Consider the following 54514-nt stretch of genomic DNA (forward strand, 5'->3'; position numbering starts at 1 on the left):
GACGACCTGCTTGCGATCCACGTCCAGCTTGACGACATAGAGCGGCTCGCTGAGCCCCCCGATGCCAAGACCGCGCCGCTGGCCGATCGTGTAGTGGATCACGCCCTCATGCTGGCCCAGAACGCGACCGTCGGCGTGAACGATCTCGCCGGGCTCGGCCGCGCCGGGGCGCAGTTTCTCGATCACGCTGGCATAGTTGCCGTTGGGGACGAAGCAGATGTCCTGGCTGTCGGGCTTATCGGCTACGCTCAGCCCGTATTGCGCGGCCATCTCGCGGGTCGCGTCCTTGGACGGCAGATGCCCCAGCGGGAAGCGCAGGAACTCCAACTGCTCGGGCGTGGTTGAGAACAGGAAATAGGACTGGTCGCGGTTGGCATCCTCGGCGCAGTGCAATTCGGGGCCATTGGGACCCATTTTGCGCTGGATGTAATGGCCGGTCGCCATGCAGTCGGCCTCGAGATCCTTGGCGGTTTCCAACAGGTCCTTGAACTTGACGCGCTCGTTGCAGCGGATGCAGGGCACCGGAGTCGCGCCGGCCAGATAGCTGTCGGCGAACTCGTCGATCACGGCGTCCTTGAAGATGTTTTCATAATCCAGAACGTAGTGTGGAAAACCGCGCTCCTCGGCCACGCGACGGGCGTCGTGGATGTCGATCCCGGCACAGCACGCACCCTTCTTGGCCAGCGCCGCCCCGTGGTCATACAGCTGCAGGGTTACGCCAACAACGTCATAACCCTGATCCGCCAGATACGCCGCCACGACCGAGCTGTCGACACCGCCCGACATTGCGACGACCACCCGCGTTTCCGACGGGGGTTTGGCAAAGCCAAGCGAGTTCAGAGGGGTCTCGGTGTCGAGGGCCATGGGCTGTTCCAGTCCGGGTTAAGAAAGACCGGCAGAATATAGGAAAATTCTACGCACTCTCAAGGGGCGGTTTCACCGCGCATTAAGTAGACTGCCGTCAGCTTTGTGGCACCAGAAAAAGGGTCGAAAGATGTATTTGCACAAAGTTGAGGGACCAAGGTCAGTTACCCTGCCGGATGGGTCTGTTTTGTCCCGAGCGGATTTGCCGCCTGCGGATATGAAACGCTGGGTCGCATCAAGAAAGGCCATTGTCGTTCGAGGCGTGCTTTATGGATTGATCTCGTTGTCGGACGCCAAGAAACGATACGGCCTGAGTGACGAAGAGTTCAACACATGGGTGTCTGCAGTCGCCGAACACGGAATCGAGGCCTTGAAAGTGACGGCGCTAAAAAAATATAGACAACTTAAAGGCGAAAGCGAAAAAGTGATTCAACGGTAACGTCAGATTAACCATTTGTGATCAGGGTTAACCCGAACTGGAATAGTTGAGCTGAATTGGAGCAGTGCAATGCGAATTCTTCTTGTCGAGGATGATCCGACCACGTCAAAAAGCATCGAGCTGATGCTGACGCATGCCAACCTGAACGTGTATGCGACGGACCTGGGCGAAGAAGGCATAGATCTGGCCAAGCTGTATGACTACGATCTGATCCTGCTTGACCTGAACCTGCCGGACATGAACGGACATGAAGTCCTGCGTCAGTTGCGCATTGCAAGGGTTGAAACGCCGATCCTGATCCTGTCCGGAGCCGACGACACCGAAAGCAAGATCAAGGGCTTCGGTTTCGGGGCCGACGACTACCTGACCAAACCGTTCCACCGCGAGGAGTTGGTGGCGCGGATCCATGCGATCATCCGCCGATCCAAAGGTCATTCGCAATCGATTATCCGAACCGGACGAATCGCGGTCAATCTGGATGCCAAGACGGTCGAGGTCGACAATCAGGCGGTGCATCTGACCGGCAAGGAATACCAGATGCTGGAGCTTCTGAGCCTGCGCAAGGGCACGACCCTGACCAAGGAGATGTTCCTCAACCACCTTTACGGCGGCATGGACGAGCCGGAACTCAAGATCATCGACGTTTTCATCTGCAAGCTGCGCAAAAAGCTCAGCAACGCCACGGGCGGCGAGAACTACATCGAAACGGTGTGGGGCCGAGGATATGTATTGCGCGATCCCCAGACGGACACGGTGGAAAACACCCGCTTGGCCGTCGGCGCCTGAAAACCTGACCCATCTGCCACCGCGGTCCAGGGTGGCATTCGCACTCACGGCTCGGCACATCTGGACCTGACCATGACCTCGCCCTATCACTGGGGTCCAAGACGATGTGACAGGGCGAGGCCATGAGCAATTTGATTGCAGTAGAAGATCTGACCGAGGATCAGGCTCGAGAGGAGTTGGCACGTCTTGCGGAACTCCTGCAGCGGGCCAACGACCTGTATCACGGTCAGGACGCGCCCGAGATCTCGGATGCCGAATATGATGCCCTGAAACTACGGAATCTCGAAATCGAGTCGCGCTTTCCGCAGCTAAAGCGCACCGACAGCCCCAGCGATCAGGTTGGTGCGCGGCCGGTGGACGGTTTCGGCAAAGTGACCCATGCGGTCCGCATGATGTCGCTTGGCAACGCATTCGACGATGAGGACGTAGCAGACTTCGTTCGGTCCGTTCGAAACTATCTTGGGCTGAGCGAAGAGGCGCCCCTCGAATTCACGGCCGAACCAAAGATCGACGGTTTGTCGCTGTCCTTGCGTTATGTGGACGGCGAACTGGTGCAGGCGGCAACACGGGGCGATGGGGAAGTTGGCGAAAACGTCACGGCCAATGCGTTGACCGTTTCAGATATCCCTCAAAAGATCGCCGACGCGCCCGGGATCCTGGAGGTTCGCGGCGAAGTCTATATGTCTCATGACGATTTCGAGAAGCTGAATGCCAAGCAGGCAGAGGCGGGGGCGAAGTTGTTTGCGAATCCGAGAAATGCGGCCGCCGGTTCGCTACGCCAGCTTGACCCAGAAGTTACGCGCGCAAGGCCCCTGCGGTTCTTCGCCTATGCCTGGGGCGAACTGTCCGAGCCGTTGGGAACCACCCAGTCATCTGCGTTGGATCGATTGAAGTCCTTTGGCTTTTCCACCAACGACCTGACTGCCGTTTGCAGCTCGACCGCGCAAATGCTGGAGCACTACCGCGCAATCGAAGAGCAGCGCTCTACGCTTGGCTATGACATCGACGGCGTCGTCTACAAAGTGAACGATTTGTCGTTGCAGGCCCGTCTTGGGTTTCGCTCGACCACACCAAGATGGGCGATCGCTCATAAATTTCCTGCCGAACTCGCCTGGACCCGGCTTGAGGCGATTGACATTCAAGTTGGCCGCACCGGCGCGCTTAGCCCGGTTGCGCGGCTGCACCCGGTGACGGTTGGCGGTGTGGTCGTGTCCAATGCAACCTTGCACAACGAAGACTACATCGCCGGTCGGGATTCGAAAGGCGAACAGATCCGCGACGGCAAAGATATACGTGTTGGCGATTGGGTGCAGGTGTACCGCGCCGGCGATGTGATCCCAAAAATAGCCGACGTCGACCTGAGCAAAAGGCCGGAACAAGCTGTCCCGTTTGAGTTTCCGACGAAATGTCCGGAATGCGGCAGCGACGCGATCCGCGAGGAAGGCGACTCGGTGCGCCGCTGTACCGGAGGGGTGATCTGCCCGGCGCAAGCGGTCGAGAAACTGAAGCACTTCGTTTCCCGCAAGGCGTTTGACATCGATGGGTTGGGGGCCAAGCAGATCGAAATGTTCTACAACGACCCGGACCTGCCGATCCGTACGCCGGCAGACATTTTCACATTGCAAAAGCGGGACGCTGCAAATCTGAACAAGCTGGCCAACCGAAAAGGCTGGGGCAGTCAGAGCGCCGCAAAACTCTTTGCCGCGATCGAGGAAAAGCGGACAATTCCGCTGGGCCGCCTTCTGTTTGCGCTGGGTATTCGACACCTTGGTGAAGCCGCCTCGAACCTGATCGCCAATCACTACGGCACGTGGGACGCGTTCGAGCAGGCTGTCACGGCTGCCAGCCAATTCAGCGGACCCGAATGGGATGAACTGCTGAATATCGACGGCGTCGGTGAAGTCATGGCCCGGACCCTGGTTTCGACATTTGCTCAGGACGCAGAGCGCCAAAGCATCGATGCGCTGGTCGCCCAACTGAACGTACAAGAGGCCAAACGGCCGGATACATCGGGCAGCCCAGTCGCGGGAAAAACGGTTGTCTTTACGGGTACGCTCGAAAAAATGACCCGGGCCGAAGCAAAGGCCCGCGCGGAAGCCTTGGGGGCCAAAGTGGCTGGCTCAGTCAGCGCAAAAACGGACTATCTGGTGGCCGGCCCCGGCGCAGGTTCCAAGGCCAAGAAGGCGGCAGAGCTGGGGATCGAAACCTTGGATGAAGACAGCTGGCTGCAGTTGATCGGGGACGCATGAGCGGCCGTCCAGAGCAACTGTTCCCGCTTTTTGCAGGGCTCGAGAGGCTGGATGGTATCGGTCCCAAGACCGCACGCCTGCTGGCGCAGACCGGGCTGGAAACGCCACGCGATCTGCTGTTTGCATTGCCATATGCAGTGGTTGACCGGCGGCGGCGTGATACGATCCGGGGCGTCGATCTGCCCAAAACACTCACGGTGGAAGTCACCGTCGGCGCCCACCGCCCGCCGCACAACAGGGGCGGAGCCTATCGGATTTTCGTGCAGGACAGTCAGACCGATTTCCAGCTGGTCTTCTTTCACGCCCGGGCCGACTACCTGAAAAAGGTCCTGCCTGAGGGGGCGAGACGGGTGGTGTCCGGCAAGCTCGAACTGTTTGACGGTACAGCGCAAATGGTTCACCCGGACCACATTCTGCCGGTCGAACAGGCGAACAGCATCCCCGAGTTTGAACCGGTCTATCACCTTACCCAAGGTGTCACCCAAAAGACGGCCTACAAGGCGGCGCAAAGCGCGCTGGCACGCCTGCCAGATTTGGCGGAATGGGCGGATCCTGCACAGGTTGCCCGCCAGAGCTGGCCGACCTGGGCCGATGCAGTCCGGGCGGCTCACACACCGCAAGGTGCCGATGACGTGGCAGCGTTTGCTCCCGCGCGCGAACGTCTGGCCTATGACGAACTGTTCGCCCATCAACTGACTCTGGCTCTGGCCCGACTGCGAGAACGCAAAACTCGTGGAACCGTAAGTGTCGCGACCGGGGCGTTGCAGACCCGTGTACTGGATGCGCTTCCGTACAAACCCACTGGGGCGCAGTTGCGTGCCATACGCGAGATAACCGAGGACATGGGTGCTCCGACCCGAATGAACCGCCTGCTGCAGGGGGACGTCGGATCCGGCAAGACACTGGTTGCGTTCATGGCGCTTCTGGTTGCGGTAGAGGCCGGTGCTCAGGGTGTCATGATGGCTCCGACCGAGATCCTCGCGCGCCAGCATCTGGAGGGCCTTCGCCCCCTGGCCGAGGACGCCGGCGTGGTTCTCGAAATCCTGACGGGACGGGACAAGGGGTCCGAGCGCAAGGCGAAGCTGGCCGCGCTCAAGGCGGGTGACATCCAAATTCTGGTGGGCACTCACGCGGTTTTCCAGAACGATGTGGCATTCCATGACTTGCGTCTGGCGATTGTCGACGAACAGCACAGGTTCGGTGTCCGCCAGCGGATGGAGCTCTCTGAGAAGGGACAGGGGGCCGATGTTCTGGTCATGACAGCCACACCGATCCCACGCAGCCTTGCGCTTGCACAATATGGGGATATGGACGTCTCGGTCCTGGATGAGAAACCGCCGGGACGCAAACCGGTCAAAACTGCGATTGTCAGCACTTCGCGCATGGAGGAGGTGGTCGATCATCTGCGCCGCGCGATCGAAGACGGAAAGCAGTGTTATTGGGTCTGTCCGCTGGTCGACGAATCCGAGGTCTCCGACCTCACAGCGGCCGAGGAACGGTTCAAACACTTGCGGGCCCAGCTGGGTGACGGAATCGTCGGCCTTGTGCACGGACAGATGCCTCCGGCCGAGAAAGATGCGGCAATGGCCGCCTTTCAGGACGGGCGGACCAAGGTTTTGGTTGCGACGACGGTCATTGAGGTGGGGGTAAACGTCCCCAACGCCACGATCATGGTCATTGAGCGGGCGGAAATCTTCGGGCTGGCCCAGTTGCACCAGCTACGCGGTCGGGTCGGACGCGGGCATGACGCGTCAACCTGTCTGTTGATGTATCAAGCGCCGCTCAGCGAAGGGGGCCGAAGACGGCTGGAAGTTCTGCGGGAAACCGAAGATGGATTCAGAATTGCCGAAACGGACCTCGAGATGCGCGGGGCAGGGGACCTGATCGGGACCGCTCAATCCGGTCTTCCCCGGTTCCAGATTGCCGACCTAGAACGGCAGGCTGGACTTATGGCTGTTGCCCAATCTGACGCGCGTGCGCTGCTGGCTTCGGATCCGAAATTGACCTCGGAACGAGGTCAGGCCGCGCGTGTTCTTCTTTGGTTGATGAAACAGGATCAGGCCATCCGTTTGATTTCAGTGGGTTAGCGAGTTGCGCGCAAAAAGTTCACAAATGTTCTCATAAAGTTCTTTACTGACCCCCGGAAATATGAGAACAAAAGGTCAACAAAGGATTAATTCCCGACCGGAGGTGAAACATGCTGACCCAGATCAAAAGTGCTTTCAGCCGTTCGCAAGCCACGCTTTTGCAGGATGCAGCCGGCGTAGCTTCGCTGGTTGTCATGCTGATGGTGGCGCTTCACGTGCCCGTCGGGTTCTAAGCCTTTCTGCCTGCGATCTCGTGCCGATCAACCCGCGTATGTCATCCCCATTTCAGTCAAGGGTGACCTGCCTGTCCCAAACCCCTTGAAGGGGCCGTGCCTCGGCCCCACGCGGTAATCCGGACCCCACGCGAGAAACGCATTGACTGCCGCCGCCCTTTCCGCCCGGAAGGAGCGGCGGTTTTTTTACAATTGACCGGTTTTGAAGATCTCAAGCAGGGCTGACAGGACCGAGTTGACGGCCACCGAGGCCAGAATCATTCCCATGACCCGGCTGATGATTGCCGCCCCCGAATGACCGATCAGCCGGATGATTGGCTCGGCCAGTAGCATCAACACAAAGGCGCAGGCCAGCACGGACAGCATGACCAGCGCAGTAATGCCCTGATCCGCCACGCTGTAGCGGTGGTTGTCCGTCAGAATGACGATGGCCAGCATAGCACCGGGTGAGGCCAATGACGGGACCGCCAAGGGGAAGATCGCCGGGTTGTGCCTGTGCAGCTTGTCTTCCATGTCTTCTTCGGCCTGGCGCTGTTCGATTTCCTGTTTGCTTTCACCAAAAATCATCGTCAGCGCGAACAGGAACAGGATGATCCCGCCGGCGACCTGAAACGAGTTGAGGCCGATATCCAGCGCCTCGATCAGCAATTGTCCAAAGACCAGAAAGAACAGAAGGATGCCGGCGCTGATCAGTGCGGCCAGCAAGGCAGTGCGCCGGCGCGCGGCGGCTTCGATACCCGCAGTGACGGCAATGAAAACCGGGATGGTTCCGATCGGGTCGATGACGACCCACAAGGTTACAAAATGTTCCAGAAGGTTGTTCAATTGGCTTCTCCGTCAAATTGGTCAGGAGGTTAGCCGCCTTCGATTCAAAAGACCATGTTCAGGCGCAGTTGGCTTGTTCGGCCTTCTCGAAAGCCTCGGCGATCGCGTCCAGGGCAAGCATGATCGACGCGTGCCGGTTCTTGTAATCGCGGGCGGGCCGCAGAACTTCCAGTTCGTCAAACGGCGCATCCGGGGTGGGGCCGTCACTCTTGAGCATGGCCGCCAGCTGGTCGCGCGCGGTTTCGATTTGGGGGCGGGTTGCCCCGATGACCGATGCACCGACCACTGCCGCTGCGGCCTGACCCAGTGCGCAGGCTTTCACGTCCTGACCAAACTCGGTAATCCGGCCGTCCCGCACTTTGATGTCCACGGCAACTGTCGAGCCGCACAAGGGCGACCGTTTCTTGACGGTCGCATCCGGATCTTCCAACCGCTGCAGGTGCGGAATGTCGGCCGCCAGCGCCAGAATGCGCCCGGAGTAGAGCTTGATCAGGTCGGTTTCGCCGGACATGGGTTTCCCTCGGTGGATGTTCCCCATACATAGTGGCCATGTTCTGGGATGCAAAAGGTTTTTGCGATGTCGCGCTCTGCTACGTTCGACCCGTCGACGCTCAAATTCAATGAGGCTGGGTTGGTCCCGGCCATCGCGCAAGAGGAGAGCACCGGCGAGGTTCTCATGATGGCTTGGATGAACGCCGAGGCGATCCGAAAGACGCTGGAAACTGGGCGCGTCACCTATTGGTCGCGCTCGCGCCAGTCCTTCTGGGTCAAGGGAGAAAGCTCGGGACACGTACAGGAGTTGGTGGATTTTCGCGTCGATTGCGATCGGGATTGCCTGTTGGTTCTGGTACGACAAAGCGGCCCCGCTTGCCACACAAACCGCCGAAGCTGCTTCTACACCGCCGTCCGGGACGGGGAAGAGGTCGAATTGATGTCGCCGATGGCCTGAGGGCGCCTAGCGGGCCTAAAGACCGACCATTGCGCGGACGTCTTCGGGCGTCGCTCCTTCGGTCCGGTATTTCGCAATCGCCCTGGCGTCGTCTCGCTTGGCCAGCCGTTTTCCCGTTTCGTCCCGGATCAGTCGGTGATGGTGATAGGTGGGCGTCTCCAACCCCAACAAGCGCTGCAGCACCACGTGAATCCCGGTTGCGTCAAACAGATCCTGACCGCGAACCACATGTGAGATGTTCTGGGCGGCATCATCCAGAACGACTGACAGGTGATAGGACGTGCCCATACCCCGCCGGGCGAGGACAACATCGCCGACGCCGTGCAGCATCTGTTCGTCCGACAATTCTATCCAGCCAGTCGCGCCATCCGGACCGGACCCGGTCTCGTGAAACCTCAACCCGGTGGCGTCCCTCGCGATCCGGCGCAGCGCTTCGGACGTATTGAGGCGCAGGGCCACATCCTCCGGGATCGCGGACTGCACCTGATATGTCCATTTTTCACGGCATGTTCCGGGATATATGACGCCGTCAGGTCCGTGCAGAGGAAACCCTTCCTGCGGCGCACTGGCGGCGGCCGCGATATCCTTGCGATTGCAGGTGCACGGATATAGCAGCCCTTGGGACCACAGCCGGTTCAAGGCCCGCCGATAGAGCGGCATACGATCGGATTGCCGCAACACAGGGCCAGGCCACGTCAAACCCAACCACGTCAGATCGTCATAGATCTGATCCTCCCAATGCCGACGCGCCCGGGACTGATCGATATCCTCGATCCGCAGCAGGAACGTGCCGGAGTTTCGGTCAGCGAGGCCATACGCAAGCAATGCAGAATACGCATGACCAAGATGCAATGGTCCGGTTGGAGATGGGGCAAACCTTGTGGTGAATTTCACGTCTTTTCAACGATATATACGTCGGATTTCAAGTCCAGACCTGGCAGGTGCGGTCCGTGTTCACGAAACAGGAGGCGCGCCGCTCCCATGTCCAGCCATTCGTTCAGGCGCCCGGTATAGCCGGGGTCGTCCAATGTATGGTCGTTGAACGAAAACGCCAGCAGGCCACTCTTTGGCAAGACTTTCATCAGCATGTCGAATGTCTGGGGCGGCGCGGCGCCGGCGCCGATCACTCCGATCGCGGCGATTGCCTTGTATGCCCCCGTCTCCAACGGGTTGGGATCGGTGATGTCGATGGCAGCAAGGTTGCGGTAGACGCCCTTGGCAGCAGCACCTTTCAGCATCTCGGGTGTCGGATCGACGCCGTCGATTGCCCGGTATCCGACCTTGTGCAAGGCGACACCGGACAATCCGGTCCCGCAGCCATAGTCAAGGATAGGTGTGTCCGGTTCCGGCAACTTGGACCACAACGCCTCGGCCACGCGGCCCGGCGTGGCATACCCGTGCTCGGCCACCTCATCTTCGTAAGAGGCCGCCCATTTCTGGTAATGCGCCTGGGTTTCCTGCGGCGTGTTCAGATCATATGTGTTTTTGAGGAACTTCTCGCTCATGCCGTCAGTTTAGGCGCGTGGCCCGGTCCGCGTCCAGTCAGCTTTGCGTCAGCCACTGCTGCCATGCCTCCTTGGCGCGATCGGTATAGGCTTTGTAGCGATCCTTGCGGCCGCGCCGTCCGCCTTTCAATCCGTCGACCGGTCGGAACAAACCAAAATTCACGTTCATAGGCTGAAAGGTCTTGGCCTCTGCGCCGCCGGTGATGTGGTGGACCAGCGCGCCCATGGCGCTGTCCTGCGGAACCGGGGGCAGGGGGTGGCCCAGAATCTCGGCAGCCGCCAGACGTCCGGCCAGCAGGCCCATCGCGGCGCTCTCGACATATCCTTCAACCCCGGTGATCTGCCCGGCAAATCGGATGTTTGGCTTGGATTTCAGGCGCATCTGCGCATCCAGCAAGGTGGGCGAGTTGATGAAGGTGTTGCGATGGATGCCGCCCAGACGGGCAAAACTGGCATTCTCGAGCCCCGGAATCATCCGGAACACCTCGGTCTGTGCGCCATATTTCATCTTGGTCTGAAACCCAACGATGTTGAACAGCGTGCCCAAAGCGTTGTCGCGACGCAGTTGAACCACGGCATGAGGTTTTACGTCCGGCTGATGCGGATTGGTCAGGCCCACCGGTTTCATGGGCCCGTGGCGGAGGGTCTCGCGCCCACGCTCGGCCATCACCTCGATCGGCAGGCAACCATCGAAATAGCCGGCGGTTTCACCTTCGTGGAACTCGGTCTTGTCCGCGGCCAGCAGGGCGTCGATGAAGGCCTCGTACTGGTCACGGTCCATCGGACAATTCAGATAGGCAGTACGCTCTTCCTCGGTCTCACCCTTGTCGTAGCGCGACTGCATCCACGCCTTGCTCATGTCGATCGTGTCAGCGTAGACGATCGGGGCGATCGCGTCGAAAAAGGCCAGCGCCTCGGCCCCGGTCTCGCGCTGGATCGCTGCGCCCAACGCTGGCGAGGTCAGCGGACCGGTGGCAAATATCCAATGTCCATCGTCCGGAAGCGTGGTGATTTCCTCACCGGTGACGGTGACGCGTGGATGCGCCTTCAGTTTTGCTGTCACCGTTTCGGCAAAGGGTTCACGGTCTACGGCAAGAGCACCGCCCGCAGGAAGTCGGTGGGCGTCAGCCGTGGTCATGATCAACCCATTGGCCGCGCGCATTTCCCAATGCAGCAAACCAACGGCGTTCTGCTCGTCATCATCAGACCGGAACGAGTTGGAGCAGACCATCTCGCCCAGGTTGCCGGTTTGATGCGCAAAAGTGCCCACTTTGGGGCGCATTTCGTGAATCACGACGTCCACGCCCATTTCGGCGGCCTGCCAGGCGGCCTCGGATCCGGCCATTCCGCCGCCAACGATATGCAATTTCTGTGTCATGTGCGTCCAAATAGGGCAGGTGGCCCGCGCGTGCAACGGCCATCGAAAACTGCCACCAACAAGGCAGCAACGCTATGATTTTATTGGGAAGTCTTGGGGTCGCCGCTGCGGGAATGTCTGCGCCGGTGAGAGAAACCAGCTTGGAGGGACCTTCCGCCCACGGCGACCCAAAAGATAGTGAGGGCCTCAGCCCTGTCTCAGCTTTGCCACAGAGATGCCCTTTTGAAAAGTGCAAAAATGCGAACAGTCGATAATTTTAGCCATAACAATTGCGTCATTGGGTCCAATTTGGTGAACGTTTTTCGATAAATGCGGAAATACCTTCCTCGGTATCCCGGTGCAGCATATTTTCGGCCATTACGCCGCCGGTATAGGCATATGCCTGATCCAAAGGCATCTGAAGCTGCTGATAAAACGCCTGTTTCCCGATCTTTACCGCCGCGCCCAGCTTGGAGGCCAACTGCTCGGCCAACGACAGGGTCTCATGCTCCAACAGCGCTTCCGGAACGACACGATTGACCAGGCCCAGCTCGGCGGCCCGCTCCGCTGGTATGAAATCACCGGTGGTCAGCATCTCAAACGCCAGTTTGCGCGGAATGTTGCGGCTCAGCGCCACCATCGGCGTCGAGCAGAAGAGACCAATATTCACGCCATTGACGCCGAATCGCGTTCCTTCGGCTGCCACGGCCAGATCGCAGGTCGCCACCAGTTGGCAGCCGGCGGCCGTTGCAATGCCATGGACCTGCGCGATCACCGGTTGGGGCAGGGATTGGATCGACATCATCATGCGGGCGCAGCGATTGAACAGATCGGTGAAGTAGGCCTTGCCGCCATCTTCGGCCTGCCGGCCTGCGGTCATCTGCTTGAGGTCGTGACCGGCACAAAACGCCTTGCCTGCCCCAGACAGTATCACGGCGCGGATCGTACGATCATCGCGCAGGGTATCCAGTTCAGATTGCAGCGCCTCCAGCATTTCGTCGCTCAGCGCATTCAGCCGCTCGGGCGTTTTCATTTTCAGATGAGCGATCGCGCCCGTGTCGTTACGTTCCAAAATTGCCATCTTGCCCTCCTGCCGGCTGTGGGGCCAACTCTAGGTCGGCAAATCGAGGAGGGGAAGCATGTCATTGGCAATGAACAAGGAAGAGCTGACGGAATATCTGGCGCAGGTCTTCCCGCAGGTGCACAAGGATTTCGTCGTCATGGATCTGACCGACGACTCGATCCGCATGCGCCTCGTTGTCGAAGATCGGCATCTGCGTCCGGGCGGAACCGTGTCCGGGCCTTCGATGTTCGCCCTGGCCGATGTCTGTGTCTATTCAATGGTTCTGGCGCGAAAGGGTCGTCAATCCCTGGCCGTGACCACCAGCAGTTCCATGGATTTTCTGCGCAAACCTGCCGGTGGGGCCGACATGATTGCCGAGTGCAGGTTGCTGAAACTGGGGCGTACGCTGGCTGTTGGTGACGTCCTGATGTACTCGGAAGGGCAGGAGGCGCCGGTGGCACGCGCCAGCATGACCTACTCACTGCCACCTGCCGGCTCCGCCGCAGCTGCGTTCGGATAAAAAAATGCCGGGGACAAGCCCCGGCACAGGAAGAGGTCCCGTAATTGGGACTGGGGATATTCTAGACAAGCCAGAATTGGCGGCGTGCTTCGCGGTCAGCCTCAAAGCGCGTCAGCCCGACATCCTTCAGCAGACGGTCATCCAGCCTGCTCAGGTTGACGCGGCTGCGGCGCCGGCGTTCCCATTGGGTGACAGTCGCCGCAAAACGCACGGCCAGCGCAGCAATCAGAGGCAGCCGGGGGCTGTCGTTCAGCAGCAAGAGGGCGGCGTTGTGCATTGCGCGTGTCATGGTAAGTATCCTTTCAAATTGTATTGACACAAAGCATAAATGTTCGGTACATTACTGTGATACATTCAGGATTGTACTGAACGCAAAGGAAGAATTGTAATGGATACAATTTGGCCGACAGACCTGCCAAAATCCAAGGGGCCAAAGTACACACTGGTCGCAGATACAATTCGAAAAGCCATCGAAAACAAGCAGCTGGAAGTCGGGGTGAAGCTTCCTCCGGTGCGGGAACTGGCGTATCGATTGCAAATCACACCGGGAACGGTCGCCCGGGCCTATTCCATTCTGACCGAGGAGGGGTTGCTGCAGGCCGAGGTGGGGCGTGGTACATTCGTGGCACCACCGAAAATGCCATTGCTGGACGATGTCTGGTCACGGCAGCTTCATCTTCGCGACGACAAGTATGACGCCAATGTCAGCCTGTTCAGCCCGCGACTGCCAGATGTCGGACAGGTGTCCCTGATACGGTCATGCCTTGCCAAGGTGGCGCAGGGGGATCCGAAGATGTTCATGAACTATCCCACCCGCGACGCTTACCTGCCTGTACGCCAGGCGGTCGTTGATTGGCTCTCCGACTTGCCGCTGGGCGCTTTGAACGCCGATGACATCGTTCTTACGCATGGCGGGCAAAGCGGACTGTGCGTCGTGTTTCAGACCGTTCTGCGCGATCCGAAACCCGTTGTTCTGGTCGAGGACCTTTCTTATGCGGGATTCCGTCGCGCCGGTGAGTTGATGCGCGCTGAAGTTGTTGGTGTGAAAATGGACAAATGGGGTATCAGCCCGGATGCGCTGGACCACATCCTTCGTCAAACTCGGGCGCAAGCGATCTGCGTGTCGCCCGAAGTTCAGAATCCGACCGGTGGGCATTCGCCTCTTGAACGCCGCAACGAGGTGATCGAGATCGCCCGCCGCCACGATCTGCAAATCATCGAAGACGATTGCTATCGTATGGGCGAGGCGCGCGCGCCCAGCTACAGGGCTCTTGCACCCGAACGCGGCTGGCACGTGTCGTCGATTTCCAAGACCCTCACGCCGGCGTTGCGCGTGGGGTTCGCCATCGCTCCGCGGGAACGCAGCGGAGACCTGCGCCGATCGGCGGAATACGGGTATTTCGGATTGGCGCAACCATTGGCGGAACTGACCCGCTTGCTCCTCAGTCACCCTCAATCCCGGCAAATGGCGCGGGATGTTCGCGCGAAGATGGGTGAGTATGTACGGGTGGCCGTCAATGCACTGGGTGGCTTCAATCTGAACTGGGACGCCGACATTCCCTTTGTCTGGCTAAGCCTGCCCTCCGGCTGGCGTGCTGCAGCCTTCAGCAGAGCCGCCGAGCGGGAGGGCATTCAACTCCGATCGGCAGATGAATTCGCGCTGAGGGATGGACGAGCGCCAAATGCCGTGCGCATTGCCATGAACGGGCATGTCTCGCTGAAGCAGTTCGAATCCGCCATGCTGCGTCTGCGCGCCTTACTGGACAATCCCCCCGAACAAATCAGCGTTTGATTTGGGGTAAATAGATACCTATTTTATAAGCTGATGTTTTATAATAATTAATTGGACGCTACCATTCTTGACGTGCACTTACGGGCCGTCTAAATACCCATCCATCGAATTCGGGCCGGTCCACCTTTGGGGCGGCCTTTCACATCAAACAGGATTGTCCTGACATGAAAACCTTCTCTGCAACTCCTGCAGACATCGACAAGAAGTGGATCCTGATCGACGCCGAGGGCGTTGTTCTGGGCCGTCTTGCCTCGATCGTCGCCATGCGCCTGCGTGGCAAGCACAAGCCGTCGTTCACCCCGAACATGGACATGGGCGACAACGTCATCGTCATCAACGCCGACAAGATCCAGATGACCGGCAAGAAGCGCGACGAGCACTTCTACTGGCACACTGGCCACCCGGGCGGCATCAAGTCGCGCACCAAGCAACAGATCCTGGAAGGCGCGCACCCCGAGCGTGTGGTCTTTCAGGCCGTCAAGCGCATGCTGCCGGGCAACCGTCTGTCGCGTCAGCAGATGACCAATCTGCGCATCTATGCCGGTGCCGAGCACCCGCACGAAGCCCAGGCCCCCGAAGTTCTGGATGTCAAATCCATGAACAAGAAAAACACCCGGAGCTAATGACCGATGGCTGATCAGATCAATACTCTCGAAGAGCTGAGCGCCGTCGCAGGCGTTGAAACCGTGGCCGAAGAAGTTGTTGTGCGCGAGCCCGTGCGTGACGAACTGGGCCGCTCCTATGCAACCGGCAAGCGTAAGGACGCTGTTGCCCGCGTTTGGATCAAGCCGGGTTCCGGCAAGGTCACCGTGAACGGCAAGGACCAGGACGTGTATTTCGCACGGCCCGTTCTGCAGCTGATCCTGCGCCAGCCGTTCCAGGTTGCCGGTGTCGAAGGTGAATTCGACGTTGTGGCAACCGTCAAGGGCGGTGGCCTGACCGGTCAGGCCGGTGCGGTCAAGCACGGCATCTCGAAAGCGCTGCAGCTGTACGATCCCAGCCTGCGCGGCGCGCTGAAGGCAGCCGGCTTCCTGACCCGCGACAGCCGCGTCGTGGAACGGAAGAAATACGGCAAGCGCAAAGCCCGCCGTTCGTTCCAGTTCTCGAAGCGTTAATCTACTCGCATCTCGAGAAACAAGTATCTGGGCGCCTGCGCAAGCGGGCGCCCTTTTGCATGTGCATTATGCAACAAGCCACAAAAGAAATTTGCCTTCGGGTACAATGCATTTGGCCAAGCAGCTTCGGTGTAAGAACATCTCCCGGTGGCTGCATCGATTTCACGACAGCGGATCGTTTGCCGGCACGTCAACAAGAAACAGCAGACTCCGGGACAGCAATGGACGACAAATCGATTGACCAAATTGTCGAACACTCGATCCTTGGGAGTTCGAATAGACAAGAGCTTTGGGTCAATCTGGTCGCGGGACTGGAGTGTCGAACGATTTGTGAAGTAGGTGTCTGGAAAGGGCGATTTGCCGAAGTATTGCTGAACGGCGTCCCATCAATCGAGAGCTACACCCTGGTCGATCCTTGGCGCAACCTCCCCGATTGGAACAAGCCTGCGAACAAGTCGAGCATTGAGTTCGAAGGCATACGGAACGAAGCGCTGACCCGCGTCGCACCTTTCAAGACCAAAGTGGTCGAGATCCGAGATACGACGAAAAACGCTCAATCACGAATACCTAATGGCTCTCTGGATATGGCCTATATTGACGGCGATCATACGCTGCGCGGGATAACCATCGACCTCTATTCGATGCTGCCCAAAATAAGACCGGGAGGTTTCATCGGTGGGGACGATTTCACCAAGTCGATCTGGCAACACTCCGAAGAATTCAGCCCCAGCGAAGTGTTCCCATACGCCATCTATTTTTGCGAGGCGCATGATTTGCCGATTTACACTTTGCCGTTTGATCAGTTCATGATCGTCAACACTGCAACCGGCTTTCGCGTGGTCGATCATGGCGAATACGCGGGTTTGGAACCGAGAGAAATCTACAGTCGTCCAAAGAGGCGTTCGTTCAGGGACAAGTTGAAAAAGATATTCAAGTCTTGAAACCGGAAAGGGGCTGCGGCCCCTTTCCGTTGAGCTATGGGTCGTGGTTTTACTCTTCGTAGACCATTTTCCACGCGCCGTTTTCCACCACGTTGACGTAGACCGTATCGGCGCCCTGATGGTCATCGGGGCCAAATGTCATGTGGTTGCCGACCAGTTCATCCTGATAGTCCAGCGTCTCCATTGCCGCGATAAAGCTTTCCTGGGTCAGGTCGGGGCCTGCCGCCTCCAGCGCCTTGACCATCATTTCGGCCGCGGCATAGCCCAGCATCGAAAAGCCCACCGGGTCTTCGCCGGTGGCGGCCTTGTATTCCTCGATGAAGGCCTTGGGGGCGGGTTCATCCGCGCGAGCCCACAGGTCCTGCCACGAGGCGGCGGCGTAGAAGCCGTCGGTCACGCCACCCGGCACCTGTGCCACCACGGTCAGGAAGCTGGCCGAGGTACCCAGGAACTTCATGTCCGTCAGGCCCATCTTCTTGGCGGTACCGACCACGGTGATGGCCTGCCGCACGCCCAAGGCGATGGTGACGATGTCGCAGCCTTCTTCCTTCAGCTTGCTCAGCGAGCCCACGAAATCGGTTTCGTCAGGTTTATGAGTGGTTTCCGCGGCAAAGGTAATGCCGGCTTCCTTGGCGCCTTCCTGGCTGCCTTCCAGGATTTCCTTGCCGAAATCGGTGGGCAGATACATCGTGCAGACCTTGTCGCCGCCGAATTCCTGCGCCAGATATTTCACGCCCACGCGCGCCTGGTCGTAATAGCTGGAAAACGAGGTGAACTTGTTCTTCATCGGCTCCTGCAACATCTGCCGCGCGGCCGACAGGGGGGCGACGTTGGGAATGCCTTTGGGGTCCAGCAGTTTGAACCCGGCCAGGTTCATCGGCGTGCCCAGCGATTGCAGCATGGCAAACACCTTGTCGCGGTTCAGCAGTTTGTTGTAGCCCTGCATCGCGCGCGGCATCTGGTATCCGTTGTCCTCGACCACATAGCGGATCATGCGGCCATGCACGCCGCCATTGGCGTTGACCCGGTCAAACACCACGTTCGCGCCCTTGGTGGCAGGAACCCCGACAGCGGCGAAAATGCCGCTGAGGTCATTGACCGACCCGATGACGATTTCGTCGTCGGTCACGCCTTGCGTTTCGGCCCAGCCCATCGAGGCCAGGGCGGATAGGGCGGTTGCCGCCGCCAGCCGTCTGATTGCTTTGGTCATGTGTCTTCCTCCCTTGGGATTGATCCCTGTTCTATTTGTACATGTCTTCAATGAGATGCGCGTGCTTCTTTTCCACCAGGCTGCGTTTCAGTTTCATCGTCGCGGTCAGTTCGTCGTCTTCGGCGGTCAAAAGCACGTCGATCAGACGGAAATCCTTGATCTGCTCGACCCGCGCGAATTCCTTGTTCACGGCCGCAACCTCGGCACCGATCAGTTCGCGCACCTCGGCCGCAGCGCAGAGCGAGGCGAAGTTCGAGAACGGCACCTTGCGGTCCTGCGCGAACTTCTCGACGTTTTCCTGATCGATCATGATCAGAGCCGTCAGGTACTTGCGGCGGTCGCCGATAATCACCGCGTCCGAGATGTAATGCGAGAACTTCAACCGGCTTTCGATCTCGGCCGGGGTGATGTTCTTGCCGCCGGCAGTGATGATGATGTCCTTGAGGCGGCCGGTGATGGTGACATAGCCGTCCGCGTCCACGTGCCCCATATCGCCGGTGCGCAGCCAGCCGTCGGCGGTGAAGGTCTCGGCGGTTTTGGCATTGTTTCGCCAATAGCCCTGGAACACGTTCAGGCCGCGAATCTGGATTTCGCCCTCGTCCGAGATGCGCAGGTCGATCCCCGGTGCGGGCTTGCCGATGGTGCCGATGCGGTTGGCCTCGGGCGTGTTCAGCGAGGCGATGCCCGAGGTCTCGGTCATACCGAAGCCCTCGACCAGAGGCACGCCGATGGCCCAGTACCATTTCAGCAGCTCGGGCGAGATCGGGGCCGCACCGGACCCGCCGCGCCGAAGCCGGTCCATGCCCAGCATCCGGCGCAGGTTGCGCAGCACCAGCCGGTCCCACAGCCAGAAATTCGCGGCCACCGCCGGCGGCACCGGTTTGCCCTGCAGGATGTAGTCGGCCCGCTTCATCCCGGCCTTCAGCGCCATGCCAAAGGCAGCACGCCCGGCCGGGGTGGCCTCTTGCGCCATGATCAGCACCTGCGAATAGATCTTCTCCCACACGCGCGGCACGGCGGTGAAGGTCGAGGGCGACACTTCCTGCAGGTTGGCAAAGACCGTCTCGGGGCTTTCGGCGAAGTTCACCGTGCATTTCGAAGCCAGCGGGAAATAGATCGACACGTCGCGTTCAAGGATATGACACAGCGGCAAAAAGCAAAGCTGTTCGTCGGTTTCCAGCGCGGGCAAGCAGCGTGCGCCGCATTCGATCGCGGCCATGATGTTTTCGTTGCTCAGCATCGCGCCCTTGGGCATGCCGGTGGTGCCCGAGGTATAGATCAGCAGCGCCGTGTCCTGCGGCGTGGCCAGCGCGATTTCAGCCTCGAAGCGGCCCGGTTCTTCGTGCTCGGCTTCCCGGCCGAGGGCGTAAAGATCTTCGATCATCATACAGCGGGGATGGGCCAGGTCGTGCAAGCCTTCGTCTTCAAGGATGATGACCTTCAACAGGCCGGGCACCTCGTCTTCGATGTCCAGGAATTTGTCCAGCTGCTCTTCGTCTTCGACGATCAGAAAGCGGCTGTCGCTGTCATTGACCAGGTATTTCAGCTGGCTGGCGGAATCGGTGGTGTAGACGCCCGACGCGATGCCGCCGACGCATTGGATGCCCAGATCGAACCACGCCCATTCCTTGCGGTCCTCGGACAGGATCGAGACGACCTCGCCGCGTTGCAGCCCCAGCTTGCGCAGCGCCAGCCCGATCAACTTGGCGTGCTGCCAGTAGTCGGCCCAGGAATAGGATTTCCAGATGCCCAGATCCTTTTCCCGATGCGCGGTGCGGTCGCCCAGGGCGGCGCAGCGTTTCTGGAACAGCTCGGGGATGGTTACGCAGCCATCGACCCGCACGGGGCGCTGGCCGGGGGTGGCGTTGAACTGGACGCCGTTGATGGTGGTCTGCGGGGGCAGGGTGGTCATGTTCATCCGGCTCACCTCCACGTCTTCTTGCGTTTCCAGCGGCGGTTTTCCCGCGCGCCTTCCTCCTGCACGCCCAGATAGAAGTTCTGGATGTCCTCGGATCGCATCAGCACGTCGGCGGGGCCGTCCATCACGATGCGCCCGACCTCCATGACATAGCCATGATCGGCCAGTTCCAGCGCGGCGTTGGCGTTCTGCTCGACCAGCATCATGGTCATGTTCTGCTCGTCATTCAGGCGTTTGAGGATGCCGAAGATCTCTTGGACCAGCAGCGGCGACAGGCCCAGCGAGGGTTCATCCAGCAGCATGATGCGCGGGTTGGCCATCAGGCCGCGGCCGATGGCCAGCATCTGCTGCTGCCCGCCCGACAGGGTGCCGGCCTCTTGATTTCGGCGTTCCTTCAGAACCGGGAAGTAGGAAAACACCAACTCGCGGTCGCGCTCGATCTGGGCCTTGTCATGCAGGGTATAGGCCCCCAGGCTGAGGTTCTCGTTCACCGTCAACAACGGGAACACCTCGCGCCCCTCGGGCACATGCACGATGCCCTTTTGGACGATCTTGTGCGGCTCCAGCCCCTGGATTTCCTCGCCGTCGAAGGTGATCGTGCCCTTTTCCGGGTCCATCACACCCGAAACGGTCTTCATCAGCGTCGTCTTGCCCGCCCCGTTGGCGCCCAGGATCGAGACGATCTGGCCCGGGCGCACTTCCAGCGACACGCCGCGGATCGCCATGATCGGGCCATAGAAGCTTTCGATGTTGCGGATGCTCAGGATCGGTGCGCTCATGAAGCTTTCCCCAGATAGGCTTCGACGACGGCGGGGTGCGATTGCACCTGCGCCGGTGTCCCAAGGCCCAGTTTCGCCCCATCGGCCATAGCCAGCACCCGGTCGGACACGCCCGAGACCAGCCCCATGTCATGTTCAACCATCAGCACCGTGATCCCCATCTGCCGCCGGATGTCGTCGATCCACCAGCGCATGTCGGTTGTTTCCTCGACCGACAGCCCCGAGGCCGGTTCATCCAGCAGCAGCAGCTTGGGGTCGGTGGCCAGCGCACGCGCGACCTCGACAACCTTGCGCACGCCGTAGGGAAGCCCGGCGATCATCTTGTCTCGATAGGCCTGCAGATCGAGGAAATCGATGATCTCTTCGACCTTCTCGCGGTTCTCCAGCTCTTGCCGGCGGGCCGAGGGGGTAAAGAACACCTCGGACAGCAGATTGGTCCGCCGGTGGCGGTGCCGCCCGACCAGCAGGTTCTGCAACACGGTTGCATGTTCGAACAGCTCGATGTTCTGGAAGGTCCGCGCAACTCCATAGGCGGCCACACCCGAGGGCTTGACCTGAAGCAGATCGTGCCCGTCGAACCGGATCTGGCCCGCGTATGGGTCGTAGAAACGCGAGATCAGGTTGAACACCGTGGATTTGCCCGCCCCGTTCGGCCCGACGATGGCAAAGACCTCGCCTTCTTCGACCGAAAAGGACAGATCGTTCACCGCCGTCAGGCCACCGAATTTCAGGGTGACGTTCTCGAATTCCAGCAGGCTCATCTCAGGCGCTCCGTCTTGAGATAGGATTTCTGCCGCTTGAACATGTCCTTGCGGTAGAAGGGGAACAGCTCGAACCAGGTGCGGATTTTCAGCCATCGGCCGTAGATGCCCATCGGCTCGAACAGGATGAACCCGATCAGGATCATGCCGAAGATGCCGAATTCAAGCCCCGGAATGGCGACGGTTCCGCCACCGAACAGGGCGGCTGCGTATTCCTTGGCGATCGACAGGAACTGCGGCAGAAACCCGATGACGATGGCGCCCAGAAACGCGCCGTGGATCGAGCCCAGTCCGCCGATCACGATCATCATCAGCAGCTGGATCGAGATCACAACGCTGAAGGTTTCGTTGTTGAAGGCCCCGGCATACAGGCCCATCAGCGCCCCCGCCCATCCAGTCACGGCGCAGGACAATGCGAAAGACACGGTCTTGGTGCGCGCGATGTCGATGCCCATCGCCTGCGCGGACACTTCCGAGTCGCGCACCGCGATGAAGCTGCGCCCCAGCGGCGTACGCAGAAGGTTGATATAGCCCAGCGTGACCAGAACCGTGACGGCCAACACCAGCCAGTAGAACTGCTCGGGCGTGCCCCAGCGGTCGACCAGATGGCCGAAAATCTCGACCCCGCCCATGTACTTGCCCGCGACACCGCCGGTGATCGGTTCCGCCAGAACGATGAGGTCGTCCATCAGGATCGACAGGGCCAGGGTGAAGATCGCCAGATAGATGCCGTGCAGCCGCAGGGCAGGGATGGCGACCGTGACCCCAGCGATACCGGTCAGAATGCCGGCCAGAGGAAAGGCCACCAGAAACGGCACGCCGGACTCGATCAGAATCACGTTGGCATAGCAGCCAAAGGCCAGAAACGCCGCGTGGCCCAGGCTGGCCTGGCCTGTATGCCCGGTCAGGATCATCAGACCCAGCCCGGCGATGGCCCAGATCAGAACGTTGGTCAACTCTCCCAGATAGAACGCGTCCAGCCACCACGGCGCGGCAAAGACCACCGCCAGCAGGATCAGGTAGAGCGATAACTGGTATCCGTCCTTCCAGGGGCGGATGTCTTGCATGTAGTCGGTTTTGAAAACGATCCTCATGCGCTCAGACCTTCTTGACCCGGACCTGGCTGAACAGGCCGTGCGGGCGGAAGATCAGCACCGCCAGCAACAGCGCATAAGGCGCGATCTGGCTATAGCCCGCGGCGATGTAGCGGCTGGCGAAGGGTTCGATCACGCCGACGATCAGACCGCCCGCCAAAGCCCCGGGAAGGCTGCCGAACCCGCCGATGACCGCGGCCGCAAAGGCCTTGATTCCCAGCAACCCGGTGGTCGGATCGACCGATCCCTTGGCGGCGAACAGGATGCCCGCGATCCCGGCCACGACACCGGCCAGCCCCCAGATGAAACCCTGCACGCGCTTGACCGGGACGCCCATGTAATAGGCCGCCAACTGGTTCTGCGAAGCGCCCTGCATCGCCAGCCCCAGCTTGGTCTTGCTGAAGAACACATAGAGCCCCCAGGTCAGCAGCACGGTCACGACGATGACCGCCACGTCCTCCATCCCCAGAACCAGCCCGCCAAAGCGGACCTCCTTACCGGCCAGTGGGTTTTCCAGCGTCTGCGGCTCATGGCCCCAGATCAGCCCGGCAACAAAGCGGATCACGAAACCCAGGGCGATGGTCAGGATGACCACAGCGGTCTGGCTTTCCCCGAACAGGCGGCGGATGATCAGCCGGTCCAGCAGATACCCCAGCGCGCCCATGATCCCCAGCGAGATGGGCAGGGCCAGCCAGAAGGGCAGGCCCATATATTCGGTATTGGTCAGCCCGATGGTGACAAATGCGCCCAGCATCATGAAATCGCCCTGGGCAAAGTTCACGGCCTCGGTCGCCTTGTAGATCAAAACGAAGCCAAGCGCGATCAGGCCGTAGACACAGCCGTTCGCCAGCCCGCTGATCAGCAGCTGTGCGTTGTCCAAATTCTCCTCCCCATGCCGGTTTGCCCGGCGTCCTGACGCCCCGGATCTCCTCCAATCACCGGGGCGCCTGTTCTACTATGGCGTGATTATTACCTTACCGTCACTCTTTTTCAGTGCAACTGCCAGATCGGAAACGATTTTGTTCAGCGGGACATGCGCCGAGACATCCGTTTTCCACCGTCCGTCTGCAAAGCGGGCCTGCACCTCGGCAATCGCGCGCATCTGCTCTTCGGGCGGAGTGGACATCATCCATTTGGTCAGCCAGAAGCCCTCAATCTGCTTGCTCATAAAAATCAACTGGCCCATCTGGGTCAGCTTCGGAGGCTCGCTGCTGAGTTTGCCGTAAGATACCCAGCGCGCGCCGTTGGGCATGGCGCAGAATACTTGCTCGGATAGCTGGTCCGAGACCGCATCAAGAAACACTCGCGGCTTGAGCTGTGCGCTGATGGCCGCAAACTTGGAGACGGCATCGTCTTCGGTGGTTACGATGACCTCGGCCGCTCCGTGGCTTTTGAGTAGTTCGACCGTTTCAGGGCGCCGCACCATCGCAATCGGCTTCAGGCCAAGGTCTCGGCCCAGCCCGCACATCAGCTTGCCCAACTGGCTGGTGGCCGCGGAAACGACAAAGGCCTCTCCTTCGGACCGCGCGATCTCAACCATTGCCATTGCGGTCAGCGGATTGACGATCTGTGCGGCACCGTCATCGTCCGAGATCTCGGACCGCAAAGGAATGCACATCTGCGCCTGTGTCAGGGCATACTCGGCCCATGCGCCGGACCCGGAGGCGACGAAGGCGACCCTTTGCCCCTTCAGCGCTTCGGCGCCCGCGCCGGTGGCGACGACGTCCCCGCACCCTTCGAAACCGGCCGGTGCACCTTTGACCCGCGGCTGACCGTACTCACCCTTGACGAAATGGAGGTCTGAGGGGTTCACCGATGCGGTGCGCAATTTGATCAGCACCTGGCCGGGGCCCGGCGTGGGCACCGGGATCTCGGCATTCTCAACCCAGTCGGCGGCGTCTTCGATCGCCGGGCCCGTGGCGGTACCCGAGTATCCGTCAAATTTCTGGATCACGGCAAACATGGATTTGGGGAGATCAGTCATTCTTTTTCCTTTGTTTCCGACATTTTCAAGCAAACGGGTCGATCCAAGTGCACGCCCTGGGGCAGGGCGCACCGATGCCGACAATAGGTCGTCCCGACTTGATGCGACTGGTTGAGCCAAGCCAAACAAATGGCACCGGACACGTCAATCGACCACAGGGTTAACGTTGGGGAATTGGGAAACCGGTGCAGGTGTGACAAGGCCGGACAAATGCCGGCCTTGTCGAATGATCTTATTGCGTCAACAGGTTGCGCAGTTCCTGGATCTTGAGCGCAGCCGTTTCCGGCGCTTCCTTGATGCCATCGAGGATCTTGATCACCTGGTCCTGGATTTCCTGGCTCAGCTGGCTGTTTTTCACGGATTCAACCATCGCGTCATAGTCGAACTGCTCGGCCGACAGCATGCCTTCGTCAACCCAGGTATTCAGCAACTCCTGCCCTTGGGCAGTGAGGGCTGCAACCTGATCGCCTGCCTGGTTGGCCAGATCCGTCGCAGCATCGCCGGCCTGGTTAGCCAGATCCGTGGCTGTCTGACCGGCTTGCTCGGCGGCTTCACCGGCCTGTTCGACGGCGGCCGAGGCTGCGTCACCCGCTTGCTGCGTGGCCGTCGACAAAGCCTCGCTGGCGGCTTCTTGGGCTGCGGTTGCGGCCTCGCCAACGGCCTCGCCGGCTTCTTTGGCGGCAGATTGCAGTTTCTCGGCCGGGGTGGGCTCGGGCTGATTCAGGTAGAAATACGCGCCGGCACCCAATCCGGCGATGATAATCAGGATGATAATGCGGGACATTGGGGTCTCCTTTTCGGATGTGTGCCGCTGATGTGGGGAGAAACTACCTGAGATCAAAGGGGAAATCCCAAAAATTCGGCGCATGTTCGGGGTTTGGGCCACTCGGCGCTGATCAGTCAGACGATCGGCGGCAACAACACGCCACCGGCGAAAATACACGGTTGCAACCATCAGGCGAACAAGAAAGGGGGGGCGTCATTGGGAAGTAGTGGCGGAGAGACAGGGATTCGAACCCTGGGTGGGCTTGCACCCACAACGGTTTTCGAGACCGCCCCGTTCGACCACTCCGGCACCTCTCCGCGGGGGTCTGTGAGGGGGGGATTTAGTTGTGATCGCCGAGGGGTGCAAGCAGAAAATTCCCGAATTCGCCAAACCGTGGATTTTCCATTGCCAGTCCGACGAAATCTCCTAGGCTGACATGTATGAGACATCTTCTGCACCGCATTTCGCTTCTGCTCATCCTGCCCGTGTTCGCGTTCGCTCTGACGGCTCAAAACGCCTTGTCCGCCAGCCGGGATCGGATTGAGGCTTTTCTGACGACGACGGGTTTTGACGTGGCGCTGGAAAGCATCGCATTGGCCTCGGCTTCGGCGCCTCAGATGCTGGGGATCGACCCCGAGGGTTTTGGCTCGCAATGGACGCGTCTGACGGAAGAGGTGTTCGACACCGACGACATGCATGAAACAGCGGTTGCGATTCTCGAACAGACGCTGAGCGACGAGGCCCTGAACCACGCGGTCGAGTTTTATGCCTCGGATCTGGGACAACGGCTTGTCGAGGCGGAAAATGCCTCGCACCTTGTTGAGGATGACGAAGCCAAGCAACTTGAGGGGCAGGAGATCATATCCGATCTGGTCAAGTCCGGTTCGAGCCGCATCGAAAGCCTGAAGCGGATGAACAGCGCCATCGATGCCAGCGAAACCTCATTGCGGGCTCTGCAGGAGATCCAGCTGCGGTTCCTGCTGGCCGCCAGCGCCGCCGGAGTGATCGACCTGCAGTTGGACGCGGACGGGCTGCGCCAGATGATGAAGCTGAACGAACCCGAGATGCGGCAGTCATTGCAACTGTCCGCCTTGGCCAACGCGGCCTACACCTATCAGGATTTCTCTGACGCGGATGTCGACGCCTATACCAAAGCGCTGGAACAGCCGCTGATGCAGGAAGTCTACGAGCTGTTGAACGCAATCCAGTACGAGATCATGGCCATGCGGTTTGAAGTGCTGGCGGCGCGCATGGCCGAACTGCGTCCGGCTCAGGACATCTGATGCGGCTGTTTCTGGCTCTGTGGCTGGTTTTGGCCGGTTGGGCCAGTGCGGTCACGGCGGACCAGGTCGACCGTCTGACCAAGGCAATGCATTTGTCCGACGTGATGCAGATTCTGCGTGATGAGGGTGTCGCGCAGGGGCGCGAACTGGACAAAAGCCTGCTGGACGGTGAGGGCGGATCGTTTTTCGAGGCCCAGGTTGAAGACTTGTACGACAAGGCGTGGATGCAGGCCAAGATTTATGACGCGCTGGCTGGCGGTATGTCCGAAGGGCAACTGGAGCAGGCTGCGCTGTTTTTCGAAAGCGATCTGGGCCGCGCCGTCGTGTCTCTGGAAAACTCGGCCCGTCGAACTTTTTCCGACGAAGCCATCGAAGAGATGGCCATGGCCGCCTATCGGGAGGCCGATCGTGATGCGGCCTATTTTCGTCTGATCGATGAGTATGTCGAGATCAACGACCTTGTTGATCGGAACGTGCGCGGGGCGTTGCAGGCCGATTACAATTTCTTCCGTGGGTTGGCGGACGGGCAGGGCATCACGGGCGACGACGGCGAAATGTTGGCCCAATTGCTGGCGCAGGGAGCGCAGTCCGAGCAACAAACCCGCGAGTGGCTGTACTCGTTCCTTCTGTTTGCGTACCAACCGCTCAGCGAGGCCCAGCTGCGCGAGAATATCGCCTTTTCACGTACCGAGGCAGGGCAGGCCTTGAACAACGCCTTGTTCGCAGGTCTGGACACCATGTTCAACGAGTTGTCATACCAGCTGGGCGTAACGGTGGCGCAGGTTCTGCAAGCGTCGGATCTTTAGGCCGGTTTGCTGTTGACTTTACCGTTTGATCCGTGGATAAGCGCGCATCCCGGCCGGAACCTCCGCGCCGGGTATCGTTATTGCTGGCCTGACGGGTGCGCCCTGACGGTCGTTCATCCGCCCGAAAAGGGCGCGCTGTTCGAGGTGGCTTTGGCCGAAACGCCCGTCTGACGGGGACCACAGAACGCGGTAGAAAAAGGAAAGACGCATGTTTGCAGTCCTCAAGACTGGCGGCAAGCAGTACAAGGTTCAGGCGGGCGACGTGCTCCGCGTTGAAAAACTGGCTGCCGACGCAGGTGAAAAAGTCCAATTCAACGACGTTCTGATGCTGGGTGGCGACGCCCCGGTTGTCGGCGCGCCGTTCATCGATGGTGCGGCCGTTCAGGCGGAAGTGATCGAACAGATCAAAGGTGACAAGGTCATCAAATTCGTCAAGCGCCGCCGCAAGCACAGCTCGAAGCGCACCGTTGGCCACCGTCAGAAGCTGACCCTGGTCAAGATCACCGACATCCTGCCCTCGGGCGCGGACAAGTCGGGCGTCAAGGCCGCAACCGGTTCGGCTCCGGCAGGTGAAGTTGCGAAAGCAGCGAAACCCGCCAAGAAAGCCGCTGCCAAGGCAGAAGCCCCGGCCGCTGCTGCTGCCGCTGACGATCTGACCAAGATCACCGGTGTTGGTCCCGCAGCTGCCAAGAAACTGGCCGAAGCCGGTATCGAAAGCTTTGCCGCTCTGGCCGCCTTGTCGGAGGAGCAGATTGCTGCTATCGAGACGGTCAAAGTGAAACCCGAATGGGTTGAGCAGGCCAAAGAGCTGGCCAAAGGCTAAGGAGAGAGAGAATGGCACATAAAAAAGCTGGCGGTTCCTCCCGTAACGGCCGCGACTCAGCGGGTCGTCGCCTTGGCGTGAAACTGTATGGTGGCCAGGCCGCCGTTGCAGGCAACATCATCGTGCGTCAGCGCGGCACCAAGTTCTGGCCGGGCGAAGGCGTGGGCATGGGCAAGGATCACACCATCTTTGCAACTGTCGATGGCGCCGTGAAGTTCCACAAGGGACTGAAAAACCGCACCTTCATTTCGGTCCTGCCAGTGGCGGAGGCCGCAGAGTAAGCCGAAACCCAGAAGGTTTAAGAAAAATTCATGGGGGACCGGCACAAAGTGCCGGTCCCCTTTCTCGTTTTGACGCAGATTTGATCGAAAGCCCCGATGCCCGTTGCAACCACCAGTTTCCTGATCTTTGCCGCCAGCCAGGTCGGCACGCCGGGACCGGCTAACATGGTCCTGTTGGGAACGGGTGCGCGCTATGGGTTCCGCGCGGCACTGCCCTTCGTGGCAGGCGTGATTCTGGGCAAGCAGCTGATCATCTGGCCGTTGGGCTTTGGCCTTCTGCAACTGGCGGAACAGGCCCCCACCGCGTTTGCGGTTCTGAAATATGCTTCCGCGGCCTATATTTGCTGGCTTGCGTGGAAAATCGCCAACCTGCGCCTGTCCCATCAGGACGCGGGCGAGTCGGTTCCGGGTTTCTGGGCTGGGTTGGTGGTACATCCGCTAAACCCCAAGGCGTGGGCGATGATCATCGCGGGATTCACAGGGTTCGTCGCGGCGGGGACGTCGGTGCTGAGTGCGACGCTCACGATCGCGCTCGTTTTGTTGACCTGCCAGTTGGTCCTGCACCCGATCTGGACCTTTGCGGGCGATAGAATTGCCCGCGTGGTTGCGGGACGGCCGGCGGAAAAATATCTGATGTGGACTCTCGCGGGTCTGACTGTTGCATCCGTACTTTTCGTGTTGTTCGGAGGAGGAACACACCAATGAAACTTGAGGCAATCATAAATCAGCCGGTCATTGAAACCGAGCGGTTCGACCTGCGCCCGCTGCGCCGGTCGGACATGGGCCTGATCGAGCACTACGCCGGGGACGAGCGCGTGGCGCGCATGACCACGTCGATTCCACACCCTTTGCCGCCCGGTTCGATCGAGGCTTTCGTTACCCGCGCCATGGCCGAGGACCGGGACGAGGACGTCTGGGCGATGGACGCCACCAAGGATGGCGGGCCCGAGTTGATCGGGGTGATCTCGCTCAAGCGGCTGGATCGCAATCAGTCCGAAGTGGGCTATTGGGTCGCGCCCTTGTATTGGAACACGGGCATCGCCTCGCTGGCGGTGGAAACGCTGGTTCAGGCGAATCCGTTGGAAAACGCCACGATGTTTGCCAGCGTGTTTCAGGACAATCCCGCCTCGGCGCGGGTCCTGACCCATTGCGGGTTCCAGTATCTTGGCGATGCCGAAAGCTTCTCGGTGGCGCGCGACGCAAATGTGCCCACCTGGACGTACAGCAAAAAACTCTGACTTGTGGCCGATGGGGCCTTTGCAGTAGGGGACTGTCATGAAATTTCTCGATCTTGCAAAGGTCTACACCCGGTCCGGGGCCGGCGGTAGCGGGTGCGTCAGCTTCCGACGCGAAAAGTACATCGAATACGGCGGCCCTGATGGCGGGGACGGCGGCAAGGGCGGGTCTGTCTGGGCCGAGGTCGTGGACGGGTTGAACACCCTGATCGACTTCCGCTATCAGCAGCACTTCTTTGCCAAGAACGGACAGCCCGGCCGGGGCCAGCAGCGCACCGGCAAGGATGGCGACGACATCATCCTGCGCGTGCCCGTCGGAACCGAGATCCTGGACGAGGATCAGGAGACGGTGATCGCCGACCTGACCGAGGTGGGGCAACGTGTCCTGCTGGCGCGGGGCGGCAATGGCGGCTTTGGCAACCTGCATTTCAAATCGGCCACCAACCAGGCGCCGCGCCGGGCCAATGCGGGACAGCCGGGCGTGGACCGCACGATCTGGCTGCGTCTGAAGCTGATTGCCGATGTGGGTCTGCTGGGCCTGCCGAATGCGGGCAAATCGACCTTTCTGGCCGCAACATCGAACGCGCGGCCCAAGATCGCCGATTATCCCTTTACCACGCTGCATCCCAATCTGGGCGTCGTCGGCGTGGACAACGTGGAATTCGTTGTGGCTGACATTCCCGGCCTGATCGAAGGCGCGCATGAAGGCCGCGGCATCGGCGACCGTTTTCTGGGCCATGTCGAACGCTGCGCGGTGTTGCTGCATCTGGTGGACGGCACGTCCGAGACCATCGCGCAGGATTATCACACCATCATCCACGAGCTTGAGGCCTATGGCGGCGCGCTGGCTGACAAGCCCCGGATCACCGTGTTGAACAAGATTGACGCGTTGGACGAAGAACAGCTCGAACTGGCCAAGGCCGAGCTGGAAGAGGCCGTGGGCGGCCCTGTCATGACCATGTCGAGCGTCGCCCGGCAAGGCGTGACCGAGGTTCTGCGGGCCCTGCGCGCCCAGATCGACGAAAACCGCCTGCGCCAGAAACCCACCGAGGAGCGCGAGACGTGGCAGCCCTGACCGACGCAAAGCGCCTGGTGGTCAAAATCGGCTCGGCGTTGCTCGTCGATCGTGCGACCGGCAAGCTGCGTTCGGAGTGGTTGCATTCGCTGGCGCAGGACGTGGCGTGGCTCAAGGGGCAGGGGGCCGATGTGGTTCTGGTCTCGTCCGGTTCGATCGCGCTGGGGCGCGGTGTACTGGGCCTGCCCGCAACCGCGCTGTCGCTGGAGCAGTCCCAGGCCGCTGCCGCCGTCGGGCAAATCCGGCTGGCGCGGGCCTATGAAGAGGCGTTGGCCCCGCACGACATCACCACGGCGCAGGTTCTGGTGACTCTCGAAGACAGCGAGAACCGCCGCCGGTACCTGAACTCGCGCGCGACGCTGGAAACTTTGCTGGGGTTGGGTGTCGTGCCCATCGTGAACGAAAATGACACGGTGGCCACGGATGAAATCCGATACGGCGACAATGATCGCTTGGCCGCGCAGATCGCCGTGACCGTCGGTGCGGACCAATTGATTCTGCTGTCCGATGTCGATGGGTTCTACACTGGCAACCCCGCCGAGGACCCGTCCGCCACCCGGTTTGACGTGATCGACGCGATCACGCCCGAGATTGAGGCAATGGCCGGTGACGCCGGTTCGGGGCTGTCCAAGGGCGGCATGAAGACCAAGCTGATGGCCGCGCAGATGGCGAAGGCGGCGGGCTGCGACATGGCGATTACGGAAGGATCGCCTTTGAACCCGCTGAAATCGCTGAACAATGGCGCGAACAGCACCTGGTTCAAGGCCAAGCTGGATCCGCATGCGGCGCGCAAACGCTGGATCTCGGCGATGAAGCCGCGGGGTGAGATCACGGTCGATACAGGGGCCGCGCGCGCACTCGAGAATGGCAAAAGCCTGTTGCCGGCCGGTATCGTCGAAGTGACGGGCGATTTCGGACGGGGCGACCCGGTGGCCATCAAGGACAACGAAGGCCGGCGTCTGGGATTGGGCCTCAGCCGCTATACCGCGCACGAGGCCGACACCATCAAGGGGCGTAAATCCTCCGAGATCGAGGACGCACTCGGCTATCCCGGCCGTGCGGTGATGATCCACCGTGACGATCTGGCTTTGTAGCGGCGAAAACTGATAGATTTGGCTGGTCCGACGACCGGAAAGGCAAATGACATGAAGGACTTTGATAGCATTCCCGCCCTGATGGCCGATCTTGGCAAGCGCGCCAAGGATGCGTCTCGGGATCTGGCCTTTGCTTCGGCCGAGCGCAAACACGCCGCGTTGATTGCCGCCGCCGACGCTGTGTGGAAGAACCGTGCGCGGATCATCGAGGCCAACAAGAAAGACCTGGACTACGGCCGCGAAAAGGGTCTGAGCCCGGCTATGATGGACCGTCTGATGCTGGACGAGACGCGCATTCAGGGCATGGTCGACGGGTTGCGCACCGTGGCTGAACAGACCGATCCAGTGGGTGAGGTTCTGGCCGAATGGGATATGCCCTCGGGGCTGAACATCCGCCGCGTACGCACCCCGCTGGGCGTGATCGGCGTGATCTATGAAAGCCGCCCGAACGTGACCGCTGATGCCGGGGCGCTTTGCCTCAAGTCGGGGAACGCCGTGATCCTGCGCGGCGGATCCGAGAGCTTTCATTCTTCAACCGCGATCCACGCTTGCCTGGTCGAGGGGCTGAAAGCTGCCAACCTGCCCGAGGATGCGATCCAGCTGGTCCCGACCCGTGACCGGGCAGCGGTGCAGGAGTTGCTGACCATGACCGACTATGTCGACGTCATCGTGCCGCGCGGCGGCAAGGGGCTGGTCGGGCTGGTCCAGCGCGAGGCGCGGGTGCCGGTCTTTGCCCATCTTGAAGGGATCGTGCACATCTACATCGACAAGGCGGCGGATCCGCAGAAAACGCTGGACGTGGTGCTGAACGCAAAGACCCGCCGCACTGGCATCTGCGGGGCGGCCGAATGCCTGCTGGTGCATCAGGATATCGCGGAAACGCTGGGGCGCGACGTGATCGCCGCGCTGCTGGCCGCGGGCGTCGAGGTCCATGCCGCGGGTGCGCTGGCCATCGACGGCACCGTGCCGGCCAGCGATGACGATTGGGGTAAGGAGTTTCTGGACAGCATCATCGCCGCAAAACCGGTGACCAATATCGATGAAGCAATCGCGCATATCCGGCAATACGGATCGAACCATACCGATTGCATCATGACCGAGGATCAGTCCGCCGCCGACCGCTTCTTTGAACGGCTCGACAGTGCGATCCTGATGCACAACGCCTCGACCCAATTTGCCGACGGGGGTGAGTTCGGAATGGGCGCCGAGATCGGAATCGCCACGGGCAAGATGCACGCGCGCGGCCCGGTGGGGGCGGCGCAGCTGACCAGCTTCAAATACCTGGTGCGCGGCAACGGCACGACGCGCGCCTGAGGCGCTGCGTCAGAACCGCAGCACCACGCGGGTCGCGCCCGTCTCGGCCGATACCCGGCGGCCCTGAGCGGCCGCCGTCTGCGGAAGCAGGGCGAATTGCACCTGCGCCGGCGTGACCTTTTTGGCGAATGTGCCGGTCGGGAGGCCTTTCCACAGGTCGGGATCGACATTCATGCGGTCGGCCGTACCGGTGACCGTCCATTTATCGCCCACGCTGTCAATCTTGACCTCGCCGCCCATGGGCATGGCGCTTTCGCAGCACATGATGGCCAGAAAGGCCAGTTTGATCTGATTGCGCGGCATCGCCTCCGTGACGTTCCAATGCACCCGGACACGGCCCGCACGCTCGACATCGCGCAGCAATTCCGTCACTTCGCTGCGGCCCAGCGGCTGATCGCTGGCCGCGCCGAAGGCCACGCGGAAGAACCGGATCCGCGCCCCGGCGCTGCCGACGCTGCCGGTAATCAGCTCCATCTCGGGGCCCTGGGTGCCGCCAACCATCTCCAACAGTTCCAGCCCATTGGTGATCGCGCCGATCGGGCTGATCAGATCGTGGCAGATCCGAGAGCCGATCAACTCGGCCAGGTTGACGTTGGTGTCGCCCATGCGTACCTCCTGTGGTATCCCCCATGCCCGACCCGGAGCCGTCGCATGACAGATCTGAATGCCATTCTTGCACCGGGCATGTTTGTCCGCCACCCAGATTTCCCTGACTGGGGCGTTGGACAGGTCCAGTCCAACATCGGGGGCAAGATCACCGTGAACTTTCGCGACCAGGGCAAAGTGGTGATTGACGGAACACGCATCGCCTTGATGCCGGTTCTTGATCCATGAAACTGGTTTAGGAAAGGTTAACGGGGCTCGCCACCCGGTTCGTGTTGCCATTCGCCGCGCAGCTGCGGTATCAGCGCTGGGATCGCAACAAGACGACGACCATTCCACATGCCGGATACGGGCCCTTCATTCACTGTCAAACTTGCCGAAACCGACGAGGAACTGCGCGCGGCGCAGCGGCTGCGTTATGACGTCTTCGTGCGTGAATTGGGCGGTGGCGGAGAGATGGTCGATCATGCAGAGGGCCTGGAACGCGACCAGTTCGACCCGTATTTTGATCACATGCTGGCCTATGACGACGTCACCGGAGAAGTGGTCGGAGTCTACCGCCTGTTGCCGGGTGACCGCGTAGCTGAAGTCGGACGGTTCTACTCTGAGGATGAATACGACCTTACCGTTCTGAAAAACAGCGGCCGCAAATTGCTGGAACTCGGCCGGTCCTGCCTGCATCCGGACTATCGCGGCGGAACCGCAATGTATCATTTGTGGAATGGCCTCGCGAAATATGTGTCCGAACGGGAGATCGAGGTTCTGTTCGGCGTTGCCAGTTTTCACGGCACAGACGTCAAGCACCTTGCCCAGCCTCTGTCGATGCTGCATCACAACCACCTGGCTCCACCCGAACTGCGGGTGCGTGCGCAGCCGGATGTTTATCAGAACATGAACCTGGTTCCGAAAGATGCGCTGGATCGACGGAGTGCGATGTTGCAAGTTCCGGCCTTGATCAAGGCCTATCTTCGATTGGGCGGGTTTGTGGGCGAGGGCGCATTCATCGACCATGCCTTCAACACCATCGACGTTTGCCTGATCCTCGACACCACTCGGATGAACGAAAGACAGAGACGCATCTATGGCGGAGCGTGACGTGCCAAACGGTGCTGTCTGGCACAGCTCGGACGACCCGGACCCGGTTGAGTTGGGCGTGTGGGGTTGGATTTTGGTGATCCTCCGGGGGCTTCCTCTGGCTGTGCTGGTGTTCGGTGGTCTGATCGTTCTTTTGCTTGTGCGCCTGGTCGAAAGACCCATCTTTGGTCTGCGTCGACCAATAACGCCGTTCATTGCCCAATTCGTGTGTCGCAATGCGTTTCGAATTCTGGGGATCGGATTTTCAAGCTCGGGTGAGCTGATGCAGCAGCGCGGGGCTGTCGTCGCCAATCACACGTCCTGGCTGGACATCTTCGCGCTCAACGCCCGCAAGCGTGTATACTTCGTGTCCAAGGCCGAGGTGGCGAATTGGCCCGGCATCGGTTGGCTGGCCCGGGCCACCGGAACCGTGTTCATCGAACGCAATCCCAAGAAAGCGCGCGAGCAGACCAGATTGTTCGAGGACCGTCTGAAGGTCGGGCACAAGCTGTTGTTTTTTCCAGAGGGCACATCGACGGACGGCCTGCGGGTTTTACCATTCAAAACAACGCTTTTTGCGGCATTCTTTGCAGATGAACTGCGCGAATTCATGTATGTTCAGCCGGTTTCGGTTGTCTACCACGCGCCCGATGGGCAGCCGGATCGGTTTTATGGCTGGTGGGGGGACATGGATTTTGCCCCGCATCTTCTGAAGACGCTGGGCGCGCGGCGGCAGGGGCGGGTCGAATTGATCTATCATTCTCCGGCGCGGGTCAGCGACTTCGACAACCGCAAGGCTTTGGCCGCGCATTGCGAGCAGGCCGTTCGCCACGGGCATGCCTTGGCGCGGCCAGAAAAATAGGGGCAAAAGCCCCTTGCACCGTCAGTCAACCTGCCGTATACGCGCGGCATTCAAATCCGCAGGCGGGGTTTGGTCGTTTTGAGGGAGACATCCTCATCAAGGCCGCCGGTTGGAGCAAACGCTTCTTTCACCCCCGCCAAGGCGAAAACCGGAAAAGGAAAACATAGCATGGCTCTTCCCGAGTTCACCATGCGTCAGCTGCTGGAAGCTGGCGTTCACTTTGGTCACCAGACACAGCGTTGGAACCCCCGCATGGCGCCTTTCATCTATGGCGCACGCAACGGCATCCACATCATGGACCTGACCCAGACCGTTCCGATGCTGGACCAGGCGCTGCAGGCGGTACGTGACACCGTCGCCAAAGGTGGCCGCGTTCTGTTTGTCGGCACCAAGCGTCAGGCAGCACAGCCGATCGCCGAAGCCGCTGAAAAATCGGCCCAGTATTACATGAACCACCGCTGGCTCGGCGGCACGCTGACCAACTGGAAAACCGTTTCCCAGTCGATCAACCGTCTGAACCAGATCGACGAAGCCATGGAATCGGGCGCTGAAGGCCTGACCAAGAAAGAGCGTCTGGGCATGGAGCGTGACCAGGCCAAGCTGCAGGCTTCGCTGGGCGGCATCCGCGAGATGGGCGGCGTTCCTGACCTGCTGTTCGTCATCGACGTCAAGAAGGAAGCCCTGGCCATCGCCGAAGCCAACAAGCTGGGTATCCCGGTTGTGGCCGTCGTCGACACCAACTGCTCGCCGGATGGTGTGGACTACATCATCCCCGGCAACGACGATGCTGCCCGTGCAATCGCACTGTATTGCGACCTGGCCGCACGCGCTGCACTGGACGGCATGACGGCTCAGCTGGGCGCCGCCGGCGTCGACCTGGGCGAGTTCGAAGAAGCACCGGTTGAAGAAGCCGTTGCAGAAGAAGCCGAAGCGTCGGCCGAAGCGTAAGCTGCCCGTCACGTAAATGACATATGGGGCAGGGTAGACCTGCCCCAATTCCGTTTGAATTGAGGAGAGCCAAGAGATGGCAATCACTGCAGCAATGGTGAAAGAACTGCGCGACTCGACCGGCGCAGGCATGATGGACGCGAAAAAAGCGCTGACCGAAACCGGCGGCAACATGGACGAGGCCGTTGACTGGCTGCGCACCAAAGGTCTGGCGAAGGCCGCAAAGAAATCCGGCCGTACCGCAGCAGAAGGCCTGGTTGCCGTTCACGTCGAAGGTGGCAACGGTGTTGCTGTCGAAGTGAACTCGGAAACCGACTTTGTCGCGAAGAACGCCGAGTTCCAGGAAATGGTCGGCAAGATCACCTATGCAGCCCAGGGCGTTGACTCGGTTGAGGAACTGCTGGCCGCTGATCTGGGCGGCAAGTCGGTTGCCGACACGCTGACCGACAAGATCGCCACCATCGGCGAAAACATGTCGGTCCGCCGCATGGCCAAACTGTCGGGCGACACCGTGGTCTCGTATGTCCACAACGCCGCAACCAACGGCATGGGCAAGATCGGTGTTCTGGTTGCTCTGTCGGGCGGCGATGAAGCCATCGGCAAGCAAGTCGCGATGCACATCGCAGCCGTGAACCCGGCCGCTCTGTCCGAAGCCGACCTGGATCCGGCCGTTGTCGAAAAAGAAAAGCAGGTCCAGATGGATATCGCGCGCGAGTCCGGCAAGCCCGAGCAGGTCATCGAAAAGATGATCGAGGGCCGCATGAAGAAATTCGTCGCGGAATCGACCCTGCTGAGCCAGCAGTTCGTTGTGAACCCCGACCTGACCGTGGAAGCAGCGGCCAAGGAAGCCGGCGCAACCATCACCGGTTTTGTTCGCCTGGAAGTTGGCGAAGGCATCGTGGTCGAAAAAGAAGACTTTGCTGCCGAAGTCGCCAAAGCGGCTCAGGGCTGACGCCTGTTCAGCCCGGGTTTTCCGGGCTGAACCAAAAACACCCGAAACCGGTTGCGCGACGCGCGACCGGTTTTTTTCTTGGCGAATTTTCCGATTGATCAGAGGAGTAATTGGAGGGCCCCGCAAGATGGGGATGGTCGAGGCCCCCCAAAATTTCCGACATCGGCACGCGGACGAATAAGCGCCCTTTGTCAGAGCGAACGGAGAGCCTTGGCAATACAAAGATCCGTCCAAATGTTCCTTGGCTAAAGCCACCACTCACGGAACAGGATCAATGTGCAATTTCTGCGCAGTTTTAGGAAGTCATGTATTCCTTACCTAAGGTCAACTGCCGCGCGACAGCGGATTCAGACCTCCATGACGAACATCTGATTCTGCAGCGAAGCCTTCAAAACCGCCTGTGCAGTCGTCTCGACGGAGAGAGCCTCGCGCGCCAGCCTGAGGTGTTTTTCAACAGTCGCCGAGGTCAGTCCCATCAGCAGGGCAATGTCTTGGGTCGTTTTGCCGTCACCCACCCATTCCAGAGCCTCACGCTGCCGCTTGGTCAATGCGCGGTTCGGGGGATTGTAGGGCAGGGTCAGGATCTTGAGGTGGGCGATGTTGTTCATCAGCAGGATGTCATCGCCATGCTCGGCCCACATCTCGTCCATCTCGTCCTGGCTGCGGTTCAGAGCGGCCAGCGAAATTGCCCCCTTCGACCGCATGGACACCGAAGTGAAACTGATCGTGTAGCCGACGGTGATCCCTTTCGAGCGATTGAACTCATACACCTTGCGTTCTTCGTTGGTCATCGTGCCGCTGGACATCATCTCGCGGATCATGCTCCAGCTTGCGGCCCCTTCGTGATCCAGCGCCCATTTCAGCATGGGCGCATGGAAATACAGACCATCCCGAAGGAAACCGTCCATGTATTCCTTGCAGTGATTGGTCAGGATCACGAAATCTTCGGGGTCGCCCAAAGACGTTTGGGTGCGGTATTGTGTGTGTCCGTACAACAGGCGGTCAAAACCATACTTGGCCATCTGTTCGGTGTGCGCGGCCCAAAGCTCCTCGAGGGTTTTCACATAGCTCAGAAAGTTGAGGTATTCCTTGAGCGTCATCATGCGCCGCCACCCTCCTGAAGATGCGCGGCCAGCGCTTCCAGCGCCAGAACATAGCTTTGAGCGCCAAAGCCGCAGATCTGCCCGATGGCGACGGCCGAGATGTAGGACTTGTGCCGAAATGCCTCGCGGGCGTGGATATTGGACAGGTGAACCTCGACCACCGGCAATTGAGCTGACGAAATGGCATCCATCAATGCTATTGACGTGTGGGTATACGCGCCGGCATTCAGAACGATCCCGTCATGGGTCCCGCGCGCGGCGTGGATGGCATCGATCAACACACCTTCATGGTTTGATTGAGCGCACTCGACACGCAACCCGATCGATGCGCCATGCGAAACGCACAAGTCTTCGATCATCTTCAAGGTGGTATGACCGTAAACCTCGGGCTGCCGTGTGCCCAACAGGTTCAGGTTCGGTCCGTTCAATACAAGAATACTACGCATTATTTTTCTGTCCCCATACCTGTTTCATAGCCGCGAATTGAAAACGCGTCTACCGGCTTTGCTCTCATGAGGCGAGCGGGCGCAGGTCCGGTCTTGGGGACAGGCGGTGAAACGACCGTGAATGTCGTTCCTAGTCGATGGATACGACAACTTTGCCGAGAACCGACCGGTCGCCCAACATCTCCAAAGCTTCGGCGGCGCGGGGCAAGGAAAAGCGGGCGCTGATACGCGGCTTGATCTTGCCGCCATGATACATGGCAAACAGTTCCCGCAAGTTTTCGGCATGTCCGGCCGGATCGCGGAATACGGACGCGCCCCAGAACACGCCGACGATCTCACAGCCTTTGAGCAAAGGCAGATTCAACGGGATGTTGGGGATACCGGCCGGAAAGCCAACGACCAGAAACCGCCCCTTCCAGGCCATCGCGCGCAATGCTGGCTCGGCGTAGTCGCCGCCAACCGCATCATAGACCACATCAACGCCATCACCGCCCGCCAGCTTCTTGATTTCTGACGAGAACGCTTTTTGCGCCTCTCGCGTCATCTCTTTGGAGTAGACGATCGTCTCATCAGCGCCCAAATCCTTGCAAAACTGAGCCTTGTCTTCCGTGGACACCGCGGCAATTACACGCGCGCCCATCGCTTTGCCCAACTCAACCGCGGCCGAGCCGACACCACCGGCGGCCCCAAGAACCAACAAGGTCTCACCGCCCTTGAGCCCGGCGCGATCCTTCAGCGCATGGTAGGACGTTCCGTAGGTGAAGATGAAACAAGCCGCATCCTCGTACGGCATGGACTCCGGGATCGGAACGGCGCTGGCGGCCGGAATGCACAGCTGCTCGGCGAAACCTCCGTGGCCTGTCAGGGCCAGAACGCGGTCACCGACCTTCAGATCGGAAACACCATCTCCAACGGCGATCACATCGCCCGACACCTCTCCTCCGGGCGCGAAGGGGCGCGGTGGTTTCATCTGGTACAAATCGCGGATGATCAGCGTGTCCGGAAAATTCACGCCTGCCGCACGTACCCAGATCAGTACCTGACCCTTTTTGGGCGTTGGATCGGGCAGGGTGGTCAGTTCAAGTGTTTCCGGACCACCCGGGGCGACGCTGAGTAATGCTTGCATTTCGTTTTCCGATCTCCGCCATTTGTTGGCCCGAAGGTCGGGTCCTGACACTATGTTGTCAAGGCAGATGTGAAATGCAATTCTGCACAGTGAAACTAACCCGACCTGAAATAGAACTCAGGACGCAACAAAAACGAATTATGGGGAGAGGCTGATGAAACCGGAGAACTTATTTTCGCTAGCGGGCAAGACTGCTCTGGTCACGGGCGGCGCGACCGGCATTGGTCGGATGGCAGCCGAGGCTCTGCTGCGCGCGGGAGCGCGGGTGCTGATCGCTTCGCGCAAGGGCGAAGCCTGCGAAGCTGTGGCCGCCGAACTGAACGCGCTGGATGCGCCCGGAACCGCCGAAGGGTTTGCCGGTGACGTCAGCAGCGAGGCCGGTATTGATGCGCTGGTCGAAGAGGTGAACAACCGCACCCAAAAGCTTGATATCCTTATGAACAATGCCGGCGTTTCGTGGGGCGCGCCAATGGGACAGTTTCCCTATGACGCCTGGGACAAAGTCATGTCCGTGAATGTCGCCGGCATCTTTCATCTGACCCAGAAGCTGCTTCCTCTGCTGATGCAATCGGGTTCGGACGATGATCCTGCACGGGTGATCAACGTCGCATCGGTGATGGGAGAGGTTCCCATGGGAGATGGCGCCTACAGCTATTCCGCGTCGAAGGCGGCCGTCATCCATCTGACCAAGATCATGGCAAAGGAGCTGTCGCCCTACCGCGTGACTGTGAATGCTCTGGCACCGGGACCGTTCGTTTCGCGCATGACCGCCTTTGCCACCGCTGACGAGGAAAAACGCGAGAAAGTGGGCAAGTCGGTCCCGCTGGGCCGTGTCGGGCGCGACGAGGACATCGCGGGCTGTATGCTGTTCCTCAGCGGACGCGGCGGCAGTTACGTGACCGGCGCCGTGATCCCGGTCTCGGGTGGTATCAACGTTCTGACCGGAGGAAACATCTTTGCCGATGCCCTGTGAAACCCGGTCCAGTATCAAGCGAGGCCGATCGCATGAGCGATGACCCGAACACTCTCGACCTTGTCGCCGTAGATGACTATCTGCGCGCCAACCTGCAAGGCTATGCCGGTCCGCTTGAGGCGACGAAGTTCACGGTGGGTCAGTCCAATCCGACCTACGAACTGCGCACGCCTGGCAAATCCTATGTTCTGCGGCGCAAGCCGCCCGGAGTTCTGCTGAAATCCGCCCACGCAGTAGACCGCGAATTCCGTGTTCAGACAGCGTTGGCGCACAGCAAAGTACCGGTGCCGCGCATGTACGTGCTGTGCGAGGATGACAGCATTATCGGCTCTGTCTTCTATGTCATGGAGCGTCTGGACGGCCGGAATTTTTTGGAACCGACCATGAAGGGCGAAACCAACGAAACCCGTAGCGCCGTTCTGGATGAGATGAACCGGGTTCTGACCGAATTGCACATGGTCGACATCGACGCAGTGGGCCTGTCCGACTACGGACCGACCGGCAACTACTTTGAACGCCAGATCGCGCGCTGGACCAAACAGTATCGCGCCTCGGAAACCGAAACGGTTGCCGACATGGATGCGCTGATCGACGCGCTGGAAAGCTCGATCCCGGCGGATGATGGCCAACGAACGCTGGTTCATGGCGACTATCGCATCGACAATCTGATGTTCGAGCGGGACGGCACCCGCTGCATCGGGGTTCTGGATTGGGAGTTGTCCACCATCGGCCATCCCTATGCCGATCTGGCGGCCGTAATCATGCAATGGCAGATGCCGCCGGGCAAAGAGGGTCGAGGGCTGGCTGGTGTTGACCGAAGCAGCCTTGGGCTGCCCAGCGATCAGCAGTTCATCGCCTCATACTGTCAGCGGCGCGGATTGCCGGGGATCGACAATTTCGGTTTCTATCTTGCGTTCAATTTCTTCCGCATGGCCGGAATTCTCCAAGGGGTCTACAAACGCGCCCTGGACGGGAATGCATCCGATCCGGCCCGGGCGCGCGCATTCGGAGCCTATGTGCCGATGTTCGCCAAACATGGCCTTGCAGCGCTGGGATAGAGGGGCAGGCGTGGTATCCGAGACATCACCTAGCGCCGACACTGGCAAGGATCGGAACTTCGTCACTGCACTGGCGCGGGGGCTTGAGCTGCTGCGGTGTTTTCGCCACGGCGAAACCGCCCTGACCAACACGGATTTTGCTGAACGCACGGGTCTGCCCAAGCCAACGATCTCGCGGTTGACCCATACGCTGTGCCAACTGGGTTACCTTGTTCAGGATCACGCAGGCGGTTCGTATCGGCTTGGCGTCGGAGTGCTGCGGCTGGGATTCGGAGTTCTGGGTGCGGCTGACATATGCGAGCGTGCCGTCGAGGTGCTGAGGGAACTGCGCGATGGAGCCAATCCGTACCTGACGGCCGCCCTGGGCGAAGCACATCGGGCCGAGGTCGTATACGTCGCGGTCAGTAGGTCGACGCAGAACGTGGCGCTTACCATGCATGTCGGATCCCGGCTGCCGTTGTTCTCCTCGGCCATGGGGCGGGCCATTCTGGTTGGCATGACCGAGGATCAAAGGGAAACGGCGATTTACGCTGCTCGACGCGATCTGAACCTGCCCGAAAATCACCTGCGCGACTCGATAAAAACCGCGTTGGATGAATACGATACACAAAGTTATTGTACCGGATATTCTCTGTGGCGGGACGACGTCCATGCCATTTCCGTTCCGGTGTCCACCGCCAGCGACGGGCGGGTATTTGGATTGAATATCGGCGGACCCAGCTTTTACGTGACCCCGGAAGAGCTTGAAGGAGACCACGCGCACAAGCTGATAGATGCCGCCCGGCAATTGGGACTGCGTCCATGAAACCTCAGTGCAACGCCTCAAGTTCAAGTTCTACGTTGGCCAGGCTGTTCTTACCAAAAAACATCTCAGACCCGACAAACAGGCAGGGCACCCCGAAAACTCCGCGGCGAATGGCCGCTTTTGTCTGATCCTTCAGAGTCTGCTTTGCCAGATCGCCGGTGATCGCCTCACGGATTTTTCGTACGGGCAGGTCACGTTCCTGAATGATGTCGGTCAACACATTCAGGTCGTCAATTTTCTGTCCGTGCACCCATATTGCATCAAAGACGGCGTCTACATATCTATTTTCCCAAGATTTTCCTATCGCCGCGACCGCCCCACGCATGGCGAACTTCGTGTTCAGCGGAAAATAGGGACTCATATGAAAGTTCAGGCCGCGCCGCCGCGCAAAGCGGTGCAGGTCATGGGTCAGATACGCCGATTTCTTCCGATTTTCCGAGAACGCCCGAAATGGGCTCTGGTTGTTGGTAGCCTTGAAAACTGTGCTCAGAAGAACGGGCACAAAGCGAATCGCGGCCCCGTGGCGCGCGGCGAGATCTGGCAAAACCTTATGAGCGAGGTAAGCGTTCGGGCTGCAAAAGTCGTATACGAATTCCACGTTCTGCGTCATCTGGCACCTCCGGCCGGTGGCGAATTCAGGGGTAACGGCTGCAAATCACGAATCCAGAACGCCTTCAGTCTAGCAGCGTCGCGGGTCGTGGCCGAGAGCAGACTTGCAGACCGCTCGCCCGGCAATTTTCGCCGGCTGTGTTTTTGGGCTGTTTTTCTTTGCCACGGGACGGCAGGATTGCGCGTAGGTGAAAGAAAAAGCGGGGAAATTTCGGCCAATGCAGTTTGATCGGACGAGGCTGGACCGCATTCGGACATGGATGCAAAGGTATGTGGACGAACGAAAATACCCCGGGTGCGCCTTTCTGTTGAAGCAGCACGGGCGCGAAGTTTTCTTTCACGATTGCGGATTGCGCAGTCTCGAGAGTGATTTGCCGTTCGACCGCGAGACCTTGGTTCGCATCTACTCGATGACCAAGCCGGTGACCACGACAGCGCTGATGATGTTGGTAGAACAAGGTCTGATGCACCTTGAGGCGCCGGTGTCCGAGTTTCTGGCGGAATTTGCCGAAATGAAGGCGTTGCGGAAAGACGCGCAATCCATTGATCAAACAGAAGACTCGACGCCGCCGACCCTGCATCAACTGCTGACCCACACCAGCGGGCTAAGCTATCCGTTCAATCCGGGCGTTCTGCCTGCCGCAATGGATGCTCAGGACCTGATGTTCAAACCGGACCAGGGTCTGCTGGCCGATCAGGTTCGGGCCGTGGCTGCATTGCCGCTGGCATTTCAACCCGGCAGCCGCTGGGAGTACTCGGTTGGCATCGACGTTATCGGACGCGTGGTCGAAGTCGTGTCCGGCAGGAGTTTGGACCAATTCTTTGCCGACGAGATCTTTGGGCCGCTTGGGATGGCCGAAACCGGGTTTTCGGTTCCCAAAGGGGCAGGGGACCGGTTCGCCTCGCTGTACACACCGCTCGAGGGAGACGCGATGGCCCTGAACGCGGCCAGGTCCGGCGGCGAAACGTTGCGATTGGTGGATCAGGCCGGAAACTCGCCATTCGAAGCGGCCACGCTGTTTTCCGGCGGTGGTGGGCTGGTCAGCACGATCGACGATTTTGCCCGTTTCGCCGAGATGCTGCGCGCCAAAGGGCAGGTGGGTGATCAACGACTGCTGGGCCCGAGCACGGTGGATTTCATGATGCGCAACCACTTGCCGGGCGACATCGCGTCCATGGGGCCTCAAAGCTTTGCCGAACAGCCGATGGACGGCATGGGGTTCGGGCTTGGCGGCGCTGTGGTTTTGGACCCGGGCCGTGCACGTACCCCTGGATCGGTAGGAGACTTCAGTTGGGGCGGAATGGCGTCGACCTTTTTCTGGGTCGACCAAAAGAACGACCTGTCGGCTGTTTTCTTTACACAGCTATCGCCCTCCAGCTCCTACCCGTCACGCTCAGAACTCAAAGCCCTGGTTCACGCCGCCCTCATTGAATGACCCGCGCGGGCCTGCTAGGCCGATCACGAACAGAACCAGAGAGAGTCGAATGACCGAAGCCGAACGCATCCTGTTGGATTTGCTGGACATTGAACGCCTTGAGGTAGACTTGTTCCGAGGCACCGGGTCCGGCGGTGAAACGCCCACGCGGATCTTCGGTGGTCAGGTCATTGCGCAGGCTCTGGCGGCCGCGTACCGAACGGTCGAAGACCGCCTTTGCCATTCGCTACATGCCTATTTCATCCGTCCGGGAGATCCGGAAATTCCGGTTATCTATCAGGTAGATCGCGCGCGGGATGGCGGATCGTTCACCACACGGCGCGTGGTGGCAATCCAGCACGGCAAGCAGATCCTCAACATGTCGGCCTCGTTCCACATTCAGGATGAAGGCTGGAACCATCAGCACGCGATGCCTGATGTCCCATCGCCCGAAACGCAACCGTCCCGCGATGAATTGCGGCGAAAATACCTGAACCACGTTCCCGAAAGGCTGCGCGCCGAATTGCTGCGCGAACGTCCGATCGAGGTGCGCGAGATTGATCCCTTGGACATATTTCAGCCCGAGAAAAGCGACGACCGAAACCATCTGTGGTTCCGCATGGGAGCAGCGGAACAGGCTGATCACGTGACCCAACACCTGTTGCTGGCCTATGCCTCGGACATGGCGCTGCTGAGTTCCGGCATGCGGCCGCACGGGTTGAGCTGGTTCACGGGCGAAATTAATGGCGCGAGCCTGGATCACGCGATCTGGTTTCATGCACCGGTTCATTTCCAGAACTGGCATCTCTATTCCATGGAGTCGCCATGGACGGGGCAGGGACGCAGCTTCAACCGCGGGTCAATCTATGCGCAGGACGGTACCTTGGTCGCCTCCGTCGCGCAGGAAGGCCTTCTGCGCCGCGCCCGCAAGAAAGACTAGGTATCGCCTGCAAACTGCTGATTCAACTTGTTCATTCCTGAAATCCAACGGTCGTAATCGGCGGTTTTCAAGCGCATGTAATCCAGAACCTGCGGATGCGGCAGAATCAGAAAGGTCTCGGTGCCAATGGCCTCGACACAAGCCTGTGCCACGTCCTCGGGTTCAAGCATGCCATCAATCGCGGCAACTGAGTCTTCAAACCCTTTGGTCATTTCCGATCGGACGGCCTGAGGACACAAGACCGAAACCCGGATGCCTTTGTCGGCATAGGTCAAAGCCAGCCATTCCGCGAAACCAACCGCCGCATGTTTGGTGACTCCGTATGGCGCGGCTCCGGGCTGGTTGAGCAGCCCCGCAGCGGAAGCCGTGATCAATATGTAGCCGCCGCCGCGCGCAATCATCCGCGGCACCAGATGGCGGGCCGTCCACACATGAGACATGACGTTGATCTTCCAGATCCTATCCCAATGCGCATCGGGAACATCGAGACCGCCAAGCGTCAGGATGCCGGCGTTGGCGCAGAACAGATCAATGGGGCCGATGCTGAATTCGACGCTTTCGATCATTTTCTGGATTTCGTGTTCGTCGGCGACATCGCATTTGAACGAATGCCCGCCAATCTCCCGGGCGACGGCTTCGGCGCCGGCTTCATCGATATCCGCACAGATCACACGCGCGCCGTCCGCCGCGAAGCGCGTCGCCATACCTTTGCCGATGCCTTTGGCTGCACCGGTAACAACTACGACTTTTCCTTGAAGGTCCATCAGCGCATCCTGTCTTGGTTTCACACAGGACCGTAACAGGTTGAAATAGCACCGCCAATGCGAACGTAGCGGTGCCAGGCCTTGCAGTTTTATTTACATAATACCGATTACGCGAACTGTAGGCTGCAGATCAGTAGAAGGCCTGCAACCCAGTCTGCGCCCGCCCCAGGATCAACGCATGAACATCATGCGTGCCCTCGTAGGTATTGACGGTCTCAAGGTTGACCATGTGGCGAATGACTTGGAACTCCAACGAGATCCCGTTGCCACCATGCATGTCCCGCGCCATCCGCGCGATATCCAACGCCTTGCCGCAATTGTTCCGCTTGATGATCGAGATCATCTCAGGCGCGGCTTCGGCTTTGTCCATCAACCGTCCGACTGTCAGGCTGGCCTGCAAACCCAACGCGATTTCAGTCTGCATGTCCGCCAGCTTCTTCTGGAATAACTGTGTCTGCGCCAAAGGACGATTGAACTGCTTGCGATCCAATCCATACTGACGCGCCGCGTGCCAGCAGCATTCTGCGGCCCCCATGACGCCCCAACTAATGCCATAGCGTGCTCGGTTCAGGCATCCGAACGGCCCTTTCAGGCCCTGGACATGCGGCAGCAAGGCACTTTCGTCGACCTCCACACCATCCATCACGATTTCGCCGGTGATTGACGCGCGCAGGCTAAGCTTGTTTTGGATCTTGGGCGCGCTCAGACCTTTGGCGCCTTTTTCCAGTACGAAGCCGCGGATCTTTCCGTCATGCGCATCGGACTTGGCCCAGACAACAAACACATCGGCAATTGGCGCGTTGGAAATCCACATCTTGCTGCCGGTCAGACGGTAGCCGCCGTCGATCTTTTCCGCCCGGGTTTTCATGCCTGCCGGATCAGACCCCGCATCCGGTTCGGTCAGACCAAAGCAACCGATCCATTCTCCACTGGCCAGTTTCGGCAGGTATTTCCGGCGCTGCTCTTCACTGCCATAGGCATAGATCGGATACATCACCAGCGAGCTTTGCACCGACATCATCGAGCGATAGCCGGAATCCACACGTTCGACCTCGCGCGCGACAAGACCGTAGGTTACGTAACCGGCGCCAATCCCGCCGTATTCTTCGGGAATGGTGGTGCCCAGCAGGCCCATTTCGCCCATCTCACGGAAGATTTCAGGATCGGTTTCCTCGTTCTGAAACGCCTGAGTTACCCGAGGCTGCAGCTTTTCCTGCGCATACGCACGCGCGCTGTCGGCGATCAGGCGTTCATCCTCGGTCAGTTGATCAGACAGGCGGAACGGATCGTCCCAGGTAAAGCGGCCAAGATCGGGCGCATCCTTTGCGCGCAATGCAGGTTTGGTGTCGGGGGCGTTCATCTTCTGGCTCCAAACTGAAGTTCATACGCACCCTACCCTGCAATTTACGCAAAAAACAGCGAGACATTTGCAAGTTTTCATGAGTAAAACGCATAGATGGATACGCCTCGTCGACTTTTTCCGTCAATTTCTTCGCTTCGCGCGCTCGAAGCATTGGACAGGCTGGGGTCCGCCTCGGCCGCCGCGGAAGAGCTTGCGCTGACCCAGAGCGCCGTCAGCCGGCAACTGCAGACGCTCGAGACCCAACTGGGCGTGCAGCTCATTCTGCGTGACAAGAAGCGATTGGCGTTGACGCCGGTGGCGCAGGACTATGTCGCGGAAATACGACAAGGTCTGAACCAAATTGCGCAGGCCTCCCTGAAACTGCACGTCGCGCCAGTGGGTGGAACGCTAAATCTGGCAATCCTGCCGACATTCGGAATGCGTTGGCTGGTTCCACGGCTGCCGGATTTCGCCCGTTTGCATCCTGACATCACGATCAACATGTCCACGCGCCTGAGGCCGTTCAACTTCTCATCAGAACCCTTTGATGCCGCGTTACATTTCGGGGAACCAGATTGGCCCGGAACCGAGCGTCTGCTGCTGAAGGTGGAAAGGGTTCTGCCGGTATGTGCCCCCTCGCTGCTGCCAGGAGGCGCGCCGGACGATCCGCGCGAATTGCTGAAACTGCCTCTGCTTCACATCCAGACCCGCCCGCGCGCCTGGCAAGAATGGTTCAAGCAAATGGGCGTTCAGCATTCAGGCGCCCTGCCCGGCACGGTGCACGATCAATTCACGACCATCAATCAAGCCGCCCTGCATGGGCTGGGCGTCGCCCTGCTGCCCAACTATCTGATCGAGCAAGACCTGGCGACCGGCAGGCTTGTTGCAGCCTGCAAGGATCCGGTTGAAACCATGGGGGCCTATTTCCTGGTCTGGCCAAGCTCAAAGTCCGAAGATCCGACACTTCGGCACTTCCGTCACTGGTTGGCGTCTCAGGCCCAAAACGACGAAACTCTGCCCAGATAGGCTAATCCAGCGCGTATCCAGCACCTCGCACCGTTCGGAGGGGGTCGGATCCGCCAAACGCCGTCAACGCCCTGCGCAGTCGACCAATATGGACATCCACGGTGCGGGAATCGACATAGACGTCGCGCCCCCAGGCACGGTCCAATAGCTGATCGCGACTGAACACGCGCCCCGGCTTTTCCATGAAGGTGCAAAGCAGCCGGAATTCGGTTGGCCCCATCCGGAGCGGCTTGCCCGCCCGACTGGCCTTGTGGCTTTCGAGGTCCACGACGATGTCGTGATATTCTAGGGTCTCCGCAGCCGCCGCAGGGCGTACCCGACGCAGTTGAGCTCGGATCCGCGCCATCAATTCCGCCATCGAATACGGTTTGGCCACATAGTCATCGGCCCCCGTCTCCAAACCGCGCACCTTGTCCGCCTCATCGGACCGCGCCGACAGCATGATGATCGGAATCGCGCGGGTCTGCGGGCGCGCCTTTAGCTGACGACACAGCTCAATCCCGCTGAGATTGGGCATCATCCAGTCAAGCACGATCAGATCAGGCGCCACCTCTTGAACCAACACCAGGGCTTCTTCGCCGCTTGCCGCCTGAACCACTTCGTACCCGGCGGACTGCATGTTGTAGGCCAGCACCTCGCGCAGCGCGGGCTCATCATCGACGATCAGGATAGTCGGCTGGCCCGTCGGCATGCCGGCCACCCCCTACAGAGATTGCGAGGTGTTGTCTGCTTTCGGGCGCGCTTCGGTAGGCCGTTCGCCGGTCACCAGATAGATAACCTGTTCGGCGATGGCAGTGACGTGGTCGCCCATCCGCTCGATGTTCTTGGCGATGAAATGCAGATGCATGCAGGCCGTGATGTTGCGCGGGTCTTCTGCCATGAAGGTCAGCAACTCGCGGAACAGGCCGTTGTACATCTGGTCCACTTCCTGGTCCCGATCGATGACGTCACGGGCCAGTTCAGCATCCCGTTGAATATAGGCATCCAATGCGTCCCGCAGCATACGCTCGACCTCGCGCGCCATGCGTCGCAGTGCGGCGGTGCTGCCGCCGATCTGGTTGGCCTCGACCAGAATGGTGGTGCGCTTGGCGATGTTCTTTGCGTAATCGCCGATGCGTTCCAGGTTGGCCGAAACCTTGAGAACCGACAGCACCAACCGCAGGTCGCCGGCGGTGGGCGCCCGCAGAGCGATCACCCGGGCGGTTTCCTCATTGATCAGGTCCTCAAGCGCATCAATCGCCTTGTCGCCCTGCCGCACCTGCTGTGCAAGCTCCTCGTCCCGCGTTTCCAGCGAACGGGCCGCACCTGTGATCGCGGCTTCGACCAGACCACCCATTTTCATGATGTGGGCTTGAACCGCCTCAAGATCGCGGTCGAAGGCAGATGCAATATGTTGTTCGCTCATGGTCATTTACCTGTTCTCAGCCGATGCGGCCGGTGATGTAGCTTTCGGTACGCGGGTCTTCGGGGTTGGTGAAGATTTGGGCGGTATCACCGAACTCGACAAGATTGCCCAAGTGAAAAAAAGCCGTTTTCTGGCTGACGCGCGCCGCCTGTTGCATCGAATGGGTGACGATCACGACCGAAAACCTCTCACGCAGTTCATCGATCAGCTCTTCGACCTGGGCGGTGGCAATCGGGTCCAGTGCCGAACAGGGCTCGTCCATCAACAGAACTTCGGGTGCCGTGGCGATGGCGCGTGCGATACACAGGCGCTGTTGTTGCCCTCCTGACAAACCAGTACCAGGGGCATCCAGGCGATCCTTCACCTCGTCCCAGATGGCGCCGCGGCGCAAGGATTTCTCGACGATCTCGTCAAGTTCGGCCTTGGTCTTGGCCAGACCATGAATGCGCGGGCCGTATGCGATGTTGTCATAGATCGACTTTGGAAAAGGGTTGGGTTTCTGAAACACCATGCCGACCTTGGCGCGCAGTTGCACGGGGTCGATCCGCTTGTCATAGATGTCTTCCCCATCCAGGCGGATTTCACCCTCGACCCGACAGATGTCGATGGTGTCGTTCATCCGGTTCAGACACCGCAAAAAGGTAGACTTGCCGCACCCCGAGGGCCCAATGAACGCCGTAACGGTCTTGTCCTGGATTTCTACATTCACGTCCTTGATGGCGTGCGTGTCACCATAGAACACGTTCACGTTCCTGGCTGAGACCTTGAGGGTTTCGGTTTCCAATGCGCTATCCACGGGTGGCGGGTCCTTCGTTTTTTGGTCCGAGTACTCGGCTTGACCGTTCCTAGCCTATCACGCGCCGGTCTTACATGGGCAAAATGACGGTGAACACCGCGCCCTTTCCCAAATCACTTTCCACTCGCAACCGGCCGCGGTGGCGGTTGATGATGTGCTTGACGATAGCCAGGCCCAGCCCCGTACCCCCCAATTCGCGCGAGCGGTGGCTGTCGGCGCGGTAAAACCGTTCGGTAAGTCGAGGCAGATGAACCGGATCAATGCCAGGGCCTTTGTCGATGACCCTCACCCGGGCGGCCGGTCCCCGGATCGCGGTATCCTGATCTGAGACCGAGACTTGCACATCGACACTGCCACCGCTGCCGCCATATTTGATCGCGTTTTCAACAAGGTTTGTGAAAACCTGCCGCAGCTGGTCATTGTCGCCCGGAAGGCGAACGGGGTTATCCGGGGCGCTTAGAGACAGGGAAACGCCCGCGTCATCCGCCAAGGGGCGCAACGTCTCGAGCGTCACGCGCAGCAGCTCGATGAGTTCAATCTGCTGCCTTGGCCGAATGCGCTCTTCGCTTTCGACCCGATTCAACGACAGCAGGTCACCGACCAGGCGATTCATCCGGTTGGCCTCGGCTGTCATGATCTTCAGGAATCTGTCTCGGGCCGCCGCGTCATCCTTCGCCGGTCCTTGCAAGGTCTCGATGAAGCCCATCAGAGCGGTCAGTGGGGTACGAAGTTCGTGGCTGACATTGGCAACGAAGTCACGGCGCATCTGGCTGGCCTGTTCAAGGTGGGTCACATCCATGAACGTTGCCAGAACCGCGCCACCGGAAACCGCGCCAACGCCCTGCATGTACCGACAGTGGACCTGAAACGCAGTGTCCTGTGCGCCGTCGTTCGCCAGATGCCGGCTGTTGGCCGGCCCCTTGCTCCGCAAGCTTGTCTCCATCGCTTCGATGACCTGCGGCTGTCGCAGGATCGTCGCAAAATGGCGACCGTCGATGTTTCGGCCCAACAGCGCACGCGCATCCGCGTTCGAGGCGATGATCCGCTCGGTCTGATCGACCATCAATGCGGGCATCGGCAAAGCAGAGACGACTTCGGCAAGCAGTTCGTTGCTCATGACCGGTTCACAGGACCTATGCGACGGGCGAAACGGGCGTCAGCGTTTCCCGGAACTTGCGCATGTTCTCTTGATAGTGGAGCGCGCTGAACGTGATCCGCCGGGCCGCCGCCTCGTCCAGTTGCCGGACCACCTTGCCAGGGGCTCCCATCACCAGCGAGTTGTCGGGGATCTCCTTGCCTTCCGTGATCAGGGCCCCTGCCCCGATCAGGCAGTTCCGGCCGATCTTCGCGCCGTTCAGGACGATGGCTCCCATACCAATCAGGCTGTTGTCACCGATAGTGCAGCCATGCAGCATCACTTTGTGGCCGATGGTGCAATTCTTTCCGATCGTCAGAGGAAAACCGGCGTCGATATGCATCACGCAGTTCTCCTGAACGTTGCTGCCCTCGCCCACGCGGATTTCTTCGTGATCGGCTCGGATCGTGCACCCGAACCAGACGGATGCACCTCGCTCCAGGACGACTTTGCCGATCAGGTTCGCGTCCGGCGCAACCCAGCTGTCTTCGTGGATCTGCGGGACGTCCTGTCCCAATGCGTAAATGGTCATGACATGCTCTCGAATTCGTATTGCAAGGCGCGGACGTGATCCTGCAATCGGGGCTGCTGAATACGGCGCATCCGCTCGGCGCTGACGATCGTCTTCAGCTTTTCCTCGGTTGCGGCCAGATCGTCATTGATCAACACATAGTCGTAGTAGCCCCAATGGCTGATTTCGTCCCAGCTTTTCATCATGCGCTTGGAAATGACGTCGGCGCTGTCCTGACCGCGGGTTTCAAGCCGGCGGCGCAGCTCTTTGATCGATGGCGGTAGAATGAAAATGGACAAAGCATGTTTGCCCAGCTCGGAATTCCGGATCTGCACTTCACCCTGCCAGTCCACGTCAAACAGCACGTCCCGCCCGCTCTGGATCGCTTCGCGAACTGGACCAGCTGGTGAGCCGTAGAAATTGCCGAACACATGGGCATGTTCCAGCATCTGCCCATTTGACACCTGCTGGCGGAAATCATCTTCGCTGAGAAAATAGTATTCGCGTCCATGTTCCTCGCCCGGGCGTGGGGCGCGGGTAGTGGCCGAGATCGAAAACTCGAGATCGGTGTCCCACTCCATCAGGCGACGGGCCAAAGTGGATTTTCCGGCACCCGAGGGCGACGAAAGGATGATGAGTAGACCGCGGCGATCCGCCATTACACTTTTCCTTGCTTATTCAACATTTTGAACCTGCTCTCTCAACTGATCGATCACCGCCTTCAACTCCAGGCCGATCGTTGTCAGGTCCGAATTCTGGGATTTGGAGCACAGCGTGTTGGCCTCGCGGTTGAACTCCTGCATCAGGAAATCCAGCTTGCGGCCGACCGGGGCCTCCTGCTCCAGCAGAGTGCGCGCGGCTACGACATGCGCGGCCAGGCGGTCCAGTTCTTCGGTGATGTCCGCCTTGACCGCGATCAGGGCCAACTCCTGCGCCACCCGGTCGGGATCGGCGCCCTGGCTGTTTTCGATGACCCGCGCAAGGTTTTGGCGCAGAGTGTCGGCCATGGCTTCCTTGCGCCGCTCGGCCAGCTCGGTGGCCTGCTCGGTCAGGGTCTGGATCTGATCCAACTGGGCAGACAGGACGGAAGCCAGGGCTTGCCCCTCATCCCGGCGCATTGTCACAAACTCGGCCAGCAGACTGCCAAATTCGGATTTCAACGCCTCGACCAGCGGCGCGGGATCGTCGTCTTCGGCTGCCGCGTCCAGCATACCCTTGAGCATCAGCAGATCGCTGGCCTTTGACGGTGCAAGCGCGACGCCCTTGGTGACCGCCAATTCCTCGGCCTGCGCCAACGCATCCAGCGCGGCGCTCATTGCGCCTTCGTTCAGCTTCAGTTCGGCGGCGGTTTCTTCGCGGGCAACGCGCAAGCTCAACGTCACGTTGCCCCGGCTGATCTGTTTGGACATATCCGCGCGCAGCGCAGCCTCAAGTCCCGTCAGCCAGTCCGGCACCCGCAACCGCATGTCCAGA

61 protein-coding genes and 1 tRNA gene (2 of these 62 running past the window's edge) are annotated in these 54514 nt (G+C 59.9%); 31 read left to right on the plus strand and 31 right to left on the minus strand.

Annotated elements, in window-relative coordinates; genetic code table 11:
* Positions 1-864 carry the 5' portion of a tRNA 2-thiouridine(34) synthase MnmA gene (gene mnmA / locus ACR0EF_RS05490; RefSeq protein ID WP_170371089.1) on the minus strand. Its footprint begins 282 nt before the window's first position, so 864 of the gene's 1146 nt are visible here — the first part of the coding sequence; it begins with the start codon at positions 862-864; the stop codon falls past the left edge of the window.
* A 130-nt stretch (positions 865-994) separates the two neighbouring features.
* On the opposite strand from mnmA, the gene sciP reads away from it, so the two are divergent.
* The 5 genes from sciP to ACR0EF_RS05515 all read left to right on the plus strand — a co-directional run bounded on the left by sciP (position 995) and on the right by ACR0EF_RS05515 (position 6658).
* Positions 995-1303, plus strand: a complete 309-nt coding sequence (sciP, locus tag ACR0EF_RS05495; protein ID WP_170371098.1) for a CtrA inhibitor SciP — start codon at positions 995-997, stop codon at positions 1301-1303.
* Between the two features lie 69 nt (positions 1304-1372).
* A complete protein-coding gene (gene ctrA / locus ACR0EF_RS05500; protein WP_170339250.1) occupies positions 1373-2089 on the plus strand; it encodes a response regulator transcription factor CtrA in 717 nt (238 codons plus the stop codon).
* A gap of 122 nt (positions 2090-2211) precedes the next feature.
* Positions 2212-4338 carry an NAD-dependent DNA ligase LigA gene (ligA, locus tag ACR0EF_RS05505; protein WP_170367081.1) on the plus strand — a complete coding sequence of 709 codons (2127 nt, stop codon included), beginning with the start codon at positions 2212-2214 and terminating at the stop codon, positions 4336-4338.
* Positions 4335-6425, plus strand: a complete 2091-nt coding sequence (gene recG / locus ACR0EF_RS05510) for an ATP-dependent DNA helicase RecG (RefSeq protein WP_170371084.1) — start codon at positions 4335-4337, stop codon at positions 6423-6425. Before ligA ends, recG begins: the two co-directional genes overlap by 4 nt.
* Before the next feature lie 110 nt (positions 6426-6535).
* Positions 6536-6658, plus strand: a complete 123-nt coding sequence (locus tag ACR0EF_RS05515; RefSeq protein WP_261391793.1) for a hypothetical protein — start codon at positions 6536-6538, stop codon at positions 6656-6658.
* Positions 6659-6844: 186 nt separating this feature from the next.
* Here ACR0EF_RS05515 and ACR0EF_RS05520 read toward each other — a convergent pair whose 3' ends face one another.
* Both ACR0EF_RS05520 and ACR0EF_RS05525 read right to left on the minus strand, forming a co-directional pair.
* Positions 6845-7483: a MarC family protein gene (locus ACR0EF_RS05520; protein ID WP_093962021.1), complete on the minus strand. Its 639-nt coding sequence runs from the start codon at positions 7481-7483 to the stop codon at positions 6845-6847.
* 58 nt (positions 7484-7541) lie between these two features.
* Positions 7542-7994: an iron-sulfur cluster assembly scaffold protein gene (locus ACR0EF_RS05525; RefSeq protein ID WP_170339242.1), complete on the minus strand. Its 453-nt coding sequence runs from the start codon at positions 7992-7994 to the stop codon at positions 7542-7544.
* 48 nt (positions 7995-8042) lie between these two features.
* Between ACR0EF_RS05525 and hisI the strand changes: the two genes are divergently transcribed.
* A complete protein-coding gene (gene hisI / locus ACR0EF_RS05530; protein WP_170357778.1) occupies positions 8043-8432 on the plus strand; it encodes a phosphoribosyl-AMP cyclohydrolase in 390 nt (129 codons plus the stop codon).
* 15 nt (positions 8433-8447) lie between these two features.
* On the opposite strand, the gene gluQRS is transcribed toward hisI, so the two are convergent.
* From gluQRS to ACR0EF_RS05550, 4 genes are all read right to left on the minus strand, one after another.
* Positions 8448-9326: a tRNA glutamyl-Q(34) synthetase GluQRS gene (gene gluQRS, locus ACR0EF_RS05535; protein WP_170371083.1), complete on the minus strand. Its 879-nt coding sequence runs from the start codon at positions 9324-9326 to the stop codon at positions 8448-8450.
* On the minus strand, positions 9323-9937 hold the full coding sequence (locus ACR0EF_RS05540) for a class I SAM-dependent DNA methyltransferase (RefSeq protein ID WP_170357782.1): 615 nt from the start codon (positions 9935-9937) through the stop codon (positions 9323-9325). Before ACR0EF_RS05540 ends, gluQRS begins: the two co-directional genes overlap by 4 nt.
* Positions 9938-9974: 37 nt before the next feature.
* Complete coding sequence (trmFO, locus tag ACR0EF_RS05545) at positions 9975-11315, minus strand: methylenetetrahydrofolate--tRNA-(uracil(54)-C(5))-methyltransferase (FADH(2)-oxidizing) TrmFO (RefSeq protein ID WP_170371096.1); 1341 nt, start codon at positions 11313-11315, stop codon at positions 9975-9977.
* Between the two features lie 274 nt (positions 11316-11589).
* Positions 11590-12375, minus strand: a complete 786-nt coding sequence (locus tag ACR0EF_RS05550; RefSeq protein ID WP_170371094.1) for an enoyl-CoA hydratase — start codon at positions 12373-12375, stop codon at positions 11590-11592.
* Positions 12376-12433: 58 nt separating this feature from the next.
* On the opposite strand from ACR0EF_RS05550, the gene ACR0EF_RS05555 reads away from it, so the two are divergent.
* Positions 12434-12877, plus strand: coding sequence for a PaaI family thioesterase (locus tag ACR0EF_RS05555; RefSeq protein WP_093962028.1), 444 nt, complete (start codon positions 12434-12436; stop codon positions 12875-12877).
* Between the two features lie 61 nt (positions 12878-12938).
* On the opposite strand, the gene ACR0EF_RS05560 is transcribed toward ACR0EF_RS05555, so the two are convergent.
* Complete coding sequence (locus ACR0EF_RS05560) at positions 12939-13166, minus strand: DUF1127 domain-containing protein (RefSeq protein WP_170371092.1); 228 nt, start codon at positions 13164-13166, stop codon at positions 12939-12941.
* A 99-nt stretch (positions 13167-13265) separates the two neighbouring features.
* Between ACR0EF_RS05560 and ACR0EF_RS05565 the strand changes: the two genes are divergently transcribed.
* From ACR0EF_RS05565 to ACR0EF_RS05580, 4 genes are all read left to right on the plus strand, one after another.
* On the plus strand, positions 13266-14669 hold the full coding sequence (locus ACR0EF_RS05565; RefSeq protein WP_170339228.1) for an aminotransferase-like domain-containing protein: 1404 nt from the start codon (positions 13266-13268) through the stop codon (positions 14667-14669).
* Between the two features lie 164 nt (positions 14670-14833).
* On the plus strand, positions 14834-15292 hold the full coding sequence (gene rplM / locus ACR0EF_RS05570) for a 50S ribosomal protein L13 (RefSeq protein WP_170339225.1): 459 nt from the start codon (positions 14834-14836) through the stop codon (positions 15290-15292).
* A gap of 6 nt (positions 15293-15298) precedes the next feature.
* The gene (rpsI, locus tag ACR0EF_RS05575; protein ID WP_005983014.1) at positions 15299-15784 is read left to right on the plus strand and encodes a 30S ribosomal protein S9; all 486 of its coding nucleotides are present in this window, start codon (positions 15299-15301) and stop codon (positions 15782-15784) included.
* 221 nt (positions 15785-16005) lie between these two features.
* Positions 16006-16725, plus strand: coding sequence for a class I SAM-dependent methyltransferase (locus ACR0EF_RS05580; RefSeq protein ID WP_170371075.1), 720 nt, complete (start codon positions 16006-16008; stop codon positions 16723-16725).
* A 49-nt stretch (positions 16726-16774) separates the two neighbouring features.
* Here the strand turns inward: ACR0EF_RS05580 and ACR0EF_RS05585 are convergent, their stop codons facing one another.
* From ACR0EF_RS05585 to ACR0EF_RS05625, 9 genes are all read right to left on the minus strand, one after another.
* On the minus strand, positions 16775-17935 hold the full coding sequence (locus ACR0EF_RS05585) for an ABC transporter substrate-binding protein (RefSeq protein ID WP_170367091.1): 1161 nt from the start codon (positions 17933-17935) through the stop codon (positions 16775-16777).
* Between the two features lie 31 nt (positions 17936-17966).
* Positions 17967-19853: an AMP-dependent synthetase/ligase gene (locus tag ACR0EF_RS05590; protein ID WP_170371090.1), complete on the minus strand. Its 1887-nt coding sequence runs from the start codon at positions 19851-19853 to the stop codon at positions 17967-17969.
* A gap of 5 nt (positions 19854-19858) precedes the next feature.
* On the minus strand, positions 19859-20632 hold the full coding sequence (locus tag ACR0EF_RS05595; RefSeq protein WP_170371069.1) for an ABC transporter ATP-binding protein: 774 nt from the start codon (positions 20630-20632) through the stop codon (positions 19859-19861).
* Positions 20629-21393, minus strand: coding sequence for an ABC transporter ATP-binding protein (locus ACR0EF_RS05600; protein WP_170371087.1), 765 nt, complete (start codon positions 21391-21393; stop codon positions 20629-20631). The genes ACR0EF_RS05595 and ACR0EF_RS05600 overlap by 4 nt, the downstream gene beginning before the upstream one ends.
* Positions 21390-22487 carry a branched-chain amino acid ABC transporter permease gene (locus tag ACR0EF_RS05605; protein ID WP_170363483.1) on the minus strand — a complete coding sequence of 366 codons (1098 nt, stop codon included), beginning with the start codon at positions 22485-22487 and terminating at the stop codon, positions 21390-21392. Before ACR0EF_RS05605 ends, ACR0EF_RS05600 begins: the two co-directional genes overlap by 4 nt.
* A 4-nt stretch (positions 22488-22491) precedes the next feature.
* A complete protein-coding gene (locus ACR0EF_RS05610) occupies positions 22492-23367 on the minus strand; it encodes a branched-chain amino acid ABC transporter permease (protein ID WP_005983028.1) in 876 nt (291 codons plus the stop codon).
* A 75-nt stretch (positions 23368-23442) separates the two neighbouring features.
* A complete protein-coding gene (locus tag ACR0EF_RS05615; RefSeq protein ID WP_170371085.1) occupies positions 23443-24471 on the minus strand; it encodes a zinc-binding dehydrogenase in 1029 nt (342 codons plus the stop codon).
* A gap of 232 nt (positions 24472-24703) precedes the next feature.
* Positions 24704-25255, minus strand: a complete 552-nt coding sequence (locus ACR0EF_RS05620) for a hypothetical protein (protein WP_093962956.1) — start codon at positions 25253-25255, stop codon at positions 24704-24706.
* A 209-nt stretch (positions 25256-25464) separates the two neighbouring features.
* A tRNA-Ser gene (locus ACR0EF_RS05625) sits at positions 25465-25554 on the minus strand.
* Between the two features lie 123 nt (positions 25555-25677).
* Here ACR0EF_RS05625 and ACR0EF_RS05630 point away from each other — a divergent pair.
* From ACR0EF_RS05630 to ACR0EF_RS05670, 9 genes are all read left to right on the plus strand, one after another.
* Positions 25678-26520 carry a DUF2059 domain-containing protein gene (locus ACR0EF_RS05630; protein ID WP_170357817.1) on the plus strand — a complete coding sequence of 281 codons (843 nt, stop codon included), beginning with the start codon at positions 25678-25680 and terminating at the stop codon, positions 26518-26520.
* Positions 26520-27326 (plus strand): DUF2059 domain-containing protein, encoded by an 807-nt coding sequence (locus ACR0EF_RS05635; protein WP_170371063.1) that lies wholly within the window; start codon positions 26520-26522, stop codon positions 27324-27326. The genes ACR0EF_RS05630 and ACR0EF_RS05635 overlap by 1 nt, the downstream gene beginning before the upstream one ends.
* A 208-nt stretch (positions 27327-27534) precedes the next feature.
* The gene (locus ACR0EF_RS05640) at positions 27535-28149 is read left to right on the plus strand and encodes a 50S ribosomal protein L21 (RefSeq protein WP_170371061.1); all 615 of its coding nucleotides are present in this window, start codon (positions 27535-27537) and stop codon (positions 28147-28149) included.
* Positions 28150-28160: 11 nt separating this feature from the next.
* Positions 28161-28430, plus strand: coding sequence for a 50S ribosomal protein L27 (gene rpmA / locus ACR0EF_RS05645; RefSeq protein ID WP_005983052.1), 270 nt, complete (start codon positions 28161-28163; stop codon positions 28428-28430).
* 96 nt (positions 28431-28526) lie between these two features.
* The gene (locus ACR0EF_RS05650; RefSeq protein ID WP_149777268.1) at positions 28527-29135 is read left to right on the plus strand and encodes a LysE family translocator; all 609 of its coding nucleotides are present in this window, start codon (positions 28527-28529) and stop codon (positions 29133-29135) included.
* On the plus strand, positions 29132-29668 hold the full coding sequence (locus ACR0EF_RS05655; RefSeq protein ID WP_170339204.1) for a GNAT family N-acetyltransferase: 537 nt from the start codon (positions 29132-29134) through the stop codon (positions 29666-29668). The genes ACR0EF_RS05650 and ACR0EF_RS05655 overlap by 4 nt, the downstream gene beginning before the upstream one ends.
* A 37-nt stretch (positions 29669-29705) precedes the next feature.
* Positions 29706-30740, plus strand: coding sequence for a GTPase ObgE (gene obgE, locus ACR0EF_RS05660; RefSeq protein ID WP_170371057.1), 1035 nt, complete (start codon positions 29706-29708; stop codon positions 30738-30740).
* Complete coding sequence (gene proB, locus ACR0EF_RS05665) at positions 30728-31834, plus strand: glutamate 5-kinase (RefSeq protein WP_170371055.1); 1107 nt, start codon at positions 30728-30730, stop codon at positions 31832-31834. Before obgE ends, proB begins: the two co-directional genes overlap by 13 nt.
* A gap of 51 nt (positions 31835-31885) precedes the next feature.
* The gene (locus ACR0EF_RS05670; protein WP_170371082.1) at positions 31886-33148 is read left to right on the plus strand and encodes a glutamate-5-semialdehyde dehydrogenase; all 1263 of its coding nucleotides are present in this window, start codon (positions 31886-31888) and stop codon (positions 33146-33148) included.
* Between the two features lie 9 nt (positions 33149-33157).
* Here ACR0EF_RS05670 and ACR0EF_RS05675 read toward each other — a convergent pair whose 3' ends face one another.
* The gene (locus tag ACR0EF_RS05675; RefSeq protein WP_170371080.1) at positions 33158-33754 is read right to left on the minus strand and encodes a histidine phosphotransferase family protein; all 597 of its coding nucleotides are present in this window, start codon (positions 33752-33754) and stop codon (positions 33158-33160) included.
* A 45-nt stretch (positions 33755-33799) separates the two neighbouring features.
* Here ACR0EF_RS05675 and ACR0EF_RS05680 point away from each other — a divergent pair, with 45 nt between their 5' ends.
* From ACR0EF_RS05680 to tsf, 5 genes are all read left to right on the plus strand, one after another.
* Positions 33800-33982: a DUF3553 domain-containing protein gene (locus ACR0EF_RS05680; protein WP_170339192.1), complete on the plus strand. Its 183-nt coding sequence runs from the start codon at positions 33800-33802 to the stop codon at positions 33980-33982.
* Positions 33983-34090: 108 nt separating this feature from the next.
* The gene (gene olsB, locus ACR0EF_RS05685) at positions 34091-34846 is read left to right on the plus strand and encodes an L-ornithine N(alpha)-acyltransferase (protein ID WP_170371078.1); all 756 of its coding nucleotides are present in this window, start codon (positions 34091-34093) and stop codon (positions 34844-34846) included.
* Positions 34833-35687 carry a lyso-ornithine lipid O-acyltransferase gene (gene olsA, locus ACR0EF_RS05690; RefSeq protein ID WP_170371076.1) on the plus strand — a complete coding sequence of 285 codons (855 nt, stop codon included), beginning with the start codon at positions 34833-34835 and terminating at the stop codon, positions 35685-35687. The genes olsB and olsA overlap by 14 nt, the downstream gene beginning before the upstream one ends.
* 168 nt (positions 35688-35855) lie before the next feature.
* Complete coding sequence (rpsB, locus tag ACR0EF_RS05695; protein ID WP_093962056.1) at positions 35856-36635, plus strand: 30S ribosomal protein S2; 780 nt, start codon at positions 35856-35858, stop codon at positions 36633-36635.
* Between the two features lie 76 nt (positions 36636-36711).
* Entirely contained in the window at positions 36712-37587 is an 876-nt protein-coding gene (gene tsf / locus ACR0EF_RS05700) for a translation elongation factor Ts (protein WP_093962057.1), read from the plus strand.
* A 347-nt stretch (positions 37588-37934) separates the two neighbouring features.
* Here the strand turns inward: tsf and ACR0EF_RS05705 are convergent, their stop codons facing one another.
* The 3 genes from ACR0EF_RS05705 to ACR0EF_RS05715 form a co-directional block, all read right to left on the minus strand.
* Entirely contained in the window at positions 37935-38687 is a 753-nt protein-coding gene (locus tag ACR0EF_RS05705; RefSeq protein WP_093962957.1) for a LuxR family transcriptional regulator, read from the minus strand.
* Positions 38687-39136 carry a type II 3-dehydroquinate dehydratase gene (gene aroQ / locus ACR0EF_RS05710; RefSeq protein ID WP_170339183.1) on the minus strand — a complete coding sequence of 150 codons (450 nt, stop codon included), beginning with the start codon at positions 39134-39136 and terminating at the stop codon, positions 38687-38689. The genes ACR0EF_RS05705 and aroQ overlap by 1 nt, the downstream gene beginning before the upstream one ends.
* A gap of 130 nt (positions 39137-39266) precedes the next feature.
* Entirely contained in the window at positions 39267-40262 is a 996-nt protein-coding gene (locus tag ACR0EF_RS05715) for an NADPH:quinone oxidoreductase family protein (RefSeq protein WP_170371074.1), read from the minus strand.
* A gap of 154 nt (positions 40263-40416) precedes the next feature.
* On the opposite strand from ACR0EF_RS05715, the gene ACR0EF_RS05720 reads away from it, so the two are divergent.
* Genes ACR0EF_RS05720 through ACR0EF_RS05730 form a run of 3 tightly spaced genes read left to right on the plus strand, consistent with a single transcriptional unit; the run spans position 40417 to position 43098 of the window.
* The gene (locus ACR0EF_RS05720) at positions 40417-41235 is read left to right on the plus strand and encodes an SDR family NAD(P)-dependent oxidoreductase (protein WP_170363469.1); all 819 of its coding nucleotides are present in this window, start codon (positions 40417-40419) and stop codon (positions 41233-41235) included.
* Between the two features lie 32 nt (positions 41236-41267).
* On the plus strand, positions 41268-42293 hold the full coding sequence (locus tag ACR0EF_RS05725) for a phosphotransferase (RefSeq protein WP_170371072.1): 1026 nt from the start codon (positions 41268-41270) through the stop codon (positions 42291-42293).
* Between the two features lie 10 nt (positions 42294-42303).
* Positions 42304-43098 (plus strand): IclR family transcriptional regulator, encoded by a 795-nt coding sequence (locus tag ACR0EF_RS05730; RefSeq protein ID WP_367646386.1) that lies wholly within the window; start codon positions 42304-42306, stop codon positions 43096-43098.
* 4 nt (positions 43099-43102) lie between these two features.
* On the opposite strand, the gene ACR0EF_RS05735 is transcribed toward ACR0EF_RS05730, so the two are convergent.
* A complete protein-coding gene (locus ACR0EF_RS05735) occupies positions 43103-43708 on the minus strand; it encodes a 2-hydroxychromene-2-carboxylate isomerase (protein WP_170371040.1) in 606 nt (201 codons plus the stop codon).
* A 217-nt stretch (positions 43709-43925) separates the two neighbouring features.
* Between ACR0EF_RS05735 and ACR0EF_RS05740 the strand changes: the two genes are divergently transcribed.
* Both ACR0EF_RS05740 and ACR0EF_RS05745 read left to right on the plus strand, forming a co-directional pair.
* Positions 43926-45143, plus strand: coding sequence for a serine hydrolase domain-containing protein (locus ACR0EF_RS05740; protein WP_170371070.1), 1218 nt, complete (start codon positions 43926-43928; stop codon positions 45141-45143).
* Positions 45144-45192: 49 nt separating this feature from the next.
* Positions 45193-46062 carry an acyl-CoA thioesterase gene (locus ACR0EF_RS05745; protein ID WP_170371068.1) on the plus strand — a complete coding sequence of 290 codons (870 nt, stop codon included), beginning with the start codon at positions 45193-45195 and terminating at the stop codon, positions 46060-46062.
* Here ACR0EF_RS05745 and ACR0EF_RS05750 read toward each other — a convergent pair.
* Complete coding sequence (locus ACR0EF_RS05750) at positions 46059-46826, minus strand: SDR family oxidoreductase (RefSeq protein WP_170371066.1); 768 nt, start codon at positions 46824-46826, stop codon at positions 46059-46061. The two genes, ACR0EF_RS05745 and ACR0EF_RS05750, sit on opposite strands and share 4 nt — an antisense overlap.
* A gap of 130 nt (positions 46827-46956) precedes the next feature.
* Entirely contained in the window at positions 46957-48186 is a 1230-nt protein-coding gene (locus tag ACR0EF_RS05755) for an acyl-CoA dehydrogenase (protein ID WP_170363462.1), read from the minus strand.
* Positions 48187-48282: 96 nt separating this feature from the next.
* On the opposite strand from ACR0EF_RS05755, the gene ACR0EF_RS05760 reads away from it, so the two are divergent.
* Positions 48283-49194, plus strand: a complete 912-nt coding sequence (locus ACR0EF_RS05760; protein WP_170371064.1) for a LysR family transcriptional regulator — start codon at positions 48283-48285, stop codon at positions 49192-49194.
* A 1-nt stretch (position 49195) separates the two neighbouring features.
* Here ACR0EF_RS05760 and phoB read toward each other — a convergent pair whose 3' ends face one another.
* From phoB to ACR0EF_RS05795, 7 genes are all read right to left on the minus strand, one after another.
* Positions 49196-49885: a phosphate regulon transcriptional regulator PhoB gene (gene phoB, locus ACR0EF_RS05765; protein WP_170371062.1), complete on the minus strand. Its 690-nt coding sequence runs from the start codon at positions 49883-49885 to the stop codon at positions 49196-49198.
* A gap of 12 nt (positions 49886-49897) precedes the next feature.
* On the minus strand, positions 49898-50599 hold the full coding sequence (gene phoU / locus ACR0EF_RS05770; protein WP_093962068.1) for a phosphate signaling complex protein PhoU: 702 nt from the start codon (positions 50597-50599) through the stop codon (positions 49898-49900).
* A 16-nt stretch (positions 50600-50615) separates the two neighbouring features.
* Entirely contained in the window at positions 50616-51395 is a 780-nt protein-coding gene (pstB, locus tag ACR0EF_RS05775; RefSeq protein WP_260066122.1) for a phosphate ABC transporter ATP-binding protein PstB, read from the minus strand.
* A 70-nt stretch (positions 51396-51465) separates the two neighbouring features.
* Complete coding sequence (locus tag ACR0EF_RS05780; RefSeq protein WP_170371027.1) at positions 51466-52512, minus strand: ATP-binding protein; 1047 nt, start codon at positions 52510-52512, stop codon at positions 51466-51468.
* 16 nt (positions 52513-52528) lie between these two features.
* Positions 52529-53062 (minus strand): gamma carbonic anhydrase family protein, encoded by a 534-nt coding sequence (locus ACR0EF_RS05785; RefSeq protein WP_170367115.1) that lies wholly within the window; start codon positions 53060-53062, stop codon positions 52529-52531.
* Entirely contained in the window at positions 53059-53700 is a 642-nt protein-coding gene (gene gmk, locus ACR0EF_RS05790; RefSeq protein ID WP_170357855.1) for a guanylate kinase, read from the minus strand. The genes ACR0EF_RS05785 and gmk overlap by 4 nt, the downstream gene beginning before the upstream one ends.
* A gap of 15 nt (positions 53701-53715) precedes the next feature.
* A protein-coding gene (locus tag ACR0EF_RS05795; protein ID WP_170371060.1) for a YicC/YloC family endoribonuclease crosses the window boundary here: on the minus strand, positions 53716-54514 show its 3' portion. 92 nt of this gene lie beyond the right edge of the window; the window shows 799 of its 891 coding nt (coding positions 93-891); its start codon lies off the right edge, out of view; its stop codon occupies positions 53716-53718.

The organism is Ruegeria sp. CG8 (genome assembly GCF_056537165.1).

Bases quoted from the DNA above. Each gene is read 5' to 3' on its own strand.
- sciP (WP_170371098.1), top strand. From the start codon at position 995: ATGTATTTGCACAAAGTTGAGGGACCAAGGTCAGTTACCCTGCCGGAT.
- ctrA (WP_170339250.1), top strand. From the start codon at position 1,373: ATGCGAATTCTTCTTGTCGAGGATGATCCGACCACGTCAAAAAGCATC.
- ligA (WP_170367081.1), top strand. From the start codon at position 2,212: ATGAGCAATTTGATTGCAGTAGAAGATCTGACCGAGGATCAGGCTCGA.
- recG (WP_170371084.1), top strand. From the start codon at position 4,335: ATGAGCGGCCGTCCAGAGCAACTGTTCCCGCTTTTTGCAGGGCTCGAG.
- ACR0EF_RS05515 (WP_261391793.1), top strand. From the start codon at position 6,536: ATGCTGACCCAGATCAAAAGTGCTTTCAGCCGTTCGCAAGCCACGCTT.
- ACR0EF_RS05525 (WP_170339242.1), bottom strand. From the start codon at position 7,994: ATGTCCGGCGAAACCGACCTGATCAAGCTCTACTCCGGGCGCATTCTG.
- hisI (WP_170357778.1), top strand. From the start codon at position 8,043: ATGCAAAAGGTTTTTGCGATGTCGCGCTCTGCTACGTTCGACCCGTCG.
- ACR0EF_RS05540 (WP_170357782.1), bottom strand. From the start codon at position 9,937: ATGAGCGAGAAGTTCCTCAAAAACACATATGATCTGAACACGCCGCAG.
- trmFO (WP_170371096.1), bottom strand. From the start codon at position 11,315: ATGACACAGAAATTGCATATCGTTGGCGGCGGAATGGCCGGATCCGAG.
- ACR0EF_RS05550 (WP_170371094.1), bottom strand. From the start codon at position 12,375: ATGGCAATTTTGGAACGTAACGACACGGGCGCGATCGCTCATCTGAAA.
- ACR0EF_RS05555 (WP_093962028.1), top strand. From the start codon at position 12,434: ATGTCATTGGCAATGAACAAGGAAGAGCTGACGGAATATCTGGCGCAG.
- ACR0EF_RS05560 (WP_170371092.1), bottom strand. From the start codon at position 13,166: ATGACACGCGCAATGCACAACGCCGCCCTCTTGCTGCTGAACGACAGC.
- ACR0EF_RS05565 (WP_170339228.1), top strand. From the start codon at position 13,266: ATGGATACAATTTGGCCGACAGACCTGCCAAAATCCAAGGGGCCAAAG.
- rplM (WP_170339225.1), top strand. From the start codon at position 14,834: ATGAAAACCTTCTCTGCAACTCCTGCAGACATCGACAAGAAGTGGATC.
- rpsI (WP_005983014.1), top strand. From the start codon at position 15,299: ATGGCTGATCAGATCAATACTCTCGAAGAGCTGAGCGCCGTCGCAGGC.
- ACR0EF_RS05580 (WP_170371075.1), top strand. From the start codon at position 16,006: ATGGACGACAAATCGATTGACCAAATTGTCGAACACTCGATCCTTGGG.
- ACR0EF_RS05585 (WP_170367091.1), bottom strand. From the start codon at position 17,935: ATGACCAAAGCAATCAGACGGCTGGCGGCGGCAACCGCCCTATCCGCC.
- ACR0EF_RS05590 (WP_170371090.1), bottom strand. From the start codon at position 19,853: ATGAACATGACCACCCTGCCCCCGCAGACCACCATCAACGGCGTCCAG.
- ACR0EF_RS05595 (WP_170371069.1), bottom strand. From the start codon at position 20,632: ATGAGCGCACCGATCCTGAGCATCCGCAACATCGAAAGCTTCTATGGC.
- ACR0EF_RS05600 (WP_170371087.1), bottom strand. From the start codon at position 21,393: ATGAGCCTGCTGGAATTCGAGAACGTCACCCTGAAATTCGGTGGCCTG.
- ACR0EF_RS05605 (WP_170363483.1), bottom strand. From the start codon at position 22,487: ATGAGGATCGTTTTCAAAACCGACTACATGCAAGACATCCGCCCCTGG.
- ACR0EF_RS05615 (WP_170371085.1), bottom strand. From the start codon at position 24,471: ATGACTGATCTCCCCAAATCCATGTTTGCCGTGATCCAGAAATTTGAC.
- ACR0EF_RS05620 (WP_093962956.1), bottom strand. From the start codon at position 25,255: ATGTCCCGCATTATCATCCTGATTATCATCGCCGGATTGGGTGCCGGC.
- ACR0EF_RS05630 (WP_170357817.1), top strand. From the start codon at position 25,678: ATGAGACATCTTCTGCACCGCATTTCGCTTCTGCTCATCCTGCCCGTG.
- ACR0EF_RS05635 (WP_170371063.1), top strand. From the start codon at position 26,520: ATGCGGCTGTTTCTGGCTCTGTGGCTGGTTTTGGCCGGTTGGGCCAGT.
- ACR0EF_RS05640 (WP_170371061.1), top strand. From the start codon at position 27,535: ATGTTTGCAGTCCTCAAGACTGGCGGCAAGCAGTACAAGGTTCAGGCG.
- rpmA (WP_005983052.1), top strand. From the start codon at position 28,161: ATGGCACATAAAAAAGCTGGCGGTTCCTCCCGTAACGGCCGCGACTCA.
- ACR0EF_RS05650 (WP_149777268.1), top strand. From the start codon at position 28,527: ATGCCCGTTGCAACCACCAGTTTCCTGATCTTTGCCGCCAGCCAGGTC.
- ACR0EF_RS05655 (WP_170339204.1), top strand. From the start codon at position 29,132: ATGAAACTTGAGGCAATCATAAATCAGCCGGTCATTGAAACCGAGCGG.
- obgE (WP_170371057.1), top strand. From the start codon at position 29,706: ATGAAATTTCTCGATCTTGCAAAGGTCTACACCCGGTCCGGGGCCGGC.
- ACR0EF_RS05670 (WP_170371082.1), top strand. From the start codon at position 31,886: ATGAAGGACTTTGATAGCATTCCCGCCCTGATGGCCGATCTTGGCAAG.
- ACR0EF_RS05675 (WP_170371080.1), bottom strand. From the start codon at position 33,754: ATGGGCGACACCAACGTCAACCTGGCCGAGTTGATCGGCTCTCGGATC.
- ACR0EF_RS05680 (WP_170339192.1), top strand. From the start codon at position 33,800: ATGACAGATCTGAATGCCATTCTTGCACCGGGCATGTTTGTCCGCCAC.
- olsB (WP_170371078.1), top strand. From the start codon at position 34,091: ATGCCGGATACGGGCCCTTCATTCACTGTCAAACTTGCCGAAACCGAC.
- olsA (WP_170371076.1), top strand. From the start codon at position 34,833: ATGGCGGAGCGTGACGTGCCAAACGGTGCTGTCTGGCACAGCTCGGAC.
- rpsB (WP_093962056.1), top strand. From the start codon at position 35,856: ATGGCTCTTCCCGAGTTCACCATGCGTCAGCTGCTGGAAGCTGGCGTT.
- tsf (WP_093962057.1), top strand. From the start codon at position 36,712: ATGGCAATCACTGCAGCAATGGTGAAAGAACTGCGCGACTCGACCGGC.
- ACR0EF_RS05705 (WP_093962957.1), bottom strand. From the start codon at position 38,687: ATGACGCTCAAGGAATACCTCAACTTTCTGAGCTATGTGAAAACCCTC.
- aroQ (WP_170339183.1), bottom strand. From the start codon at position 39,136: ATGCGTAGTATTCTTGTATTGAACGGACCGAACCTGAACCTGTTGGGC.
- ACR0EF_RS05715 (WP_170371074.1), bottom strand. From the start codon at position 40,262: ATGCAAGCATTACTCAGCGTCGCCCCGGGTGGTCCGGAAACACTTGAA.
- ACR0EF_RS05720 (WP_170363469.1), top strand. From the start codon at position 40,417: ATGAAACCGGAGAACTTATTTTCGCTAGCGGGCAAGACTGCTCTGGTC.
- ACR0EF_RS05725 (WP_170371072.1), top strand. From the start codon at position 41,268: ATGAGCGATGACCCGAACACTCTCGACCTTGTCGCCGTAGATGACTAT.
- ACR0EF_RS05735 (WP_170371040.1), bottom strand. From the start codon at position 43,708: ATGACGCAGAACGTGGAATTCGTATACGACTTTTGCAGCCCGAACGCT.
- ACR0EF_RS05740 (WP_170371070.1), top strand. From the start codon at position 43,926: ATGCAGTTTGATCGGACGAGGCTGGACCGCATTCGGACATGGATGCAA.
- ACR0EF_RS05745 (WP_170371068.1), top strand. From the start codon at position 45,193: ATGACCGAAGCCGAACGCATCCTGTTGGATTTGCTGGACATTGAACGC.
- ACR0EF_RS05750 (WP_170371066.1), bottom strand. From the start codon at position 46,826: ATGGACCTTCAAGGAAAAGTCGTAGTTGTTACCGGTGCAGCCAAAGGC.
- ACR0EF_RS05755 (WP_170363462.1), bottom strand. From the start codon at position 48,186: ATGAACGCCCCCGACACCAAACCTGCATTGCGCGCAAAGGATGCGCCC.
- ACR0EF_RS05760 (WP_170371064.1), top strand. From the start codon at position 48,283: ATGGATACGCCTCGTCGACTTTTTCCGTCAATTTCTTCGCTTCGCGCG.
- phoB (WP_170371062.1), bottom strand. From the start codon at position 49,885: ATGCCGACGGGCCAGCCGACTATCCTGATCGTCGATGATGAGCCCGCG.
- phoU (WP_093962068.1), bottom strand. From the start codon at position 50,599: ATGAGCGAACAACATATTGCATCTGCCTTCGACCGCGATCTTGAGGCG.
- ACR0EF_RS05780 (WP_170371027.1), bottom strand. From the start codon at position 52,512: ATGAGCAACGAACTGCTTGCCGAAGTCGTCTCTGCTTTGCCGATGCCC.
- ACR0EF_RS05785 (WP_170367115.1), bottom strand. From the start codon at position 53,062: ATGACCATTTACGCATTGGGACAGGACGTCCCGCAGATCCACGAAGAC.
- gmk (WP_170357855.1), bottom strand. From the start codon at position 53,700: ATGGCGGATCGCCGCGGTCTACTCATCATCCTTTCGTCGCCCTCGGGT.